Source organism: Streptomyces sp. NPDC053426 (genome assembly GCF_055585405.1).
In genome coordinates, this window is the sequence record NZ_JBVJKE010000023.1 from 1 (window position 1) to 55270 (window position 55270).

Consider the following 55270-nt stretch of genomic DNA (forward strand, 5'->3'; position numbering starts at 1 on the left):
GGGGAAGGGGGGGGGGGGGGGGGGGGGGGGAGGGGGGGGGGGGGAGGGGCGGGGGGGGGGGGTGGGGGGGGGGGGGGGGGGGGGGGGGGGTTCCCCCCCCCCCCCCCCCCCCCCCCCCCGCCCGGCTACTGCTCCTGCCGCCCGGCCGCCGTGACCGCTTCGGCGGCCTGGACGGCCCACGGGAGTTCGACCGAGACGGTCTTGCCGCCCTCGCGCGTGGGGCGGACCCTGAGCCTGCCGCCGCATTCCGCGGTCAGCCAGCGGATGATGACCAGCCCGCGGCCGTTGTCCTGCTGGACCGCCGCGGGCAGCCGCTTGGGGAACCGCGGGTGGCTGTCCGTGACACCGATGTGCACCCGTTCGTCACGGACCAGGACGACGTCCACGGTGAACGTGGGCGACTGCCCGAACGTGTGCTGCACCGCGTTGGTGGCGAGTTCGGAGACGATCAGCCGGACGGTGTCGCACAGTTCCGCGTCCGCCGGCATGCCCCATTCCTCCAGCGTGCCCACCACATGGGCACGGGCGGCCGAGACCGAGGCGGGATCGCTCGGCAGAGTGACGGATGCTTCCAGATGGTCTGCCATGGCGACGTCGTCCCTTTCCCACGGGACCGCAGTCCGACACGGAGCGGATGGTTCGAGTACGGTCCCGCACTGGTGCTTCGCCGCCAGACTGCCATCCCCGCACGGCGCAGAACGGCGATCCACCAAGATGTGCATATATCTGTCGCTCAAAACGGTGAACTCTGCGACGGGAGACCGTATCCGGGCGACTCGGAAGGAGTAAGGAGAATTCCATGCAGCACGGTCCCGCGGTGCGCCGCCGGAAACTGGGCGCCGAACTGCGCGCGCTGCGCACCTCGGCGGGACTCACCAGCGGTGAGGCGGCCCGCCTCGCGGGCTGGCACCAGTCGAAGGTGAGCCGGATCGAGACGGGCACGAGCGGGGTGAAACCGGCCGACGTGCGGTTACTGCTCGACGTCTACGGCGTGGCCGATCCGCAGTTGCGGGAGTTGCTGCTGATGCTGTCGGGCTCCGGTGACGGCGACGGACGGCACCACTGGTGGCACGCCTACCGAGGCGTACTGCCGCCGACCTACCGGGACTTCATCAGCCTGGAGTCGCAGGCGAGCGCGATGCGCACCCTGGAGACCACGGTGATCCCGGGGCTGCTGCAGACGCCGGAGTACGCGCGCGCCGTGACGGAGGCGGCCCTGGAGGACACGTCGGAGGAGCGCCTGGACGCGCTGGTGGAGGTGCGGCTGGCCCGGCAGGACGTGCTGCGGGCGACACCGCCGCTGGAGCTGAGCGCGGTCCTGGACGAGGCGGTGCTGCGCCGGGAGGTCGGCGGCCCCGGCGTGATGGCCCGTCAGCTCGACCGGCTGGTCGAGGCGGCCCGGCTGCCCCAAGTGCGGTTGCAGGTCCTGCCGTTCAGCGCCGGCGCACACATCGGAGTGACCGGTCCTTTCGTAATCTTTTCATTTTCGCGCACTTCTGATCTGGACGTGGTTGTTCTCGACCACTTGACGAGTAGCCTCCACTTGGAGCGGAAAGAAGACCTCCGGGTGTACTCGGAGGCCTTCGACGCCCTCTCGACCCACGCCCTTTCACCCGAGGACTCGTTGGATTTCATCGCCGGCACAGCCGCCGGCGCGTAAGGAGGCACGATGCCCGTACCGCCTCGGACCATCCCTTCCGGCCTCGCACTGCGCGATGTGAGGTGGCTGCGCAGCAGCTACAGCACGGGTGCGAACAACTGCGTGGAGACGGCCCGGCCGGCCGCCGGCCCCCTCGCCGGACTGCTCGCCGTGCGCGACTCCAAGGCCCCGGACGGGCCGGCGCTGCTCTTCTCCCCCGCCAGCTGGACGGAGTTCGTGACCGCGGTCGGCTGACGACCCGACCGGTCAGCCCGTCATCGGGCGACGCACGGCCGTGTCCCGCCGACTCATGGCCGCGTCTCGCCGATCACCCGTACAGCGCGTTCGATCTCCGCCCCGGACAGGTCCGCGCGGGCGGTCAGTCTGAGCCGTGAGACGCCGTCGGGCACGGAAGGAGGACGGAAGCAGCCCACGGACAGGCCGGCCGCCCGGCAGTCGGCCGCCCATCGCACGGCCTGCTCCGGGGAAGGGGCGCGCACGGAGACGACCGCGGCGTCCGGACGCACCGCCTCCAGACCCGCGGCCGTCAGCCGGGAGTGCAGTTCCCGCGCCACCTCGCCCGCCCGTGCCGCGCGCCCCGGCTCACGGCGCAGCAGCCGCAGGGCCGCCAGGGCCGCCCCCGCCGCGGCGGGGGCGAGTCCCGTGTCGAAGATGAACGTCCGGGCCGCGTTGACCAGGTGTTCGATCACCCGGGCCGGGCCGAGCACCGCTCCGCCCTGGCTGCCGAGCGACTTGGACAGCGTCACCGTCACGACGACGTCGTCGGCGCCCGCCAGCCCCGCCGCGTGCGGGGCCCCGCGCCCGCCGTCGCCGAGCACCCCGAGACCGTGCGCGTCGTCGAGCACCAGACCCGCGCCGTGCTCCCGGCACGCCTCGGCGAGCCCGGTGAGCGGGGCGGCGTCGCCGTCCACCGAGAACACCGTGTCGGACACCGCGACCGCGGGCCCGTCGTGCCCGTCCAGCGCCTTGCGCACGGCGTCGGGATCGGAGTGCGCCGCGACCTGCGTCGTACCGCGGGCGAGCCGGCAGCCGTCGATCAGCGAGGCGTGGTTGCCCGCGTCGGAGACGATCCTGGAGCCGTGCGGGGCCAGCGCGGTGACGGCGGCGAGGTTGGCCGCGTAGCCGGAGGAGAAGACCAGGGCCGCCTCGAAGCCGCAGAAGGCGGCCAGTTCGCGTTCCAGTTCGGTGTGGAGTCCGGTGGTGCCGGTGACCAGCCGGGAGCCGGTCGACCCGCCGCCCCAGGTCCGCGCGGCCCGCGCGGCGCCCTCGGTGACCTCCGGATGCCGGGCCAGGCCCAGGTAGTCGTTGCTCGCCAGATCGAGCAGCGGCGTGTCGGCGGCCCGGGGACGCAGGGTGCGCACGAGTCCGGCCCGGCGGCGCAGTTCCGCCTGCTCGTCGATCCAGCCGAACACCATGGGTCCTCCGGGGTTTTTGTAGGCAGTGCACAGACACTAGCGGGAGGACGGACGGACCACTGTGTGGCAATACCCACACCTCGAAGTGCCTCTGTTGTACGAACTCTCCTTGGCCCGGGCGGGTCGGGTAGGACAGGATCGGCTCTCATGAACCTGCTGAACACGCTGGTGGACAAGGGGCTTCGGCGTGAGACGCCGACCCGCGAGGAAGCTCTGGCCGTGCTGGCCACCTCCGACGACGACCTGCTCGACGTGGTGGCCGCGGCCGGGAAGGTGCGGCGGCACTGGTTCGGCCGACGGGTGAAACTCAACTATCTCGTCAACCTCAAGTCCGGCCTGTGCCCGGAGGACTGCTCCTACTGTTCCCAGCGGCTCGGCTCCAAGGCCGACATCCTGAAGTACACCTGGCTCAAGCCGGACCAGGCGTCGCAGGCGGCCGCCGCCGGTCTCGCGGGCGGCGCCAAACGGGTGTGCCTGGTGGCCAGCGGCCGGGGTCCGACCGACCGTGACGTGGACCGGGTCTCCGACACCATCAAGGCCATCAAGGAGCAGAACGAGGGCGTCGAGGTGTGCGCCTGTCTCGGTCTGCTCTCCGACGGCCAGGCGGAGCGGCTGCGCGAGGCGGGCGCGGACGCCTACAACCACAACCTCAACACCTCCGAGTCGACGTACGGGGACATCACGACCACCCACACGTACGCCGACCGGGTGGACACGGTGCGAAAGGCGCACGCCGCCGGTCTGTCGGCCTGCTCGGGTCTGATCGCCGGCATGGGCGAGAGCGACGAGGACCTGGTCGACGTGGTCTTCTCGCTGCGGGAACTGGACCCGGACTCGGTGCCGGTCAACTTCCTGATCCCGATGGAGGGCACGCCGCTCGCCAAGGAGTGGCACCTCACCCCGCAGCGGTGTCTGCGCATCCTGGCGATGACGCGGTTCGTCTGCCCGGACGTCGAGGTGCGGATCGCCGGCGGCCGTGAGGTGCACCTGCGCACGATGCAGCCGCTCGCGCTGCACCTGGCCAACTCGATCTTCCTCGGCGACTACCTCACCAGTGAGGGCCAGGCCGGCAAGGCGGACCTGGAGATGATCGCGGACGCCGGGTTCGAGGTGGAGGGCACCGGCGAGGTGACGTTGCCCGAGCACCGCGCGGGGGGCGGCTGCGGCTCCCACGAGGGCGGCGGCGCGTGCGCTCCGGCGACCGCGGGCTCCTGTGGGAGCGCGTCCGAGGAGCCCCGTACGGACCTGGTCGCCGTGCGCCGCCGGGGAGCCGGAACGGATCTCGCGCCCAATGCCTGAGCGGTCCGTCGCCGAGCTGCTGGAGCTCGACCGGCGGCATGTCTGGCACCCGTACGGGCCCGTGCCGGGCCGTCAGGAACCGCTCGTCGTGGAGTCGGCGAGCGGGGTGCGGCTGAGACTCGCCGACGGCTCGGGCGAACTGGTCGACGGGATGTCGTCCTGGTGGTCGGCGATCCACGGCTACAACCACCCGGTGCTCAACGAGGCCGCGCGCGGGCAGTTGGAGCGGATGAGCCATGTGATGTTCGGCGGGCTCACCCACGAGCCCGCCGTGCGGCTGGCGAAGCTCCTTGTCGACATGTCGCCGGACGGTCTGGAGCATGTGTTCCTCGCCGACTCCGGGTCGGTGTCGGTCGAGGTCGCGGTGAAGATGTGCCTGCAGTACTGGCGTTCGCTGGGCCGGCCGGAGAAGCGGCGGCTGCTGACCTGGCGGGGCGGCTACCACGGTGACACCTGGCAGCCGATGTCGGTGTGCGACCCGGAGGGCGGGATGCACGAGCTGTGGTCCGGGGTGCTGCCGCGCCAGGTCTTCGCGGACGCGCCGCCGGCCGGGTACGAGGAGGAGTACGCCGAGCACCTGCGGTCGACGGTCGAGCGGCACGCCGGCGAGCTGGCCGCGGTGATCGTGGAGCCGGTGGTGCAGGGCGCGGGCGGGATGCGGTTCCACTCCCCCGCGTATCTGCGGGTGCTGCGCGAGGCGTGCGACGCGCACGGCGTGCTGCTGGTGTTCGACGAGATCGCGACCGGTTTCGGGCGCACGGGCGCCCTGTTCGCGGCGGAGCACGCGGCGGTGACGCCGGATGTGATGTGTGTGGGCAAGGCGCTGACCGGCGGTTACCTGACCATGGCGGCGACGCTGTGCACCGCGCGGGTGGCCGAGGGCATCTCGCGCGGTGAGGTGCCGGTGCTGGCACACGGTCCGACGTTCATGGGCAACCCGCTGGCGGCGGCCGTGGCCTGCGCCTCCGTCGAGCTGCTGCTCGGCCAGGACTGGCGCGCGGAGGTCGAGCGGATCGAGGCGGGGCTGCGGGAGGGGCTGGCGCCGGCGGCCGGTCTGTCCGGGGTGCGGGACGTGCGGGTGCTCGGTGCCATCGGGGTGGTCCAGCTCGATCACGCCGTCGACATGCGGGCGGCCACGGAGGCCGCCGTGCGCGAGGGCGTGTGGCTGCGGCCGTTCCGCGATCTGATCTACACCATGCCGCCGTACGTCACGGGTGACGCGGACGTGGCGCGGATCGCCCGCGCGGTGTGCGCGGCGGCGAAGGAGGGATGACATGCCGGTGATGGTGATCACGGGCACGGGCACCGAGGTCGGCAAGACGGTGGTGACGGCCGCCCTCGCCGCGACGGCGCTGGCGGCCGGCCGGTCGGTGGCGGTGCTGAAGGCGGCGCAGACGGGTGTACTTCCGGCGGAGGCCGGGGACGCCGAGGAGGTCGCGCGGCTCGCCGGTGCGGTGACGACGGCCGAACTGGCCCGGTACCCGGACCCGCTGGCGCCGGCCACGGCGGCCCGCCGGGCCGGCCGGGCGCCGGTGCATCCGCACGACGTCGCGGAGCGGGCCGCCAAGCTGGCCACGGAGCACGATCTGGTGCTGGTGGAGGGCGCGGGCGGGCTGCTCGTACGGTTCGACGCGGCCGGCGGGACGCTGGCGGACGCGGCGGCGCTGCTGGCCGCGCCGGTGCTGGTGGTGGCGTCGGCCGGGCTCGGCACCCTGAACGTGACGGAGCTGACGGCCCGCGAGCTGCGCGGGCGGGGGCTGGACCTGGCGGGTGTGGTGATCGGCAGCTGGCCCGCCGAGCCGGACCTGGCCTCACGGTGCAACCTGCTGGACCTGCCGGACGTGACCGGTGCCCCGCTGCTGGGCGCCGTACCGGCCGGGGCGGGCGCGCTGGACCCCGCCGGGTTCCGGGCCTCGGCACCGCACTGGCTGGCGCCCCGGCTCGAGGGGACCTGGGACGCGGAGACGTTCCGGGTGCGCGAGGCGCCCTGACGGCGAGCGGGGGTGTGGATCGCCGGTTCGGGGGAGAATCGCCGTAGGCCCGTTCCGGGGGAGGTCCTCATGCAGCTACGGTCCGGCCGGTCCACGAAGGTGCGGCGGGATGCCGTGCACCATCCGGTGTTCGCGCGGTGCTACGCCCGGGTCAGCGTCGCCGCCGAGACCCGCGCGGGGATGGCCCAGGTGCGGCGCGGACTGCTCGGCGGGCTGTCCGGCCGGGTGATCGAGGTCGGCGCGGGCAACGGTCTGAACTTCGCGCACTATCCGGGCACCGTCTCGGAGATCGTCGCCATCGAACCGGAGCGGGAGCTGCGGGCGCTGGCCGTGGAGGCCGCCCTGCGCGCCCAGGTGCCGGTGGATGTGGCGCCGGGCGCGGCGGAGGCGCTGCCGGTCAAGAGCGAGGCGTTCGACGCGGCGGTGCTCTCGCTGGTGCTGTGCAGCGTCCGGGACGTGCCGCGGGCGCTCGCGGAGCTGCGGCGGGTGCTGCGGCCGGGCGGCGAGGTGCGGTTCTTCGAGCACGGCCAGGGCGGCGGCCGGGTCATGCGCCTCACCCAGCGGGCGCTGGACCGCACGGTGTGGCCGCCGCTGGCCGGCGGCTGCCATGTGGCGCGGGACCCGGTCGGCGCGCTGCGTCGGGCGGGGTTCGAGCTCGGCCCCTACCGGCGGATGCTGATGCCGGACAAGGGGCCGGCGCTGCCCACCTCGTACTGCGTCATGGGCACCGCGTGGCGGCCTGTGGGCGACGCGGCGGCCGACGGGAGCTGATCACTCGCACCAGCGGCGCAGTTCGGCGGCGATGTCGTCCACGGTCGCCTCGCCGTCCTTGACCAGGCGGGCCAGATCGCGCACCTGTTCCGGCGAGGTGACGACCTTCAGACCGCTGGCGACGAGATAGGCGTACGCGACGGCGGAGGCGAACAGGGCGTTGGAGCGCTCCAGCGCGGGGATGTGGATCAGCATCTGGAGGAGCGAGGCGGCGCGGGCGTGCGGGCTGTCGTAGACGGGGACGTCGAATATCTCGGCCTCGTGGCGTGCGACGGCGGCGACGAGGGCGCCCCAGTCGGTGACCTGGGGGTCCCCCGGGGTCTGCCGCTCGGCGAGCATGAGCAGCCACGCGAGGTCGATGCGCAGGTCGTTCAACGGCTCAGCGGCGACCTTCGCGCGTGCCTTCGCGCTCCTTGCCGAATTCTTCGGCGAAGACGCTCTCGTACTGCTTCATGAAGTCGGCGGCGGCCTCGACGAAGGCGCGGCCCGCCTCGCCGGTGTCCTGCCGGACCAGTTCCTCGATGTAGCGGTTGACGCTCATCCCGCGCGCCAGGGCACGTTCCCGTGCCGCGCGGGCGGTGCCCTCGTCCACGCGCACGTTCAGCTGGGTCTTCGCCATGTCTCGAAGCTAGCGCCGGGGTGCTAGCGGCGGCAAGTGCCGCGGCGGGGCCGGGGAACGCGAAGAACGTGTGCCCCTTACATCGGCATCGGGGACCTGCACCCACGGGGGATACCGGCTGTGGGCCGGGTCACACTACCCTCGGCGCGACGAGCACGACCTGACGTCCACTCGGAGGAGGCGGCCTTGTCCACACCTGCTGCGGAGCACGCCCCGGGCCTCGCGTCGGCCGACGGGATCGCGGCCCGCGCCCGCGGTCTGACCAAGGCGTACGGCTCGGGCGAGACGACCGTGCTCGCCCTGGACTCGGTGGACGTGGACATCGTGCGCGGACGGTTCACCGCGGTCATGGGGCCGTCGGGGTCCGGGAAATCCACGCTCATGCACTGTCTGGCGGGACTCGACACCGTTTCCGCCGGACAGGTGTGGCTGGGAGACACCGAGATAACGGGTCTGAAGGACCGTGAGCTGACCCGGCTGCGGCGGGACCGGATCGGGTTCATGTTCCAGTCGTTCAACCTCATCCCGACGCTGAACGCGCGGGAGAACATCACCCTGCCCATGGACATCGCGGGCCAGAAGGCCGACGAGAAGTGGCTGGACCAGGTCATCGACACGCTCGGCCTGCGCGACCGGCTCAAGCACCGGCCCGCGCAACTGTCGGGCGGCCAGCAGCAGCGCGTGGCCTGCGCACGGGCGCTCGCCTCCCGCCCCGAGCTGATCTTCGCGGACGAGCCGACCGGCAACCTCGACTCCCGCGCGGGGCTCGAAGTGCTCGGCTTCCTGCGCGAGGCCGTGGACGCGCTCGGACAGACCGTCGTGATGGTCACGCACGACCCGGGCGCCGCCGCCCACTCCGACCTGGTGCTCTTCCTCGCGGACGGCCGGATCGTGGACGAGATGCGCCGGCCCACGGCGGAGTCGGTGCTGGAGCGGATGAAGCGCTTCGACGTGCTCCGCGCCCCCGCGGACACCGCCGGCGGCCCGGACGAGCCGACTCCCGGGAAGGACTGACGCCGTGCTGAGGGCGACGCTGCGGAGCTTCCTCGCGCACAAGGGCCGGCTGCTGCTGTCCGCGCTGGCCGTCGTCCTGTCCGTGGCGTTCGTCGCGGGCAGCCTGATCTTCTCCGACACGGTCTCCCGTACCTTCGACCGGCTGTTCGCCTCCACCTCCGCCGATGTGACCGTGGCGCCCCCGGAGGACCTGGAGTCGTCGGTGCCCACGGGGGCCGTCCGGACGGTCCCGGCCTCGCTCGCCCAGGAGCTGTCCCGCGTCGACGGCGTCGAGTCGGCGCGCCCGGACGTCGAGGTCGACAACGTCACGGTCGTCGACGGCGACAACGAGTCGGTGGGGCCGACCACGGGGGCGCCGACCCTCGCGGTGGACTGGTACGTCAGTGAGCGCAGTGTGGTGGAGCTGACCTCCGGCCGCGCCCCGCGCGGCGACGGCGAGGCGGTGCTGGACGCGGACACGGCCGACGTCAAGGACGTCGGGATCGGGGACACGCTGTCCGTGCAGGCGCAGCCGGGCACGTTCCGCGTGGAGGTCGTCGGGATCGCCACGTTCACCACCACGAACCCCGGCGCGGCGCTGGTCTTCCTCGATCCCGAGGTGGCGGCCACCAGGCTGCTGGGCTCGGCGGACCGGGCCACGAGCGTCTCCCTCGACGCGGCGCCGGGCGTGACCGACGCGGAGCTGAAGCGCCGGGTCACCGCGGCGCTCGGCGACGGCGGCTACGAGGTGAGGACGGCGGACGAGCTGGCCGAGACGGCCGCCGACGAACTCGGCGGGTTCCTCGACGTGATCAAGTACGTGATGCTCGGCTTCGCCGGGATCGCGGTCCTCGTGGGTGTCTTCCTGATCGTCAACACCTTCTCGATGCTGATCGCCCAGCGGACCCGTGAACTGGGCCTGCTGCGGGCGCTGGGCGCCGACCGCAGGCAGGTGCGCCGGTCGGTGCTGACCGAGGCGGTGCTGCTCGGCCTGGTCGGCTCCACGCTGGGTCTGGCGGCCGGCATCGGGCTCGCCTTCGGGCTGATCCGGCTCATGGGCGTGTTCGGAATGAACCTGAAGACCACGGAGATGGTCGTCGGCTGGGCCACGCCCGTCACGGCGTACGTCGTCGGCGTGGGCGTCACCTTCGTCGCGGCGTATCTCCCGGCCCGCCGCGCGGCGGGCGTGTCGCCGATGGCCGCGCTGGCCGACGCGGAGACCGCCGGGGTGGGACGGCCGCTGCGGACCCGCGCGGTGGTGGGTTCCGTGATCGGCGCGCTCGGCGCGGCCGCGCTGGTGGGCTGCGTGCTCGCCGGTGAGACCTCCTCGGCGGCCTCGCTGCTGGGACTCGGTGTCGTCCTCACCCTGGTCGCGACCGTCATCGCCGGTCCGCTGCTGGTGCGGCCGGTGATCCGGGTGCTGGGCGGGGCCTTCCCCGCGCTGTTCGGCCCGGTCGGCCGGATGAGCCAGCGCAACGCCCTGCGCAATCCCCGCCGTACCGGCGCGACCGCCGCCGCGCTGATGGTGGGGCTCGCCCTGGTCGGCGGGATGTCGGTGGCCAGCGCCTCGATGTCCCGGTCCTTCGACGAGCAGATCGACCGGACGCTGGGCGCCGACTTCGTGCTGCAGAACGCCAACTTCATGCCGTTCCCCCAGGAGGTCACCGACCGGGTGCGGGACACGGAGGGCGTGGGGCTGGTCGTGCGCCAGCGGTTCGCGCCGGTGGCGGTACGGCTGCCGGACGGGGAGCGGGTCGAGACCACCGCCGCCGGGTACGACGACCGGGCGGACGAGGTCGCGCGCGTGACGTACGCGAGCGGTGACACGGCGGCCGCGCTGGCGGACGGCAACATCGCCATGGACGCGGACTTCGCCGAGGAGCACGGCGTCCGCACGGGCAGCGCGCTCCCGGTCGAGTTCCCCGGCGGCCGGAGCACCGAGCTGACCGTGGCCGCCCTCACCGACATGGAGGGCGGTGAGGGCTTCGGGATGCGGGGCGGGCTGGTCTTCGGCATCGCGACGGTCGAGGAGTACGTGCCCGGCGGGCAGGACTCCGCGCTGTACGTCAACGCGGCCGCCGGGACGGGCGTGGACGAGCTGCGCGACCGGCTGGAGACGACGCTGGAGCCGTATCCGCAGGTGCAGGCCCGTGACCAGGCCGACTACAAGGAGCTGGTGCACGACCAGATCGCCGTCCTGCTGTACCTCGTGTACGCCCTGCTGGGGCTGGCGATCGTCATCGCGGTGCTGGGCGTGGTCAACACCCTGGCGCTGTCGGTGGTGGAGCGCACGCGCGAGATCGGTCTGCTGCGGGCGATCGGCCTGGCCCGGCGGCAGCTGCGGCGGATGATCCGGCTGGAGTCGGTGGTGATCGCGGTCTTCGGCGCGGTGCTGGGGCTGGGGCTGGGGCTGGTGTGGGGCCTGTGCGTCCAGCAGGTCCTGGCCCTCCAGGGCATGACCGCCCTCGCCGTCCCCTGGGGCACCATCGTGGCGGTCGTCATCGGCTCGGCGGTGGTGGGCATCGCGGCGGCCCTCCTGCCGGCCCTGCGGGCGTCCCGGATGAACGTACTGGAGGCCATCGCGCACGAGTAGCTCCGCGGGCGCGGGCGCGAGTACGGGGCCTGCCTGCTCCACGGCCGGCGGCCCGGTGAGCCGCACCGCCGTAGCTGCGGGCAGTCGTGCCTCCCCCAGTGCCTCAAGGGCCTGGGAGGTGCCCCCAGGGCGATGGGGGTCCCTCCCGCTCGAGCGAAGCCGAGAGTGGGGGAGGCCACCCGGCAGGCGCCGGCGAGCGGAACCCACCCCCGCCCAGCAGGCACCGGGGGTCAGCGGAGCGGGGGATGTCCCGCAGCCCGGCGTCGACGGGGTGCCGTCCGCGCCCACCCGTGCCGCCCTGCGGCACGACTGCCCGCGGGGACGCGGGAACGCGGGAACGGGAACGCGGGAACGGGAACGCGGGAACGGGAACGCGGGAACGGGAACGCGGGAACGGGAACGCGGGAACGGGAACGCGGGAACGGGAACGGTGCCCGGCGAACCGCCGGTGGAGGAACCCGCGGCGTGCCGTTCGCGCGGGGGCGCGGGAGCCCGTCGGGTCAGGGGCGGCGGCCGACCGGCCGCCAGCGCCGGTACGACGGCGACGGGGACGCCCCAGCAGGTCGTGCAGGGCCGGAGCGCCCGGGGACCGGTGCACGGAGCCGTCGTCGGACCCGCGCGACGAGACGTGGCCGGGTGGTCCGGATCGTGGAATGTCGTGTCGTGCGGGAGCACACGTGCTGTGATCACCGCATGACCGAGCTGCGCATACGGGCCGCGACGCCCGAGGATCTCGACACCGTGCTGGCCTTCTGGAAGGTGGCCGCCGAGGGCACGAGCATCAGTGACGACCGGGACGGCGTGGAGCGACTGGTCGCCCGCGACCCCGGGGCGCTGATCCTCGCGGAGAGCGGCGGTGAGCTGGCCGGCACGGTGATCGCGGGCTTCGACGGCTGGCGGTGCCATCTCTACCGGCTGGCGGTGCACCCGGACCGCCGCCGTCGGGGCATCGCCTCCGCGCTGCTGACCGCCGCGGAGGAGCGGTTCGTACGGCTCGGCGGGCGCCGCGCGGACGCGATGGTGCTCGAGAGCAACGAGACCGCCCACCATGCATGGGACGCCGCCGGGTACGCGCGGGAGGAACGCTGGCGGCGCTGGGTGAAGCCCCTCACCGGGTGATCCACGGCCCGACGGCGCACCTTTGCCGATCCTTTACCCTTGTGGGGCCACCCGGTCCTCCATGAAAGGTTGTGTGCGTCCGCCCATGGGCGAGCCTCCCGATCCACGACATCGCGCATCTGTTCCCGTCCTGTCCGACCATGGGACAGAGGTGACCCGATGACCGAAGTGCTCCTCCTCCTGGTGGCGATCCTGCTCTCGCTCGCCTGCGGCGCCTTCGTCGCTGCCGAGTTCTCCCTCACCACGGTCGAGCGGGCCGAGCTGGAGCGGGCCGTCGAGCGCGGCGAGCGGGGGGCCGCGGGCGCCCTCAAGGCCGTACGGAACCTGACCTTCCAGCTCTCCGGCGCGCAACTCGGCATCACGGTCACCAACCTGGTGGTCGGCATGCTGGCCGAACCGTCGATCGCCGCGCTGATCGCGGGCCCGCTGGAGAGCGTCGGCGTCTCCGCTTCGGTGGCGAGCTCCCTCGCCCTGGTGATCGGCACGGCCCTGTCGACGGTGTTCCTGATGGTGGTCGGCGAGCTGGTGCCCAAGAACTGGGCGATCTCCTCGCCGCTGGCCGTCGCCAGACGGGTGGGCAACGCGCAGCGCTGGTTCAGCGCCGCCTTCCGCCCGTTCATCACGCATCTGAACAACACGGCCAACCGCATCGTGCGCCGCATCGGCGTGGAGCCCGCCGAGGAGCTGGAGTCCGCGCGCGGGCCGCAGGAGCTCGCGGCGCTCGCCCGGCACTCCGCCCGGGAGGGCGCCCTGGAGCCGGACACCGCCGAGCTCTTCGTCCGCACGCTGAACCTCGCCGACCTCACCGCCGAGAACGTGATGACACCGCGCGTCCAGGTCGTCGCACTGGAGGTGCACGCCACGTGTGAGGACGTGGCCAACGTGACCCGGGCGACCGGGCTGTCCCGGTTCCCCGTCTACCGCGACACCCTCGACGCGGTCGTCGGCACCGCGCACGTCAAGGACGTCCTGGCACTGCCCGCGGAGCGCCGCGCCCGGGTGCCCGTGTCGGAGCTGATGCGCGAGCCGCTGCTGGTCCCCGGATCGCTCACCGTCGACCGTCTCCTCGACCGGCTCTCCGGGCGGCGCACCATGGCCGTGGTGATCGACGAGTACGGCGGCACGGCGGGCGTGGCCACGCTGGAGGACATCGTCGAGGAGGTCGTCGGCGATGTCCGCGACGAGCACGACCCGCACGAGACCCCCGACCTGGACCGGGTCGGCACCGACGAGAGCGGGCGCGCCCTGTTCTCGGCCGACGGCTTCGCGCGGGTGGACCAGCTCGCCCGGGTCGGCCTGCGCGCGCCGGAGGGGCCGTACGAGACCCTCGCCGGGCTCGTGGCGGCCGAGCTGGGCCGGATACCGGCCGCCGGCGACACCTTCGAGGTCGCCGGCTGGCGCCTGGACGTGGTGGACGCCACCGGCCGCCGCGCGGCACGCGTCCTGCTGCACGCGCCCCCGGACGACCGGCACGCGACGGAACAGCGGACGACGCAGCGGCGGACGGCCGGGACCACGGATGACAGGGGGGCACGGCGATGACCGTCGTACAGCTGCTGATCGGTCTGGCGACGCTGGTCGTCAACGCCTTCTTCGTCGGCGCCGAGTTCGCGCTGATCTCGGTCCGCCGCAGCCAGATCGAGCCGTACGCCGACAAGGGCGACCGGCGCGCGAAGAGCGTGCTGTGGGGTCTGGAGCACGTGTCCGCGCTGATGGCGGCCGCGCAGCTCGGCATCACGCTGTGCACGCTGGTCCTCGGCGTCGTCGCCGAGCCGGCCATCGCGCATCTGCTGGAACCGGTGTTCCACGCGGTGGGTGTCCCGGAGGGCGCGGGGCACGCGGTGTCGTTCGTGATCGCGCTGGCGCTCGCGACGTATCTGCACATGCTGCTCGGCGAGATGGTGCCGAAGAACATCGCGCTCGCCGAGCCGGTGCGCAGCGCCCTGGCGCTGGGTCCGCCGCTGGTGGCGCTGTCCCGCGCGCTGCGCCCGGTGATCTTCACGATCAACGCGTTCGCCAACACGCTGCTGAAGCTGATGCGGGTCGAGACACGGGACGAGGTCGCCGCGTCCTTCTCGGACGCCGAGCTGGCCCAGATCGTGAAGGACTCCGGCGAGGCGGGTCTCATCGACGACCGCGCGCTGGAACGGCTGCACGACGCGCTGGAGCTGGGCCGGCGGCCCGTGCGGGACGTGGTGATGCCGCTGGAGGACGTGGTCTACGCGAGCGTGGGGGTCACCCCGGAGGAGCTGGAGCGGCTGTCGGCGGAGTCCGGGTTCTCCCGCTTCCCGGTGGTGGACGGGCAGCGGCGCATCGTCGGCTACCTGCATGTGAAGGACGCCCTCGACGCCTCGCCGCGGGACCTGCCGTTCCGGCTGGGCGACATGCGGCCCATCGCGCGGGTGCGGGAGAGCACGCCGATGGACGACGTCCTCACCGCCATGCGGAGCAGCCGTACGCATCTGGCGGCCGTCCTCGGGACCGACGGGCGACTGGCCGGTCTTGTGACCATGGAGAACGTGCTGCAGGAGCTGTTCGGGCAGCGGACCTGAGCGCGGGGAAGGGCGACCGACCGACGGGTATGTGCCACGGGATACCATCTGTGTCGCCATGCAGACTGATCCCACTCCCCCCTACAGCAGCCTCGTCGCCCTCGGCGACTCCTTCACCGAGGGCATGTCGGACCTCCTCCCCGACGGCACCTACCGGGGCTGGGCCGACCTCCTCGCCGCGCGGATGGCGGCCACCGGTCCCGGTTTCCGGTACGCCAACCTCGCGGTGCGCGGCAAGCTGATCCAGCAGATCGTCGACGAGCAGGTCGAGGTCGCCGCCGCCATGCGGGCCGACGTCGTCACCCTGGTCGGCGGGCTCAACGACACCCTGCGGCCCAAGTGCGACATGGGGAGGGTGCGGGATCTGCTGACGGAGGCCGTGGAACGGCTGGCACCGCACTGCGGGCAGCTGGTGCTGATGCGCAGCCCCGGCCGCCAGGGGCCGGTCCTGGAGCGCTTCCGCCCGCGCATGGAGGCGCTGTTCGAGTGCGTCGACGAGCTCGCCGGGAAGCACGGCGCGCTGGTCGTCGACCTGTACGGGGCTCCGTCGCTCGCCGACCCCCGGCTGTGGGACGTGGACCGGCTGCACCTGACCGCGGACGGGCACCGCAGGGTCGCGGAGGCGGTCTGGCAGACGCTGGGCCACGCACCGGAGGACCCCGAGTGGCATCTGCCCCCGGAGGCGACGCTGCCGCCGCGCTGGGTGGCCCGGCGGGTCGCGGACGCCCGGTTCGCGCGGCAGCACCTGCTGCCGTGGATCGGCCGCCGCCTCACCGGCCGTTCCTCGGGCGACGGACTGCCGCCGAAGCGGCCCGAGCTGCTGCCGTACGAGGGCCTGTAGCGCCGTCTTGTGCTTTCCTCCAGGTCACCCGGTGGCGCCGGCCTGCAGGAATCGCCAGTAGACTCCCTGTACGTGACTGCTGCGCCCGCCAAGCCCCGTATCCCGAACGTCCTCGCCGGACGCTACGCCTCCGCCGAGCTCGCCACGCTCTGGTCCCCCGAACAGAAGGTGAGGCTGGAGCGGCAGCTCTGGCTCGCCGTGCTGCGGGCCCAGAAGGACCTCGGGATCGACGTGCCCGACACGGCGATCGCCGACTACGAGCGTGTCCTCGACACCGTCGACCTGGCCTCGATCGCCGAGCGCGAGAAGGTCACCCGGCACGACGTGAAGGCGCGGATCGAGGAGTTCAACGACCTCGCCGGGCACGAGCACGTGCACAAGGGGATGACCTCCCGCGACCTCACCGAGAACGTCGAGCAGCTCCAGATCCGGCTCTCGCTGGAGCTGATCCGCGACCGCGCGGTCGCCGTGGCGGCACGGCTGGGCAAGCTGGCCGGTGAGTACGGCGAGCTGGTCATGGCCGGCCGTTCGCACAACGTGGCCGCGCAGGCCACCACCCTCGGCAAGCGGTTCGCCACCGCCACCGACGAACTGCTCGTCGCCTACGGCCGGGTGGAGGAGCTGCTGGGCCGCTACCCGCTGCGCGGCATCAAGGGCCCGGTCGGCACCGCGCAGGACATGCTGGACCTGCTCGGCGGCGACACGGGCAAGCTCGCGGAGCTGGAGCGGCGGATCGCCGGGCACCTGGGCTTCTCGCAGGCGTTCACGAGCGTCGGCCAGGTCTACCCGCGCTCGCTGGACTACGAGGTCGTCACCGCGCTGGTGCAGCTCGCCGCCGCGCCGTCGTCGCTGGCGAAGACGATCCGGCTGATGGCCGGGCACGAGCTGGTCACCGAGGGCTTCAAGCCGGGCCAGGTCGGCTCGTCCGCGATGCCGCACAAGATGAACACCCGCTCCTGCGAGCGCGTCAACGGCCTGATGGTGATCCTGCGCGGCTACGCCTCGATGACCGGCGAGCTGGCCGGCGACCAGTGGAACGAGGGCGACGTGTCCTGCTCGGTGGTGCGCCGGGTCGCGCTGCCGGACGCGTTCTTCGCGCTGGACGGGCTGCTGGAGACGTTCCTGACGGTGCTCGACGAGTTCGGTGCCTTCCCGGCGGTCGTGGCCCGCGAGCTGGACCGCTACCTGCCGTTCCTCGCCACCACCAAGGTGCTGATGGGCGCCGTGCGCGCGGGCGTCGGCCGCGAGGTCGCGCACGAGGCGATCAAGGAGAACGCCGTCGCCACCGCCCTCGCCATGCGGGAGCGGGGCGCCGAGCGCAACGACCTCCTCGACAAGCTCGCCGCCGACGAGCGGCTGCCGCTCGACCGCGCGGAGCTTCAGGCGCTGATGGCGGACAAGCTGTCCTTCACCGGCGCCGCGGGCGACCAGGTCGCCACCGTGGTCGGCCGCGTCGACGAGATCGTCAAGCAGCACCCGGAGGCCGCCGGATACACCCCGGGAGCGATCCTCTGACGCGCTTCACCCAGGAGGAACTGGAGGCCGCCCGCGACCGTCTCGTACCGGACGTGGTCGCGGACGGCCTGCGCGTGCTGTTCTGCGGCATCAACCCCGGTCTGATGACGGCCGCGACCGGCCACCACTTCGCCCGCCCCGGCAACCGCTTCTGGCCGGCGCTGCACCGCTCCGGTTTCACGCCGCGGCTGCTGCTGCCGTCCGAGCAGCGGGAGCTGCTGTCGTACGGGCTCGGGATCACCAACGTGGTGGCGCGGGCGACCGCGCGGGCCGACGAGCTGAGCGCCGAGGAGTACCGGGAGGGCGGGCGGCTGCTCGCCCTGAAGGTGGCCCGGCTGCGGCCGCGGTGGCTGGCCGTGGTGGGGGTCACCGCGTACCGCGCGGCGTTCGACGACCGGAAGGCGCGGGTCGGGCCGCAGGAGCGGACCATCGGCGACACCCGTGTGTGGGTGCTGCCCAATCCGAGCGGGCTGAACGCGCACTGGACGCCGACGACGCTGGCGGAGGAGTTCGGCCGGCTGCGGGAGGCCGCGGCCGAGCGGTGACGGCCGGTGGTCAGCGCGGGGGTGTCTCCGTGACCACCGCCAGCAGCTGGACCGCGTCGTCCGGGTCCCGGTCGGCGACCGCGACGGCGACCCAGCGGCCGGTGCCCTGCACCTCCCACACCCGGGCCACTTCGGCGCGGGCGCCGAGCCAGGCCCACGGCTCGGGTGTCTCCTCCCGCCCGGTGCGCGGGTTCCAGGGGCCGGTGTCCCCCCAGCGGGAGGCCAGCACCTCGTACACGGCGTCGTGGTCCTTCTCGAACCGGTCCACCGTGGCCGCCCGTCGCGCGGGATCCCCGTCCGGGCCGTCATCGGTCTCCAGTACGGCGACATGGTGGCCCGGTCCCCCGAAGCCGGCGTCCGACGGGCCGTGCTCCGCCGGGAAGGGGCGGAAGCACAGCTCGTCGATGAGGGCGATGTGCCGGGCGATGTTCACGGGTCCAGTAAACCCGTCCGCACGGCCGGGCGGCGGGGCGGCGGCCGACTTCCGGTCAGGCGTCCCGGCGGCGCAGGCTCCACGCCCCGGCCGCCAGCGCGGCGGCCGTCCACAGCGCGGTGACCGCCAGTCCCGACCAGGGGCCCAGTGTTCCGTCGTGGGTCTCGTACAGGACCACCTGTCCGGCCCGGTCGGGCATGAACTCGACGACGGTGCCGGCCGCGTCGCCGATCACGAAGGACACGACGAGGATGAAGGGGATCAGCACGGACAGCGTGGCCACTCCGCTGCGCAGCAGGGTCGCGAGGCCCGCGGCGAACAGGGTCATCAGCGTGAGGTAGACGGCGCAGCCCACGACGCCCCGGATCTGCTCGGCCGGGGTGAGGCCGCTCGCCGCCCCGCCGAGCCCCGCCCGCGCCACGAGGAGAGCGGCCAGGGCGGTCAGCAGGCTCACGGCCAGCGTGGGAACGGCGATCGCCGTGGCCTTCGCGGCGAACCAGCGTCCGCGCCGCGGGACCGCGGCCAGCGAGAGCCGCAGGGCGCCGTTGTGGTACTCCGCCGATACGGCCATGGCGCCGAAGGAGATGGCGGCGATCTGCCCCGGTGCGACACCGGACAGGGCCATGAACAGCGGGTCGAACTCGGGGTCCGACGTGTTCGAGACCCCGGCGATCGCGGAGAACGCCGTGGTCGCGGCGAACAGCGCGAACAGGGCCCCGGGGAGCGAGCGGACGGTGCGGATCTTCAGCCACTCGGCGTGGAGCACGGGTGCGAACTGCACGGTCAGGCCTCCTGGGGCTGTGCGGCGAACTCGGTCTCGGCGGCGGTCAGGTCCAGATAGGCCTGTTCCAGCGTGCCCTCGTCCGCGGTGAGTTCGAGGATCGGCACCCCGGCGGCGGAGGCGAGGCGTCCGATGTCGTCCACGCGCGCGTCCGGCACGCTCCAGTGGCCGTCCGGGTGTTCCACGGCGTCGTGACCGTGCCCGGCGAGGACGCTCTTGAGGGTGATGGGGTCGGAGGTGCGGACGCGGACGGCGGGACGCACGCGCGCGTCGATGAACTCCCGCATCGGGGTGTCGGCCAGCAACCGGCCCCGTCCGAGGACGACGAGGTGGTCGGCGAAGGAGGCGGTCTCGTTCATCAGATGGCTGGAGACCAGGACGGTCCGCCCCTCGTCCGCGAGCCGGCGCAGCAGGGTGCGGATCCACACGATGCCTTCGGGGTCGAGGCCGTTGGACGGTTCGTCGAGCATGATCACCTCCGGGTCGCCGAGCAGCGCGGCGGCGATGCCCAGCCGCTGGCGCATGCCCAGGGAGTAGGTCCGCGCCCGGCGGCGCCCCGCGGAGCCCAGGCCGGTCTCCTCCAGCACCTCGTCGACCCGGCGGTCCGGGATGCGGTGGCTCGCCGCCAGGACGCGCAGATGGTCGCGGCCGGTGCGGGAGCCGTGCGCGGCCTGCGCGTCGAGCAGGGCGCCGACCTGGCGCAGGGGTTCCGTGAGGGTGGCGTAGGCGCGGCCGCCGACGGTGGCGGAGCCGGACGTGGGGTGGTCGAGGCCGAGCACCAGGCGCATGGTGGTGGACTTGCCGGCGCCGTTGGGGCCGAGGAAGCCGGTGACGCGGCCGGGCAGGACGCGGAAGGTGAGGTGGTCCACGGCCCGCCGGGCGCCGTACTCCTTGGTGAGGTCCTGGACGTCGATGCTGGTCATGGCAGCAGCGTGACGGCTCGTACGGGGGCGGGGCCTCCCCCGCCGGTGGAGATCGTCTCCCCCGTGCGGGGGAGGTCCGTTGTCGGTGGCGGCTGGCACGATGACGGCATGATCCGCTTGCTGCGCCCGTTCGGCCGGACGGTGACGTACACACGATTGCTGCATCTGTTCATCGCGATCGTGTGGCCGTCGATGTGGCTGTTCCTCGAGGAGGCGTGGTGGACCTGGGTGGTGGCGGCCGTGGCGCTCCTGCCCGTCGGGCTGGTGCCCGCGATGCGCACCGTGGAGGGATTGCAGGCCAGGCTGCTGCTGACCGGTCAGCGGCACGACAGCGACAGCGCCGGCATCGTCGTCGCGCCGTCCGCCTCCTGGAGCGACCGGGGCAGGCTCGTCGTATGGCTTCAGGCGCGACTGCTGATCGGCTGCGCGACCTCCGTGTTCACCGCGAACCTGCTCATGGCCGTGGTGGACCTGGTGGCGGCGGCGTTCGGCGGGGACACGGCCTCCGGCGAGTCGTTCCTCCTCGAAGGCCACAGTTGGTGGCACGTCCTCCTGCTGGCCCCGGTGTCGGTGACCCTGGCGGCGACCGTGGTCGGCTCGGGCCTGCTGATCACGGCGCTGGCCCGCCGTCTGCTCGGCCCCTCCCCCGCCGAGCGGCTGGCCGCCATGGAGGAACGCACCGAGCAGCTCCTGGAGCGCACCCGTATCGCCCGGGAGCTCCACGACTCCATCGGCCACGCCCTGACCGTGGCCGTCGTGCAGGCGGGCGCCGCCCGCGCGGCCGGTGATCCCGCCTTCACCGAGCGGGCGCTGGACGCCATCGAGGAGACCGGCCGGGCCGCGCTGGAGGACCTGGAGCGGGTCCTCGGCGTCCTGCGCGAGTCCGGGAGGCCGGTCAGCGGCCGGCCTGCCCTCACGGACGCCGACCGGCTGCTGGAGTCCGCGCGGGCTTCCGGCGCCGAGGTCGACGTCGCCATGACCGGGCCCCTGGACACCGTGCCCGGGCCGGTCTCCCGCGAGGGGTACCGCATCCTCCAGGAGGCCCTGACCAATGTGCTGCGGCACGCGGGTGCCGTCCCCGTGCGGGTCCGTATCGCGGTCGACGACGGCTCGCTCGGCCTGGAGGTCCGCAATCCGCTCACCGGGGCGGTACCCGAACCCGGCCGGGGCAGCGGTCTGCGCGGCATACGCGAGCGCGCGGCTCTGCTGGGCGGACGGGCGCACACCGGTCCCGACCGGGGTGACTGGCGGGTGCGGGTGGAGCTGCCGTTGCGCTGATCTACGCTGGCCGCATGCCGGTCACCGTTCTCCTCGTCGACGACGAGCCCCTCGTACGCGCGGGTCTGCGGGCCGTGTTGGAGGCGCAGCCGGACATCGAGGTCGTCGGGGAGGCGGCCGACGGCGCGGCGGTCATTCCCCTCGTACGGCAACTACGGCCGGACGTGGTCGCCATGGACGTACGCATGCCGCTGCTGGACGGGATCGAGGCCACGCGCGCGCTGCTGCGGACGGTCGACGCGCCGCCGAAGATCCTCGTCGTGACGACGTTCGAGAACGACGAGTACGTGTACGGGGCACTGCGCGCGGGAGCCGACGGGTTCCTGCTGAAGCGGGCTCGGCCGGCGGAGATCGTGCACGCGGTGCGGCTGGTCGCCGAGGGCGAGTCGCTGCTGTTCCCCGCCTCGGTGCGCCGGCTCGCGGCCGAGTACGCCGACGGCGACGGCAACCGCGCGGCGCGCGACGTGCTGGAGCGGGCGCGGCTGACCGACCGTGAGGGGGAGGTGCTGCGGCTGATGGCGCGGGGCCTGACCAACGCGGAGATCGCCGCGCGGCTGGTGGTGGGGACGGAGACCGTGAAGTCCCATGTGAGCGCCGTGCTGGCGAAGCTGGGGGCGCGCGACCGGACCCAGGCGGTGATCGCGGCCTACGAGTCGGGCTTCGTGGCGCCGGGCTGAACCCGCGTCCCCGGGGGCGGCCGTGCCCGGAGGTCGCCGGGGTCGGCGGCGCCGAGTACGATCCGCCCAACACGCGCACGAGCTGGGAGGACGGACGGTGGGTCGGCTGACCGGCGGGGACCCCTCGCTGCTGCGAAGGATCAACTCCGCGGTGGTGCTGCACGCGTTGCGGGCGACGGACTGCGCGACGCTGACCGAGGTGACCCGGGTGACGGGGCTGTCCCGGCCGACCGTCGAAGGCGTCGTGGAGGGGCTCATCGAGGCGGGTCTCGTGGTGGAGACGGCGGCCGAGGAGGGCGCCGCGCGGCGGCAGGGGCGGCCGGCGCGGCGGTTCCGGTTCCGGGCGGAGGCCGGGCATCTGCTCGGCCTGGAGATCGGCGTGCACCGGGTGGCCGCGCTGCTGGCCGATCTGGACGGCAAGGTGATCGGCGCGCAGTCGAGGGACGTCGACGAGACGGTCGACGCCGACGAGCGGCTGGAGCGGCTGCGCACCGCCATCGCGGAGCTGCTGCGGCGGGCCGGCGTCCCGCGCGGCTCGCTGCGTGCCGTGGGCGTGGGCACGCCGGGGATCGTGGAGGCGGACGGCACGGTGCGGCTGGGCACGGCGCTGCCCGGCTGGACGGGCCTCGGCCTCGGCGAACGGCTGAGCCGGTCCTTCAAGTGTCCGGTGCTGGTGGAGAACGACGCCAACGCGGCGGTCGTCGCCGAGCACTGGAAGGGCGCCGCCCGGGGGACCGACGACGTGGTGTTCGTGCTGGCCGGGCTGAGCCCGGGCGCCGGGTCGCTGATCGGCGGGCGGCTGCACCGGGGGTACGGCGGGGCGGCCGGGGAGATCGGGGCACTGCATCTGCTGGGCCGGGAGGCGACCCCCGAAACCTTGCTGTCCACCACGGACGAGCCGCTGCACCCGCTCGACGAGCAGGCGGTCGCCGAGGTCTTCGCCCAGGCCCGTGAGGGCGACCAGCGGGCGCTGGCGGCCATGGACCGGTTCATCCGCCGGCTCGTCCACGACGTGGCGGCGCTGGTGCTGGCCCTCGACCCGGAGCTGGTCGTGATCGGCGGCTGGGCGGCCGGCCTGGACGGCGTCCTGGAGCCGCTGCGCCGCGAACTGGCCCGCTACTGCCTGCGCCCGCCGAAGGTCACCCTGTCCCACCTCGGCGAGGCGGCGGTCGCCACGGGTGCGGTACGCCTGGCCCTCGACCACGTGGAGGAACAACTCTTCGCGGTGGAGGGCACGGTGACGGCCCGCCGGTAACGGGCACGCCGTATCGACGCCCAGCGCCCCGGGGGGCCGGCTCCCCGCGTCCCCGCACTCCCGCGTCCCCGCACTCCCGCGTCCCCGCACTCCCGCATCCCCGCACTCCCGCATCCCCGCACTCCCGCATCCCCGCACTCCCGCGTCCCCGCACTCCCGCGGGCAGTCGTGCCGCAGGGCGGCACGGGTGGGCGCGGACGGCACCCCGTCGATGCCAGGCTGCGGAACACCCCCCGCTCCGCTGACCCCCGGTGCCTGCCGGGCGGGGGTGGGTTCCGCTCGCCGGCGCCTGCCGGGTGCCTCCCCCACTCTCGGCTTCGCTCGAGCGGGAGGTGCCCCCACCGCCCACCCGTGCCGCCCTGGGGGTACCTCCCAGGCCCTTGAGGCACTGGGGGAGGCACGACTGCCCGCAGCGGCGGCGGTGCGGCTGCCCTCAGCTGCGGGTGGCTGCGGCGGCGCCGCGGCACGCGGCTACGGGGGTGGGGTCAGGACGCGCGGCGTTCCGGGCCGTGGTGGATCTCGACGCCGCCGGAGTCGCCGAAGGTCAGGCGGCAGGTGTCCGCGCGGTACGTGGCCACGGAGAGCGCGGCGGTGCGGCCGCGGGCGATGAAGCGGGTGGTGACGACGAGGACGGGCGCGCCGGGCAGGCGGTCCAGTTCGCGCGCGTCGTCCGCGCGGGCGGAGCCGAGCTCCACCGCGTTCTCCTGCCGCTCCAGCTCCAGGCGCTGCAGTTCCCGCAGTACCGCACGCGCGCGTGCGGTACCGGCCGGCGCGTCGATGCCGGACAGGTCCGGTACCGAGTCCGCCGGGATGTAGAGGAGTTCGGCGGCGACGGGCTGGCCGTGGGAGACGCGGGAGCGCCGCACGACGTGCACGGGCTCGTCGCGGCCGGTCACCAGCGTCTCGGCGACGGCGGCGGGCGGCACCTCGGGCGCGCAGTCGAGGGTCTGCCAGGCGTCGTGCGGCCCGCCGGGCCAGGCGTGCTGTGTCGTGCCGACGGACACGCCCATGCGGGGCGGGGCGACCGTCGTGCCCACACCGCGGCGGCGCTGCAGCCTGCCTTCGAGTTCGAGCTGTTCCAGGGCCTGCCGGAGCGTGGCGCGGGCGACGCCGAAGCGGGCGGCGAGGTCGCGCTCGTTGGGCAGGATCTCGCCCACGGAGAACTCCGAGTCCAGCGCCTCACTGAGCACGGTCCTGAGGTGCCAGTACTTCGGTTCCGGCACCGTTTCCAGCTGCGTGGTCCCCACCCTGTCCTCCACGATCGCCGTGTCCGGCCGCGTTTTAGCGCCCTTGTTTATTAAAGGTTGTTTCACTTATCTGCGACGATAAGGCGCCCCTCACCCTTGGTCAATACCAATCGGGCACGACGACGGGCCCCCGCCGCGACGGGGGCTTCGGCGCGGGGGCTCCTACCGGACCTCGGCGAGCGAACGCAGCTTGTCGGGATTGCGGATGACGTACACCGTCCGGACGCGGCCGTCGGCGACGTCGAGCTGGACGACGGAGTCGGGTTTGTCGCCGGACAGGACGAGCACCGCGGGGCCGCCGTTGAGCTCCAGGAAGCGGAAGGACAGGTCCGGCACGCCCTTGCGGGCGACTCCGAGGAGGAAGCGCCCCACGTGGTCGGCGCTCTCCAGGACCCGCAGCGGGGCGCGCGACTTGCCGCCGCTGTCGCCGACCAGACGCGCGTCGGGGGCGAGGAGTTCCAGCAGGCCCTCCAGGTCGCCGTCGGCCGCCGCGGCCAGGAAGCGTTCGGTGAGGTCGCGGCGCTGGGCGGGGTCGACCTCGTAGCGCGGGCGGCGCTCCTCGACGTGTTTGCGGGCGCGGCCGGCGAGTTGGCGCACGGCCGGTTCGCCGCGGTCGAGCATGGCCGCGATGTCGGCGTACGGATAGCCGAACGCCTCCCGCAGCACGAACACCGCGCGTTCCAGGGGCGACAGGGACTCCATGACGACGAGGACGGCGAGGGAGACGGAGTCGGCGAGGACGGCCCGCTCGGCGGCGTCCGGGACGGTGTCGCCGAAGTCGGTGACGCAGGGCTCGGGCAGCCACGGGCCGACGTACGTCTCGCCGCGCGCCTTGATCTGGCGCAGCCGGTCGATGGCGAGGCGGGTGGTGACGCGCACCAGGTAGCCGCGCGGTTCGCGCACCCGGGCCCGGTCGCCGCCCGACCAGCGCAGCCACGCGTCCTGCACCACGTCCTCCGCGTCGGCCACCCGGCCCAGCATGCGGTAGGCGACCCCCAGGAGGACGGGGCGGTGTTCCTCGAAGACGTCGGTCACGGTGTCGGTGGTCACGGCACCATCCCAGCCGACCCGCGCGGTCGTGTCCAGGCGGCACCGGCCGTCGCCCGGCGGGACGCGCCGGCCGCGGGGCTACCCGTCGGTAGTAATTGCTGACAAGCTGTCTACGACGCCGGGCGGCGTCCGTTTCCGCGAGTCCCAGACGAGGAGCACCCTCATGTCCGCGACCGTCTCCTTCGAGGTCACCTCTCCCCTCGGCCCGCAGTCCGTGACCCTGTCCTACGCGCGCGTGGGCCGCGGCGAACCGCTGCTCCTGCTGCACGGCATCGGTCATCACCGCCAGGCCTGGGACCCGGTGGTGGACATCCTGGCGACCGAGCGCGAGGTGATCGCCGTGGACCTGCCCGGCTTCGGCGCCTCCCCGTCGCTGCCCGACGGCCTCGCCCACGACCTGCCGACCATGAACGCCGCCCTGGGCGCCCTGTGCGAGGAGCTGGAACTCGACCGGCCGCACGTCGCGGGCAACTCGCTCGGCGGCCTGCTGGCCCTGGAACTCGGCCGGGAACGTCTCGTACGGTCCGTCACCGCCCTGTCCCCGGCGGGTTTCTGGACGCAGGCCGAGCGGCGGTACGCCTTCGGCGTGCTGATCGGCATGCGGCGGATCGCGGAGCGGATGCCGCTTCCGCTGGTCGAGCGCCTCGCCCGCTCCGCGGCCGGCCGGGCGGCGCTGACCAGCACCATCTACGCCCGTCCCGGTCGCCGCTCCCCCGAGGCCGTGGTCGCCGAGACGCTCGCGCTCGCCGGGGCCACCGGCTTCACCGAGACCCTCCGCGCGGGCACCGCCGTACGGTTCACCGACGACGTGCCCGGCATCCCGGTGACCGTCGCCTGGGGCGCCCGGGACCGGCTGCTGATCCCCCGGCAGGGCGTCCGCGCCAAGCGGATCATCCCCCGGGCCCGGCTGGTCCGGCTGCCCGGCTGCGGTCACGTCCCGATGAACGACGACCCGGCGCTGGTCGCACGCGTCATCCTCGACGGCAGCCGCTGAGGGCGGGACCGTGCCCCCGGACGGCCTAGTGTGGCCCTGTCATGACGTCACCGCAGACCGGCCCCGAGGGACCAGCCGCCTCCTCCGCCTGGGAGTTGCTGCTGCCCGCCGCCTCCGCGCCGGCACGCGCGCGTGGCCGTTCGCTGCAGGCCGCGCTGCGCGAGGCGGTGCGGTCGGGGCGGCTCGCGCCGGGGACCCGGCTGCCGTCGAGCCGTGACCTGGCCGCCGACCTCGGTGTGTCGCGGGGGCTGATCACGGAGGCGTACGAGCAGCTGACGGCGGAGGGTTATCTGCGCTCCGGCCGGGGCGCCGGGACGTGGGTGGGGGCGGCGGTACGGGCCGCCCGCCCGCGCGCCCGCGACCTCGCCCCGCGCACCCCCGGTGTCCGCGCGGACTTCGTCCCCGGCACCCCCGACCTGTCGCTGTTCCCCCGCGCGGCATGGGCGGCGGCGCAGCGCGGTGTACTCGCGGACCTTCCGCACCAGGAGCTGGGTTACCCCGATCCGCGCGGGCTGCCCCGGCTGCGTACGGCGCTGGCCGGACTGCTCGCGCGGCGCCGTGGCGTGGTGGCCGATCCCGAGCGGATCGTGGTGGTCTCCGGAGTGGCGCAGGCGACGGCGCTGCTCGGATTCGCCCTCCGCGCACGCGGGTTGCGCGCCGTCGCCGTGGAGGACCCCGGCAGCCCGCAGCACGAGTCCCTGTACGCCGCCGCCGGGGTCACCGCCGTACCCGTACCGGTGGACGGCGAGGGGCTCGCGATGGAACCGCTGCGGGCCTCGGGGGCGCGGGCGGCCGTCGTGACGCCGGCGCACCAGTTCCCCACCGGCATCGCGTACTCCGCGCGGCGCCGGGCCGAACTGCTCGACTGGGCGCGGTCCGTGGACGGGATCGTCCTGGAGGACGACTACGACGGCGACTTCCGCTACGACCGGGCGCCCGTCGGCGCCCTTCAGGGGCTCGACCCCGAGCACGTGGCCTACACCGGCTCGGTCAGCAAGTCCCTCGCCCCGGGGCTGCGGCTCGGCTGGCTGCTGGTGCCGCGGGGGTGGGCCGAGGAGGTGGTGGAGCGCAAGCGCACCATGGACCTCGGCCATCCCACCCTGGACCAGGCGCTGTTCGCCCGGTTCCTGGAACGCGGCGACTACGACCGTCAGCTGCGCCGCTGCCAGCGCGCCTACCGCGAGCGGCGCGACGCCCTGGTCTCCGCGCTCGGGGAGCACTTCCCGGGCGCCAAGGTGTCCGGGATCGCGGCGGGGCTGCACGTCATCGTCGCGCTGCCCGGGCGCTACGGGCCGCGGGAACGGTTCCTCGCGCGCGTGGCGGAGGCCGGTGTGGCGGTGCGCCCGCTCACGGACTACGCGCACGACGAGGCGCCGGAGGAGGGCGTACGGCTCGTGCTGGGCTACGCGCACGTCACACCCGCGCGGATCCACGAGGGAGTGCGTCTGATGGCGGAGGCCGCCGCCCGGTAGCCGCCCCCGCCCGTGCGAGTTGTTCACCCGGTGTTCGTGTGCGGGCCGCGCCGTCCGAGTAGGTGTGGTCGCACACACTGGCCGGATCCCGTCCCTGGAGGCGCATCCATGTCACACCGTCCGCTCCCCGGCCGTCGCGCCGTGCTGCGCGGTTCGCTCGCGGCCTCGGCGGCCCTGACCCTGCCCACCGCGCTCGGCGCGGCACCCGCCTTCGCCCTCTCCGGGCGCCCGCGGGCCGAATGGGGCGTGCAGACCGGTGACGTCACCCGTGACTCGGGCCTGGTGTGGGTGCGCTCCGACCGTCCGGCGCGGATGATCGTCGAGACGTCGGCGACCGAGTCGTTCCGCCGTCCGCGCAGATGGCACGGTCCGCTGCTCGGCGCGGGCACCGACTTCACCGGTACGATCCGGCTGCGCGGGCTGCCGTCCGGCGAGCAGATCCACTACCGGGTGCTGCTCGCCGACCCCGACGACCCGCGCCGCACCGGTGAGCCGGTCACCGGCACGTTCCGCACGGTCTCCGCCCGGCGCCGGGACGGTGTGCGGTTCCTGTGGTCGGGCGACCTGGCGGGACAGGGCTGGGGCATCAACCCCGACTTCGGCGGCTACCGCATCTTCGACGCGATGGCGCGGCTCGACCCCGACTTCTTCCTGTTCAGCGGGGACACCGTCTACGCCGACGGTCCCGTCTCCGCGACCGCCGCCCTGCCGGACGGCGGTGTCTGGCGGAACGTCACCACCGAGGAGAAGTCCAAGGTCGCCGAGACCCTGGCCGAGTTCCGGGGCAACTTCCGCTACAACCTGCTCGACGAGAACCTGCGCCGGTTCAACGCCCAGGTTCCGTCCATCGTGCAGTGGGACGACCACGAGGTGCGCAACAACTGGTACCCGGGCCAGCGGATCGCCGACACGGACGCCCGGTACACGGAGAAGAGCGTCGACGTGCTGGCGGCCCGCGCGCGGCGCGCGTTCGGCGAGTACTTCCCGATGTCCACGCTGCGGCCGGGCGCCCGGGAGGGCCGGGTGTACCGGGTGCTGCGGCAGGGGCCGCTGCTCGACGTGTTCGTGCTGGACATGCGGACGTATCGCAATGCCAACTCCTCGGGTGACCAGACCGTGGACCCGCAGGGCATCCTCGGGCGGGAGCAGCTGGAGTGGCTCAAGCGGGAGCTGTCGCGGTCGCGGGCGGTGTGGAAGGTGATCGCCGCCGACATGCCGATCGGTCTCGTCGTGCCCGACACGACCGAGGGCGAGCGACACGTCGAGGCGGTGGCCCAGGGCGACCCCGGGGCGCCGCTGGGACGCGAGCTGCAGATCGCGGAGCTGCTGCGGTTCGTCAAGCACCGGCGGATCACCGGAACGGTGTGGCTGACGGCCGACGTGCACCACACCTCGGCGCAGCACTACCAGCCCTCGCGGGCCGCGTTCGACGACTTCGAGCCGTTCTGGGAGTTCGTCTCCGGTCCGCTGAACGCGGGCGCCTTCCCGGCCAGCGCGCTCGACGGCACCTTCGGCCCGGAGCGGGTGTGGGTGAAGGCGCCGACCGCCTCGAACGTCTCGCCCGCCGGCGGCTACCAGTTCTTCGGCGAGGTCGACATCGACGGTGACAGCGGCGAGTTGACGGTGCGGATGCGGGAGCAGGACGGCACCGTGCTGTTCACGAAGACGCTGCGGCCGGGCCTGGTCGGTCAGTAACTCAACAAAACGGTCAGAAGCGCGCTTTACCCATCAGTCACAGTACGTTCGTGATCACGAAACACGGTTCCTTCACAGTGGCTGTATGAGTCGAGACATGTCTGAAGTGACGAACACCCCGCACGGCGGCCCCACGAACGGCCGCCGGGACCCGGCCGGGCTCGCCGCGCGGTGCACGGCGGCGTTCCACGCATGGTGGGTACGCCGCCACGGCCACGCACCGCCGGCGCACGATACCGGCGATGCCCCGCCGCCCTCCTCCGGGACCGGCGGCAGCGTGCTGTGGCGGATGCGGACGACGGTGAAGGACGAACCGGGCGCGCTGGCCGCGCTCTGCACGGCGCTGGCCGAGCTGCGGGTCGACATCCTGAGCCTGCAGACGCACCCGCTGGGCGAGGACACCGTCGACGAGTTCCTGCTGCGGGCGCCGGAGGGGACGGACCTCGTCGCCGCCGTGTCGCTCGCCGGGGGCATGGACACCTGGACCGAGCGGGCCGACGCCCACGATCTGGTGGACGCGCCGACCCGGGTCCTCGGGCTGGCCGCCCGCACCGCGCAGGACGCGGCCGAACTGCCGCTCGCGCTGCGCCGGCTGCTGGGCCGGTGCACGATCCGCTCCCTGCCGGGCGGCGGTCACCGGACGGCCACGACCGTGCCCGAGGAGGGCTCCCTGGAGGACACCGTGATCCGGCTGCGCGCCCCGGAGGGCGGGGTGATCACCGTGGAGCGGCCGTACCTGCCGTTCACGCCCACCGAGTTCGCCCGCGCGCGGGCACTGGTGGAGCTGGACGCCAGGCTCGGTCCGCGGATCCCGCGCGGACGTGACGTCCTCACGCTGCCCGAGGGCAGCGACATCTCCGTGCGCCGCGCGGACACCGGCGATCTGGCGGCCGCGCGGGCGATGCACGAGCGGTGCTCCACCGAGACCCTGCGCATGCGGTACCACGGGCCGGTCGGCGACGCCGACCGCTATCTGGACCACCTGCTCAGCCCGCGCTTCGGCCGCACGCTCGCCGCGCAGACCACCTCGGGCCGCATCGTCGGCCTCGGCCATCTGCTGTGGGACGGCGACGAGACCGAGGTGGCGCTGATCGTGGAGGACGCCTGGCAGCGCCGGGGCATCGGCGCCGAGCTGCTCACCCGGCTGGTGGCGATGGCCGCCGAGGACGGCTGCGCCCAGGTGTACGCCGTGACGCAGGCGTCCAACACCGGCATGGTCGCCGCGATGCGCGGCCTGGGGCTGCCGCTCGACTACCAGATCGAGGAGGGCACGCTGGTCGTCACGGCCCGCCTGGACGCCGTACCGGACCGCCGTGCGGAGGAGGGGCGGGAACACGGCGAGCGGGTCGGCCGGCCGTAGCCCGTCACGCGCGGACACGCGGCACCGGCACCGCACGCGGACACGGGGTCATGGCCGCCGCGCGGGCACGGGGTGACGGCCACGGCGTCACAGCCGGCGCGCGGCGAGCACGCGGACACGGGGTTCCGGCCGCCGCGCGGGCGTCCGGGGAGCGGCCCGGCGGTGCGATCCGCCGGGCCGTCCCCCGGGGGGGCCGGTCTCAGCCCCGGGCCGACGCCTCCGCCGGTGCGGGCGTCCCGGCCCGCTCCCCCAGGGCCGCGTCCAGATCGGCCCACAGGTCCTCGACGTCCTCCAGGCCGACCGAGAGCCTCAGCAGCCGGTCGCTCACCCCGGCGTCCCTGCGGTCGTCGGCGTCGACGATGCGGTGGCTGATGGAGGCCGGGTGCTGGATGAGGGAGTCCACGCTGCCCAGGCTGACGGCCGGGGTGATCAGGCGTACGCCGGCGATCACCTCGTGCGGGTCCCCGTGCACCTCGAAGGAGACCATCGCCCCGCCGATGCGCGGGTAGTGCACCCGGGCCACGCGCGGGTCGGCGGCGAGCCGGCCGGCGAGTTCGGCGGCGTTCGCGGACGCGGCCCGCACCCGTACCGGCAGGGTCGACAGGCCGCGCAGCAGCAGATATCCGGCCAGCGGGTGCAGCACGCCGCCCGTGGCGAACCGCACCTGGCGCAGCCGCCCGGCGAACTCCTCGTCGCAGGCCACCACGCCCGCCAGGACGTCCCCGTGCCCGCCGAGGTACTTGGTGGCGCTGTGCAGCACCAGCCGCGCCCCGTGCTCGGCCGGGCGCTGGAGGACCGGCGTGGCGAAGGTGTTGTCGACGAGCAGCGGCACGGAGCCGCAGGCGTGGGCGACGGCCCGCAGGTCGATCTCGGCGAGCGTGGGGTTGGCCGGGCTCTCCACGAGCACCAGGCCGGTGTCGGGGCGCAGCGCGTCGGCGACCCCGGCCGGGTCGGTCCAGGTCACCTCGGAGCCGAGCAGTCCGGCGGTCAGCAGATGGTCGCTGCACCCGTACAGGGGGCGTACGGCGACGACGTGCCGCAGCCCCATCGAGCCCCGGACCAGCAGGACGGCACTGAGCGCGGCCATGCCACTGGCGAACGCGACCGCCGACTCCGTCCCCTCCAGGCGGGCCAGGGCGGTCTCGAAGCGGGCGACGGTCGGGTTGCCGAGCCGCCCGTAGACGGGCGGGCCCTCCGGCTCGGCGCCGGTGGTGGCGAAGGCGTCGATGCGGGCGGCCTCGGCGCGGCTGTCGTACGAGGGGTAGGTGGTCGACAGGTCGATCGGCGGGGCGTGCAGTCCCAGTCCGGCGAGATCGTCGCGGCCTGCGTGCACGGCCTCGGTGGCGAGTGCGCGTGGGGTGTGTCGCGTGTCCATGCCCAAGTCCATGGACCGAAGGGTGAACACCGAACGGGTCGCAGGAGTCGGATCCCGTGTTACGTTCGGCCGGTGGCCGAATCTGTCGTACTGGATCCGGTGGACCTCCATCTGCTGCGGTTGTTGCAGAACGACGCCCGGACGACGTACCGGGATCTCGCCGCGCAGGTCGGGGTCGCGCCGTCGACCTGTCTGGACCGGGTGACCCGGCTGCGCCGCTCGGGCGTGATCCTCGGGCACCGGCTGAAGCTGGATCCCGCCAAGCTGGGGCGCGGGCTCCAGGCTCTGCTGTCGGTGCAGGTCAGACCGCACCGGCGGGAGCTGGTGGGGCCGTTCGTGGAGCGGATCCGGGCGCTGCCGGAGTCGCTGACCGTGTTCCATCTGACCGGCCCCGACGACTATCTGGTGCATGTCGCGGTCGCGGACATGGCGGATCTGCAACGGCTGGTGCTCGACGAGTTCACCGCCCGGCGGGAGGTGGCCCGCGTGGAGACCCGGCTGATCTTCCAGCAGTGGGACTGCGGCCCCATGCTGCCGCCTTCGCCCACAGCTCAAACCGGGTGACGTGCGAGGAGCCGCGTACCAGGATGGTCCGCATGCCTCAGACCAACAGCGCGCTTCCCCGTCAGGTCGCCGACACCTACGTCGACGAGCTCATCGCCCTCGACCCGGTCACCGGAACGTTCCTCGGAGTGAAGGAGAGCTCCTCCCGGCTGCCCGATCTCTCGCCCGCCGGACAGGAGGCGCTCGCCGAGCTCCAGCGGGCCACCCTCGCCCGGCTCGACGAGGCCGAGCGGCAGCCCGGCGCGGACAGCGGCATCGAGCGCCGCTGCGCCCGCCTGCTGCGCGAGCGGCTCACCGCGGAACTCGCCGTGCACGAGGCCGACGAGGGTCTGCGCGCGGTCGGCAACCTGGGCACGGTCGCGCATTCGGTGCGCGAGGTGTTCACCGTGACGCCGGCCGAGACGGAGGAGGACTGGGCGGCGATCGCCGAGCGGCTGCGCGCGGTGCCGGCCGCGCTGGCGGGCTACCGGGAGTCCCTCGCGCTGGGACTGGAGCGCAAGCTGTACGCGGCTCCGCGCCCGACGGAGACGTTCGTCGGGCAGCTCGGCGAGTGGGCGGACACCGGTGAGGGCCGGGGCTGGTTCGAGGACTTCGCCGCCGCGGGGCCGGACGCGCTGCGCACCGAACTGGACGAGGGCGCCCGCGCGGCGACCGCGGCCGTCGTGGAGCTGCGGGACTGGATGCGCGACGTGTACGCGCCGGCCATCGAGGGCGCGTCGAACACGGTGGGCCGGGAGCGGTACGCCCGCTGGGCCCGCTACTACAACGGGACCGATCTCGACCTGGACGAGGCGTACGCGTACGGCTGGTCGGAGTACCACCGGCTGCTGGGCGAGATGAGGAAGGAGGCCGAGAAGATCCTGCCGGGGGCCGGGACGCCGTGGGTGGCGCTGGCGCACCTGGACGAGCACGGCCGGCACATCGAGGGCGTGGACGAGGTCCGCGCGTGGCTCCAGGGCGTGATGGACCGGGCGATCGAGTCCCTGGACGGCACGCACTTCGACCTCGCCGAGCGGGTGCGGAAGGTGGAGTCGCGGATCGCGCCGGCGGGCAGCGCGGCGGCGCCGTACTACACGCCGCCGTCGGAGGACTTCTCCCGGCCGGGCTGCACCTGGCTGCCCACGATGGGCCTGACCCGCTTCCCGGTCTACGACCTGGTCTCCACCTGGTACCACGAGGGCGTCCCCGGCCATCACCTCCAGCTCGCGCAGTGGGTGCACGTGGCCGACACCCTCTCCCGCTACCAGGCCTCCGTCGGCATGGTCAGCGCCAACGCCGAGGGCTGGGCGCTGTACGCGGAGCGGCTGATGGACGAACTCGGTTTCCTCGCGGACGCGGAGGAGCGGCTGGGCTACCTGGACGCGCAGATGATGCGGGCGGCCCGGGTCATCGTCGACATCGGCATGCACCTGGAGCTGGAGATCCCGGCGGATTCGCCGTTCCACCCGGGTGAGCGCTGGACGCCGGAGCTGGCCGAGGAGTTCTTCGGGGCGCACAGCAGCCGCCCGGCGGACTTCGTGGAGAGCGAACTGACCCGCTATCTGACGATCCCGGGCCAGGCGATCGGCTACAAGCTCGGCGAGCGGGCGTGGCTGCTGGGCCGGGAGAACGCCCGCGAGCGGCACGGTGACGCCTTCGACCTCAAGGCGTGGCACATGGCCGCGCTGTCCCAGGGGTCGCTGGGCCTGGACGACCTGGTGGACGAGCTGTCGGCGCTGTGAGCGGGTTCAGCGCCGGAAGCCGCCCTCGGAGTCGATGACCTGACCGGTGATCCAGTCCGCCTCGTCCGTGGCCAGCCACGCGATGAGGCGGGCGGGGTCGTCGGGCATGCCCCAGCGGCCGGCGGGGAAGAGGGCGGCGATGGCGTCGTAGGTGTCGCCGGTCAGGTAGTCCGTGTCCACCGGGCCGGGGTTGACGGTGTTCACGGTGACCGCGTGCTCGGCCAGCGTGGTCGCCAGGGAGCGGGTGATCGAGGCGAGGGCGCCCTTCTGGAGGGCGTAGGCGATCTCGCCCGGCATACCACCGGCGATGTCCTGCCCGGAGGTCATCATCACCACGCGCCCGCCCGGGGTGCGCGGGGGCAGGGCGGCGCGGTGCCGGGCGTGGGCCTGGACGAGCAGCAGCACCGAGCGGGTGTCGACGGCCCAGTGCGCGTCGAGCATGGCGGCGTCGATGGTGTCGAGGGCGCCGTCGGAACCGCTGAGGGCGTGGTTGGCGACGAGGACGTCGAGCCGTCCGCCGAGCGCCTCGGCCGCGCGGGCGTACAGCTCGGCGGGGGCCGCGGGGTCGGTGAGGTCGCCGGGACCGGCGAGCACGGTCGCGCCGGGGTCGCCGAGGGCGTCGCGCACGGAGGCGGTCACGTCCTCGGTCCGGTCGGCGCCCCACGGCATGGCGGCGTCGTGCGGCACGTGATGGTGCAGGTAGACGCTCGCCCCGTAGGCGGCGAGACGCCGGGCCACGGCATGACCGATGCCGCCGCGCCGACTGGCCCCGGTGACCAGCGCGGTCCGGCCCCGCAGGGGCAGGGGGTCGCGGCGGAGTGCTTCGGGTGCGGGGTGCGGGAGCTTGGGCATGATCGTCCATGATGCGGGGCCGGGTGGACCGGCGCACGCGAATATCGGTCGGCCGGCCCGCCCGCGCGGCGGTGCGGTCGCCACCGCGCTCCCGGCCTCGGTCCGTGCGCGCCGTGGCGGCGGGCCGTCGGTCAGGGCAGCGGTCGGAGCTGGACGAGGACCAGCCAGGTTTCCGGGCCCGGCTGGACCTGTGCCGCGCGGACCGCGTAACGGCCCGGAGCGAGCGTGAGGCTCGCGTGGTCGGTGCCCGTGGAGTCGGTGCCGGGCCAGGCCGCGTCGAACAGGACGACCGTGCCGGGCACCTTCCAGTGCGCCTCGGGCTGCCACCGCGCGGTGCGCAGCGCGGCCGGGACGCTCGCCAGGAGTTCCGCCTCGCAGTCGCCGGCGATCCAGCGGACGAGGGTGCCGTGCTCGGGGAGGAAGGCGGTCGCGGCGGGCTCGTCGCCCAGGACCAGGGCCGTCGCGTCGCCGACCGGGAGGAGTCCGACGAGTCCGTCGACCTCGCAGGCCCGGTCGTAGTCCGAGGCCGTCTCCTCACCGTCGGCGCCCGTCCAGAACGGCAGCACCGTCTCCGGCACCGCGATGAGCGGTCCGCCGCCCGACTCCACCCACTCGACCGTGCCCGGCTCCGCGTATCGCACCATGCGCAGAACCTACCGGGTCGACTCCCTTACCGGAACCGGGGGTTCAGCACCCGCAGTCGTCGGCGTCCACGGGAGCCGTCAGCGGGTCGGGGGCACGGCGCTCCCGGCCCCGCCAGGTCTCGAACTCGAAGCCCTCACGCACCCAGTACTCGAATCCGCCGAGCATCTCCTTGACCCGGTATCCGAGTTCGGCGAGGGCGAGCGCGGCTCGGGTGGCGCCGTCGCAGCCGGGGCCCCAGCAGTACGTCACGACCGGGACCGACGGGTCCAGGAGCCCGGCGGCCCGCTCGGGGACGAGCGCGGTGGGAAGGTGCACCGCGCCGGGGACATGGCCCTGGTCCCAGGCCTCGGTGGAGCGGGAGTCCACCAGGACGAACCCGGGGTCCCCGTCGGCCGCGAGCGCGGCGGCCACGTCGGAGACATCGGTGTGGAAGGCGAGGCTCGCACGGAAGTGGGCGGCGGCCTCCGCCGGGGAGGCGGGGGCGACGCGCAGGACGGAGTTCACGGTGGTGGTGGTCATGGGAGAGAAACTACGGCCGCGGGACCGGGTCCTGAAGCGGAGAACCCCGGCCTTCTCCTTGATCGGCCGGGGATTCCCCTGGTACTTCTCAGGGATGACCGAGTATTCCCCGGACGCCACCGACTGGCGCATCCTCGACGTCCTCCAGCGGGAGGGACGGGCCAGCTTCGCCGAACTCGCCCGTGCCGTCTCGATGTCCGCGAGCGCGGTCACCGAGAGAGTGCGCCGCATGGAGGAGGCCGGGGTCATCCAGGGCTACGCGGCGGTGGTGGACCCGGAGCGGATCGGGCTGCCGATCCTGGCCTTCGTACGACTGCGCTACCCGACCGGCAACTACAAGCCGTTCCACGACCTCGTCGCCGTGACGCCCGAGATCCTGGAGGCGCACCATGTGACGGGCGAGGACTGCTTCGTCATCAAGGTCGCCGCCCGTTCGATGCGGCACCTGGAGGAAGTGGCGGGCCGGATCGGCACGCTCGGCTCGGTGACCACCAGCGTCGTCTACTCCTCGCCGCTGCCGCGCCGCCCGCTGGGGCGCTGAGCCGGCCCTCAGCGGGTGCCGCGCTGGCGCAGCTCCGAGCCCGAACGGCCCTTCACGACCTCCAGCTGGGCGTGTATCCGGCGCCGCAGATCGCCGACATGGCTGACGATGCCCACGCTGCGGTCGCGTTCGCGCAGGGAGTCCAGGACGTCCAGGACCTCGTCGAGGGTCTGGTCGTCGAGGCTGCCGAAGCCCTCGTCGATGAAGAGGGTGTCCAGCCGGACCCCGCCCGCCTCGTCGGTGACGACGTCCGCGAGACCGAGCGCCAGGGCGAGCGAGGCGAAGAAGGTCTCGCCGCCCGAGAGGGTCGCGGTGTCGCGCTCCCGTCCGGTCCAGGCGTCGACGACGTGCAGTCCGAGTCCGCTGCGGCCGCGGCCGGTGCGGTCGTCGGAGTGGACGAGGGTGTACCGGCCGGACGACATGCGGTGCAGCCGTGCGGTCGCGGCGGCGGCGACCTGTTCCAGGCGGGCGGCGAGGACGTACGACTCCAGGCGCATCTTCCGTTCGTTGTCCGCCGAGGTGCCCGCGGTGAGTCCGGCCATGCGGGCCACCCGGTCGTACTCCTCGCGCAGGGGTCCCAGCCGGCGCACCGAGGCGGCGGCCCGCGCGGAGAGCCGGTCGAGTTCGGCGCGGCGCCGGTCGGCGGCGTCCCGCGCGGAGGCCGCCTCGCGCACCCTGCGGTCCGCGTCCTCGGCGGCCCGCTGCGCGGAGCCGAGGTCGGCGGGCGGCTGCTGTGCGGCGGCGACGGTATCCGGCTCGGCGAGGACGGCCCGTACGGCGGCCTCCTCGTCCTGCCAGGCGTCCAGGCGCCGCTGGAGTTCGCGGTGGGCCGCGTCGTCCAGGAGGGCTTCGGCGGCGGCCCCCGGGGTGTCGAAGCCCGCGCGGAAGGCGGCGTCGGCGAGCCGGGCGTCGGCCTCCTTGAGCCGCTGGGCCGCGTCCTCGGCGGCGCGGACGGTGTCGGCGGCGTCCGTGAGCAGCCGGACGCTCCGCTCCAGCTGCACGGCGCGCGCGGCCACGCTGCCGGCGTCCCCCCGCGCCTGCGCCAACTCCTCCTCCAGCGCGGTGTGTTCCCGGTCCAGCCGCTCGCGGTGGCCCACGCGGGAGGCGGCCCGGACGGCCGCCTCGCGCTGGGCGGTGATCCGCAGCTCGTGCTCGTCCTCCGCGCGGCGCAGCCGCTCCTGCTCGGCGTGCAGCACGGAGGCGGCGTCCCGCGCCCGCGCGTACTGCTGCTCCAGCTCGTCGACCGCGCGGGAGAGCTGTTCGGTGGCGCCGTCCCCGGCTTCGGCGCTCGCGGCGGCCAGCGCCTCCCGTACGGCGCCGAGCCGCTGCTCGGCCTCCGCGCGGTGGTCGTCGGCGCGCTGGTGGTCGGCGAGGGCGCGTTCCTCCGTCTCGCGGTCGACGTGTCCGGCGACCTTGCGGGCGGGGGCGGGGTGTTCGGTGGCGCCGCAGACCGCGCAGGGTTCGCCGTCGGTGAGTCCGGCGGCCAGTTCGGCGGCGATGCCGTTCAGGCGCTGTTCCTTGAGGTCGAGCCAGTGCTGCTTCGCCGCGAGCGCCCGCTCCCGGGCGGCGCGGGCCTGCTCCTCGGCCGTTTCCGTGTCCCCGGCGAGCCGGTCGCGCAGCCGCGCGGCGTTCAGCCGCTGCCGCGCGGGGTCGCGCCGCACGGCGAGTTCACGGGCCGTGGTCTCGGCCTGCTGAGCCGACTCGATGCCGGCCAGCAGACCCGCGCGGGTCTCCTCCCAGTCCGCGAGCCAGGCCTCCGCGTCCTCCCGCGCTTCGTCGTCGGCGCGTTCCTGGCGGTCCAGATCGGCGCGCTCGCCGAGGAGTTCCGTCAGCCTCCGCTCGGCGCGGCGGGCCGACTCCAGTCCGCCCAGTTCCTCGGCGGCCCGGCGGGCGGCGGCCGCGAGCCCGGCCGCGCCCGCGTCCGCGAGGGACGCCGGGAGCAGGGCACGCGCCCGCAGTTCGGCACCGGCCGCCCGTTCGTGCTCGGCACCGGCGGAGTCCCGAAGCTCCAGGGCGGGGGCGACGGTCTCGGCCTTGCGGGCCCGCTCCATGCGGGCCCGCTCCTCCCGGTGGGCTCCGGCCCGCTCCTGAAGCCGGTCCGCCCGCTCCCGCGCCTCGGCGAACCGCCGTTGCAGCCGGTCCCGTTCGCGTACGACGTCCAGGGCGCGGCCGGCGTCGGCGAGGGCGGACTCGGCGGTGGCGAGGCGGCAGCGGGCGGCGGTGAGCTGTTCCCGCGCGGTGCTACGGGCGACGGCGGCGGCGCCCAGCACGGCCTCGGCCAGTCCCGGTTCGCCGGGCGTCAGTTCGGGCAGCTCCATGGAGTCGCCCGCGGCCTGCTGCATCCGGTGCGCGTCGGCGAGCAGGTCGGCGTCGCCCTCGCGCACCCGGGACTCGGCGGCCCGCCGGCGTTCGGCGAGGCGCTTCTCCACGTCGGCGAAGCGGCGGGTGTCGAAGAGGCGGCCCAGCAGCTTGCCGCGGGCCTCGGCGTCGGCGCGCAGGAAGCGCGCGAAGTCACCCTGGGGCAGCAGCACGACCTGGCAGAACTGCTCCCGGCTCATGCCGAGGAGCTGGGTGATCTCCTCGCCGATCTCCTGGTGCGAGCGGCTGAGGTCCTTCCAGGTGCCCGAGGCGGCGTCGCGTTCGCGCAGCCAGGTCTGGGCCTTGTCCACCGTGGTGCCCGCGCGGCGGCCCTTCTTGGGACGCTCCCAGGGCGGTTGCCGGGTGATCTCCAGCCGGCGTCCGGCGACGGTGAGTTCGAGGGTGACCTCGGTGCGGACGCCCGGGACGGCGTGGTCGCTGCGCAGGGTCATGCCCTGACCGCTCTGCCGGGCGCCGGGGACGGAGCCGTACAGCGCGTAGCAGACGGCGTCCAGGACGGAGGTCTTGCCGGCGCCGGTGGGGCCGTGCAGCAGGAAGAGCCCCGCGGCGGACAGCTCGCCGAAGTCGACGCTCTGGGTGCTCCCGAACGGCCCGAAGGCGGTCATGTCCAGCCGGTGCAGCCTCACCGCGCCACCTCCCGTACCGCGTCGTCCGCGCGGACCGCGTCGAAGGCGTCCCGCAGGACGGCCCGTTCGTGCGGGTCGGGTCCCGCGCCGCGCACGTGGGTGACGAAGTCCTCGGCGATCTGCTGGTCGTCGCGGCCGGCGAGGCGGCGGGCGTAGGAGACCGCGGGGTCGTCCGCCGTCCTGGCCGGATCGAAGACGAGGCTGAGGGTGTGCGGGAAGCGCTCGGTGAGCCGGGCCATGGGGTCGGCCGGGCGGACCGGGTCGGTGAGGGTCGCCTCGACCCACGCCTCCGTGTGCCGTGCCAGCGCGGGGTCGGCGAGCAGTTCCTCCAGGGTGCCGCGGATCCGGGCCAGCGCGCGCGGCACCGGGCAGTCCACGCGCTCGGCGGTGACCGCCCCGTCGGCGGCCAGGTCGACGAGCCACATGCTCTTGCGGTGCGTGGCCTCGGAGAAGGAGTACGGCAGCGGGGAGCCGGAGTAGCGCACCCGCTCGGTGAGCGTCTGGCAGCCGTGCAGATGCCCCAGCGCCACGTAGTCGACGCCGTCGAACACCCCGGCGGGCACGGCGGCCACCCCGCCGACGGTGATGTCCCGCTCGCTGTCGCTGGGTTCGCCGCCGGTGACGAAGGCGTGCGCGAGGACGACGGAGCGGGTGCCGGGCGCGCGGGCGGCGAGGTCCGCGCGGACGCGGTCCATGGCGGCGGCGAGCACCGTCCCGTGGCCGGCCTTCTCTACCGCGAACTCGTCCTTCACCAGGGCGGGTTCGAGGTACGGCAGCCCGTAGAAGGCGACGTCCCCGTGCCCGTCGGACAGCACCACGGGCGTGCCGCACGCGGACGGTTCGGTCCGCAGGTGGATGCCGGCGCGCCCCATGAGTCCGGCGCCGACGCCGAGACGGCGGGCCGAGTCGTGGTTGCCGGAGATCATCACCGTCGGCACGCCGAGGCCGGCGAGACGGTGCAGTGCGTCGTCGAACAGCTCGACCGCGGCGAGCGGCGGCACCGCGCGGTCGTACACGTCTCCCGACACGACCACCGCGTCCACCTCGCGCTCGCGCACGGTGCTGACGAGGTGGCCGATGAACTCGGCCTGGGCACCGAGCATGCCGACCCGGTGGAAGGACCGGCCGAGGTGCCAGTCGGACGTGTGCAGCAGTCTCATGATCCCAGCAGCGTAGCCGCCCGGTCCGACAGCACGGGCGGTTACTCCCGTATCGCCCGTCATGACAGATCTCACGAACACCGTTCGTGTCGGTCTCATCGCCGATCACCGCTCTGCCGGGAGATCACCGACCGCTACGGCGAGGACGAGACGCTGAAGCTCCTCACCGCCGCCGGGCGCAGGGAAGCAGAACCGCTCGGGGAAGCGGGGAGCCGGTGACGCGGCCGTCGCCGCCGGCCCGTGCCGCCCCGGCGGCACGACGGGCGAGGACCGGTTCCCGCGGGCCCGCCCCGCGCCGAGATGTCGGGGACGACGCGGGGCGGAGCCTTCGCCGCCCGGACCGTGGTCCGGGCGGCGGACGGTCACTTCTGGCGGAAGACGAGAATGCTTCCGGGGTTCTCCAGCTCTGTCGCGGGAGCTCCGTTCGCGTCGCGCACGTTGCCGGCGGAGTCGGTGGCGACGTAGACGGACTCGCCGTCCGGGCTCAGCGCGATGTCGCGGTAGCGGTTCTGCGCCTTCCACAGCCGGTTCACCGCGGCGATCTCCTGGCCCCCGTCGGTGAGTTTCAGCTGGTAGACCGAGCCGTCCTTGAGGGTGGTCATGAGCAGTGAGTCGCGCCACTCGGCGATGCCACCGGTCCCGGGGTAGTACGTGATGCTGGAGTTGGCCAGCGACGGCCAGCAGATGTAGGCCAGTTCGCCGCACTTGGGGTCGGAGAAGTCGAAGCCGCTGTCGACCGTCCCGAAGGTGCGGACGGGCTCGGTGAACCGGCCCTTCCAGTCGGTCTCCTTCTGCTGGGGCACCGACTCGGGCACCTCCAGGTCGTTGAACGTGAGGTCGGCGCACGGGGTCGGCGCGGACGCGGACCATTCGCTGAACGTGTAGGCCTTGTCGTCCCGGTACCCCGCCACGTGGGGCCAGCCGTAGTTGGTCCCCTTCGTCAGGATGTTGACCTCGTCGTCGGTCTTGGGGCCCTGGTCGGTGTTGTACAGGGTGCCGTCCGTCCCGAAGTCCAGGCCCTGGGAGTTGCGGAACCCGTAGGCCCACACGTGGCTGCGTACGCCACCGAGCACGGGGTTGTCCGCGGGGATCGAGCCGTCCTCCGGGTTCAGCCGCAGGGTCTTGCCCCGGTAGGCGATCCAGTCCTTGGACTCGATCTCCTCCTTGGTGGGCAGCCGCTGCGCACGGTTCGGCTCGCAGTAGTGCTGGAGCTGGTTGGCCCCCTGGTCGCCGATCGTGTAGTACAGCTTGCCGTCGGGGCCGTGGCGCAGCCGTGCGCTCTGGTGGTCGCTGCCCGAGGCCAGGCCGCTGATCAGGTTCTTCGGCTCGCCCAGGGTTTTGGTCCCGCTGTCATAGGTGTAGCGGTCGATCCTCAGCCGCTGGTCGACCTCGGCGGGCGACGTGTTCGAGTCGTACGTGTACGAGACGTACACGTAGTCGCGTCCCTCGTCCTTGAGCAGGTCCGGGTGGAGGGCCAGGCCCAGCACGCCGTCCTGGGCGCCCTCGGTGTGCACCGCCTTCTCCGTCAGATCGAGGGCGGTGCTCTTCGCGCCCGTCCGCGGATCGACACGGGTGACCTTCTTGCCGCTCTTCTCCGTCACCCACAGGAAGCCGTCGGGCCCCCATATGATCTCGTAGGGATCGGCCAGTCCGGTGGCGACCACCTGCTTGGTGAATCCGTTGAGCGTGGTGGCGCTCGTACCGGTACCGGTGCCGTCGCCCCCGGTGGGACCGCCGGCGCCCGCCGGGAAGACTCCGCCCTGTGCGATGTTGAGGACCAGAGCTGCCGGTATGGCAGCCAGTGTGAGGCGTGTTCGACGCATGAGTGCTCCTTTCGCCCCCATACGCAGACTGACCTCTTGTGACGCGGTAGTCACTCCGTGTGCCCGCCGGTCGGGTGACGGGCGTCAGGCGTCCCCGTACGCCTCCCCGCCCAGCTCGAACCCGGCCGTTCCGGCGGTCGCGTCGGCGAGCCACGCGCGGAAGGCGTCCACGTCGGCGTCCGGGAGGCCGATCTCGATCGTGACCTCCTCGCCGTAGCGCACGTCCCGCACCTCGCGACCGGTGGCGCGCAGGTCGTTCTGGACCTTGCCGGCCCGCTGGTGGCCGACGGTCACCGTGGCCAGCCGGAAGCGGCGCCGGGTGATCGTGCCGAGGGTGTCCAGCGCCTCGCCGACGGCACCGCCGTACGCGCGGATGAGGCCGCCGGCGCCGAGCTTGACGCCGCCGTAGTAGCGGGTGACGACGGCGACGACGTACCGCATGTCGCGGCGGAGCAGCATCTGGAGCATGGGGACGCCGGCGGTGCCGCCGGGCTCCCCGTCGTCGCTGGCCTTCTGGGTGGAGGCGTCGGCGCCGATGACGTACGCCCAGCAGTTGTGGGTGGCGTCGGCGTGCTCCCTGCGGACGGCCGCGACGAACTCCTGCGCCTCCTGCTCGGTGGCCGCCGGGGCGAGGGCGCACAGGAAACGGGAGCGGTTGATCTCGGTCTCGTGCACACCCGCGCGGGCGACGGTGCGGTACTCGTCCTGCATCCGGCCAGCCTATGCGTCCCCGCGCGGGCTACCGGCGCCCGCCCCTGGGCACGGTCAGCGACGTCAGGAGGGCGGCGCCCGGGGCGAGGTCCCGCCATGCGGCGCCGCGCCAGGACAGTACGGCGATCGCGGAGGTGGGGAACTTGGCGCGGACGCGGTCCAGGGTGTCGTCCAGGCCGTCGCCGGCCAGGGTCAGGACGAGGTCCTCCAGTCCCGGGTTGTGTCCGATCAGCAGCAGCGTCTCGACCTCGGCCGGTGTCTCGCGCACCACGTCCAGCAGTCGGGGGACGTCGGCGTGGTACAGGCGGGGGTCGTGGCGGACCGGCGGGGGTGTGCCCCACTGCGCGGCGGCCAGTTCCCAGGTGCGGCGGGCCCGGACGGCGGTGGAGCACAGCGCGAGGCCCGGCAGGCAGTCGGCCTCGGCGAGCGCGCGTCCGGCGGCGGGGGCGTCCCGGAGGCCGCGCGGGGCGAGGGGACGCTCGTGGTCGGTGACGCCTTCCGGCCGGGCGGACTTGGCGTGGCGCAGGACGACCAGGCGGCGCAGCGGTCCCGGCCCGGCACGCTCGATCATGCCGGGGATCCCAGGTCGCGGGTGAGGTCGAGGCCGAGCAGCCGGTCGGCGTAGGCGTACGTCTCGAAGCGGGCGCCGTCCGCCAGGCCGGGGTCCGTCTCCACCGCGCGGAGGACGCCCAGCACGCCCGCCGTGTCGAGATCGTCCTCCCACGCGGTGCGCAGACCGGCGCGTACCGCGTCGGGGACCGGCCGCGAGGGCCGTCGTGCCCAGTCGGCGACCGCGCGGCGCCAGCGGTCGAGGGTGTCGGCGGCGTCGCCCAGGACGGCCGGGCCGACCGTCACGGGCTCGCTCCTGGGGCGGGCGAGCAGGGCCAGACGCAGGGCGGCGGGGTCGGCGCCGCCCGCCTCCCCGTGCACGGGGGCCACGGCGACGCGCACTCCGTCGGGTGCCGCGCCGCCCTCGCCCACCACGTGCAGCACCTGGGCCTCGCCCAGGCCGGTGCCGGCGTCCCCGCCGTCCTCGAAGGGCCGGACCCCGAGGGCCGCGCCCGCCGCGCGGAGTTCCGCCCGCTGCCGATCGCCGGTGAGCAGCGCCCAGACCGGCGTGCCGCCCAGTTCCAGGGCGCGCACGAGCAGGTCGGCGACGAGCAGCACACGCAGGTTCGTCGGGTCGGCCCCCCGGGTGTGGGCCTCGACCCGGATCAGGCCCCGCCGGGCGGGGGCGGCGTCCACGGGTTCGCCGGTTCGGGCGTCGGTGATGCGCAGCACGAGGCGAGCGTAGGCGCGTGAGCGGGCGTACGCAGGTATCCGGGCCGCTTTTCGGGTCGCCGTGTGCGGTTCCCGGCGCCGGGCGGCCCGGTGACCGGTACAGTCCACCGCCCCCGGCGGAGGACGGGCGGTTCCGGGAATCACCACGTGTCCCGCTTCGTTGTGCGGGGTGACAGCTCTTTCACGACTCCCGGGAGGCCGACGGTGTACGGCGACGAGGCGACGGTCCGCAAGATCCTCACCGGACTCGGTGACACCTGGGCCGTGGTCGGCCTGTCGTCGAACCGGCAGCGCGCGGCGTACGGCGTCGCCCAGGTGCTCCAGCGGTTCGGCAAGCGCGTGGTGCCGGTGCACCCGAAGGCCGAGACCGTGCACGGCGAGCAGGGCTACGCCTCCCTCGCGGACATCCCCTTCGAGGTGGACGTCGTGGACGTGTTCGTCAACAGCGACCTGGCCGGGGCCGTCGCGGACGAGGCGGTGGCCAAGGGCGCCGAGGCGGTGTGGTTCCAACTCGACGTCATCGACGAGGCGGCCTACGAGCGGACCCGCGCGGCGGGCCTGGAGATGGTGATGGACCGCTGCCCGGCGATCGAGATACCCCGGCTCGGCTAGGTCCTGTCCCGGGGGGCGCCGTGCCGCCATAATGGCGCGATGGACGAGAGTTCCCCCCACCTCGACTCCCTTTCCCCGCAACGCTTTCCGGTCGTCGTCGTGGGTGCCGGGCCCGCCGGGCTCACCGTGGGCAACATCCTGCGGGCGGCCGGTCTGGGGTGTCTGGTCCTGGAGACGGAGAGCCGGGAGTTCATCGAGCGGCGGCCGCGGGCCGGGGTGCTCGAGGAGTGGGCGGTACGGGGTCTGGAGCGGCGGGGTCTCGCGCGGAACCTGCTGGAGCGGGCCGGGCTGCACACCGCGTGCGAGTTCCGCTTCGACGGGGAGCGGTACCGCTTCTCTTACCAGGAGCTGACGGGGAGTCATCACTGGGTGTATCCGCAGCCGTTGCTGGTGACGGACCTGGTGCGGGAGTACGCGGACGTGCGGGGCGGAGCCGTACGGTTCGGTGTGCGCGACGTACGGCTGCACGGCCTGGACGGCGACCGTCCGTCGGTGTCGTACGTCTGCCCGGAGACCGGCCGGCGGGAGGTCGTCTCCTGCGACTTCGTCGCGGGCTGCGACGGAGCCCGCGGGGTGACCAGGGCCGCCCTCGCTCCGGAGCGGGCCCGGGTGGCACGGCACGACTACGGCATCGGCTGGCTGGCCCTGCTCGCCGAGGCGCCGCCGTCCGCCGACTGTGTTCTGTTCGGCTGCCATCCGGACGGATTCGCCGGTCAGATGCCCCGGAGCCCCGAGGTGACCCGCTACTACCTGCAGTGCCCGCCCGGCGACGACCCGGACGACTGGCCGCACGAGCGGGTCTGGGCTCAGCTGCGGCGCCGGCTCGGGGCGGCCGGGGCGGCCCCGCTCATCGAGGGGCGGCTGGTCGAGAAGCGTGTGCTGGACATGCACGACTACGTCACCGAGCCGATGGTGTTCGGGCGGCTCTTCCTGGCCGGGGACGCGGCGCACCTGGTCGCGCCGATCGCCGCCAAGGGCATGAACCTCGCCCTGCACGACGCGTTCCTGCTCGGCGACGCGCTGGTCGCCCGTCTCGCCGGAGGCGACGACAGCGGACTGGCCGGCTATTCCGGGGCCTGTCTGCGGCGCGTGTGGGACTACCAGGAGTTCTCGCAGTGGCTGTCCGAGCTGTACCACGGCACCGCGGCGGGGGACCCGTTCCGCGCGGGCACCACGCTCGCGCGGCTGCGCCGCCTGTTCTCCTCCCCCGCCGCCGCTGCCGCCTTCGCGGAGCAGTACCTGGGCACGGCGGACCGGTACTGAGGCCGCGGCCCCGTCAGTCGTGCGGCGGCCGGTCGCCGATCCGGTGGTCGGCCACGTTCAGCGCCTCGTCCACCAGTCGCCGCAGGTGGCCGTCGCGCAGGGAGTAGATCACCCGGCGGCCCTCCTTGCGGGTGTCCACAAGACCCGCGAGCCGCAGCCGCGCCAGATGCTGGCTGACCGCGGGCCGGGCCGCGCCGCAGGCCTCGGTGAGCGTGGTGACATCGGCCTCGCCGCCGGTCAGGGCGTGCAGCAGGGTCAGCCGGGTGCGGTCGCCGAGCAGGGCGAGCAGCTCCGCCGCGAGCGCGAAGTGCTCCTCGCCGGGTGTGCGCGGGTGCTCATCGTGCGCAGGTGACAGGTGCATGCGTGCGCTCATACGCACATAATGGCGGGGTGGGCGCCGCCGCGTCCACCCCGCGCACCGGAAGGGGACGATCGTGAGCGACCGCCACCACGGCCATGAGCACGAGCACCACCGGGCCTCACCGCTCCACCACCTCGCCCATCTCCTCACCCCGCACTCCCACGAGACGGCCGACAGGCTCGACTCCGCGCTGGAGTCCTCCGCCCGGGGCGTGCGCGCCCTGTGGGTCTCGCTCGCGGTGCTGGGCGTGACGGCGCTGGCGCAGGCGGCCGTGGTGGCCGTGTCGGGCTCGGTGGCGTTGCTCGGCGACACGGTGCACAACGCCGCGGACGCGCTGACCGCCGTACCGCTGGGCATCGCCTTCGTCCTGGGGCGGCGCGCCGCCACCCGCCGCTTCACCTACGGCTACGGGCGCGCCGAGGACCTGGCGGGCATCGTGATCGTGCTGACGATCGCCGCGTCCGCGGCCTTCGCCGGCTGGACGGCGCTCGACCGGCTGCTGGACCCGCGCCCCGTCGCACACGTCCCGGTGGTCGCCGTCGCGGCGCTGGTCGGGTTCGCGGGCAACGAGTGGGTGGCCCGGTACCGCATCCGGGTCGGGCGTGACATCGGCTCGGCCGCGCTGGTCGCCGACGGGCTGCACGCCCGTACGGACGGGTTCACCTCACTGGCGGTGCTGCTGGGCGCCGGCGGCTCGGCCCTGGGGTGGCGGTACGCGGACCCGGTGGTGGGGCTGGCGATCACGGCGGCGATCGTGTTCGTGCTGCGGGACGCCGCGCGGGAGGTGTTCCGGCGGGTCATGGACGCCGTCGACCCGGCGCTGGTGGACCGGGCCGAGCGGGCCCTGACGGCGGTTCCGGGGGTGCGCGGGGTGGGTGAGCTGCGACTGCGCTGGATCGGCCATCGGCTGCGCGCGGAGGTGGCGGTCGTGGTGGACGGCGAGGCGACGGTGCGCGAGGCCCATCGCGTCGCCGTCGAGGCCGAGCACGCGCTGCTGCACGCCGTCCCCCGGCTGACCGCGGCCCTGGTCCACGCCGACCCGGAGCCGGTGCCCGGCGCGGCGGATCCGCACCTGCCGCTCGCCCACCACGCGGTGCGGTGAGATCAGGCCGCTCCCAGCCCCTCCAGTACGACCGCTCCGGGCAGCTCCGCGAACGCCTTGCCCGGCACCAGCAGTTTGCCGCGCCGCCGGCCGCTGCCGACGAGCACGTACGGCAGGTCCACGACGGCCGCGTCCACCAGCACCGGCCAGTCGCCGGGCAGTCCGACCGGGGTGATGCCGCCGTACTCCATGCCGGTCTCCCCCGTGGCCGTGTCCATCGGGGCGAAGGACGCCTTGCGGGCGCCGAGGTGACGCCGTACGACGCCGTTGACGTCGAGCCGGGTGGTGGACAGGACGACACAGGCGGCGAGCGTGGTCCCTCCGCCGCGCTTGCCCGCCACCACCACGCAGTTCGCCGACCGCTCCAGCAGCTCCCGGCCGTAGTGCTCGACGAAGACGGCGGTGTCCGCCCAGCGCGGGTCGGTGTCGACGTAGAGGATCCGGTCGGCGGGGACGCCGCCGCTCCAGGCGCGGACGGCGGCGGCGACCGGGGCGGTCAGCTCGTCGAGGCAGTCGGGGGCGGGGGTGGCGTGGTCGAAGTCTCCGATGGGTGCGCGCATGGCCGCACCGTAACAGGGGTGCCTCAATGCGCGGACGGCACCGCGACAGGGTGCCTCAGTGCACGGGCGGCACCGAGACCGTCATGATCATCTCCATCGGGACGTCGCCCCGATTGCCGTACGTGTGCGGCGTGTTGGCCTCGAAGGAGGCACTGGCGCCGGCCGGCACCCGGTGCTCCGCTCCGTCGACGGTGAGGGTCAGTTCCCCGGACGTGACGTGGACGAGTTCGACCGTGCCCGCGGGGTGCGGGTCGGAGTCGCTGCTCTCGCCCGGCATGAGCCGCCAGTCCCACATCTCCAGCGGGCCGGGCGCCTCGGTGCCGGCGAGCAGCCGGCTGTAGCTGCCGCCCTCGGTGTGCCACAGCCGCACGGTCTGGTCGGCGGGGACGATCCGGACCTTCGGGCCCCGCTCGTAGTCGAGCAGGGTGGGGACGCTGACGCCGAGCGCGTCGCCGATCTTGACGACCGTGCCGATGCTCGGGTTGGTGCGGGCCTGTTCGATCTGGATGAGCATGCCCCGGCTGACACCGGCCCGCGCGGCGAGTGCGTCCAGGGTGAAGCCGCGCTCGGTGCGCCAGCGTCTGACGTTGCGCGCCAGGGACTGGGTCAGCAGGTCGAGGTCCGACACGTTCCGTCCAATTCGTCCAGCATCATGGGCGACAGGGTTCCATGTGTCCGGTTCCCATGGGGTGAACCCGATCGTCCACCGCACTGTACTGCGACTGGAATTGGCCGCTCAGCCCTCGGGCTCCAGCTCGGCGAGCCGGACCACGTCCTTCTCGTCCAGTTCCGCGAGCCGCGCGACGCCCTCCTCGTCCAGCTCCGACAGCGCCCGCAACTGCTCCGGGGTGATGCCCTCCGGGATCGGTACGGGCGCCGGGGTGCGCAGCGGCGGCTGCCAGCCGTCGGCGGGGGTCCAGCGGCGTACGACACGGGCGGGGGCGCCCGCGACCACCGCGTGGTCGGGCACCGTGCCCCGGACCACCGCGCCCGCGGCCACCACCACGTTCCGCCCGATGCGCGCCCCCGGCAGGATCACCGCGCCGGTGCCGATCCAGCAGCCGGGGCCGATCTCCACCGGCTCCATCCGCGGCCACTGCTTGCCGATGGGCTCGTGCGGATCGTCGTAGGAGTGATTGGTGGAGGTGACGTAGACGTACGGTCCGAAGTAGCAGTCGCTGCCGATGGTGACCGTCGTGTCGGCGATGACATGGCTGCCGCGGCCCAGCACGACCCCGTCGCCGATGCGCAGGATCGGCTCGGGGCCGAGGTCGAGACCGGGCATCAGACCGGCGGTGAGGGTGACCTGCTCGCCGACGATGCAGTGCGCGCCGATCCGGATCCAGGGCTCGCCGAAGACCGTGCCGAGCGGGAAGGCGAGCCTGGTACCTGTTCCCATCGCCCCGAAGCGGAAGCGACCCGGGTGCTCGGCGGTCACCGAGCCCGTGCGCTGGGCCCAGGCCCAGCCCGCGTGGACCGCGCGCTGAGCGAGGCGGCGCGGCCAGGACGAGAACGTGTTCTTGCGCTTCGGCACCCGCTCACCGTAGTCGGCGGGCGGCTCGCCGACGGGCCGGTGCCCCTGTGATCTTCACCCCACCGGGTTGGCGTACGGTGCGTGGTGTCTACGACGTCGTGTGGAGGAGAGGGCGATGACGCACCGCGCGCTGATCACGGGTATCGGAGGCAAGGAGCCGAAGGTGGACGGGGACGCCTTCGTGGCGCCCACGGCCTCGGTGATCGGGGACGTGACGCTGCGCGCGGGGACGAGCGTCTGGTACGGGGCGGTGCTGCGCGGTGACGTGGAGCGGATCTCCGTCGGGGCGAACAGCAATGTGCAGGACAACTGCACGTTGCACGCCGACCCGGGGTTTCCGGTCAGCGTGGGCGAGCGGGTTTCCATCGGGCACAACGCCGTGGTGCACGGGGCGACCGTCGAGGACGACTGTCTGATCGGGATGGGGGCGACCGTGCTCAATGGCGCCGTGATCGGCGCGGGGTCCCTTGTCGCCGCGCAGGCGTTGGTGCCGCAGGGGATGCGGGTGCCGCCCGGGTCGCTCGTCGCGGGGGTGCCGGCGAAGGTGCGGCGGGAGCTGACCTCTGAGGAGCGGGAGGGGCTCACCCTCAACGGGACGATGTATGCGGAGTTGGCGAAGGTTCACCGGGAAGAGCACGGGGGGTAAGGGGTGCCGGCGGGCCGCGGGTTGGCTGTGGTTTCTCGCGCAGTTCCCCGCGCCCCTTCGGGGCGCTTCTAGTCACCCGCGATGGCAGGTTCCGGGGTTGTCGCCTTCCTCGCCTTGCGCTTCAGGACCAGCATCGACGCCGCGCCGATCAGCACCGCCAGTACCAGGCCCAGCCAGGAGAAGCGCTTCAGCCAGGACTCGGCGACGACGCCCACGTAGTAGATGACGGCGGTGGTGCCGCCCGCCCAGACGATGCCGCCGAGGACGTTGGCGATCAGGAACTTCCAGTACGGCATCCGCAGCACGCCCGCGAGCGGGCCGGCGAAGATGCGCAGCAGGGCCACGAAGCGGCCGAAGAAGACGGCCCACATGCCCCACTTCCTGAAGGAGCGCTCGGCGGTCGCGATGTGTCCCTCGCTGAAGTGGCGGGGGAACCTGGCGCCCAGCCAGGCCAGCAGCGGCCGTCCGCCCTTGCGGCCGATGGCGTAGCCGATCGAGTCTCCGATGATCGCGCCGGCGGTGGCGCAGGCGCCGAGGACCACCGGGTCGATGTCGCCGTGCTGGGAGGCGAGCAGCGCGGAGGAGACCAGGATGATCTCGCCCGGCAGGGGGATGCCCAGGCTCTCCAGCCCGATGACCAGCCCCACCAGGGCGTACACGGCGACCGCGGGTACGGTCTCGAGCCACTCCTGCACGTGCAACGCCTGATCCTCCCGGTCCGCCGTTCGTGCGCCCGGACCGGGCGCACGAACGGGAAGCCTACCGGCGCGCCGCCGGTCAGCCGTTGGGGCGCAGGGTCCAGACGACGGTCATCTCGCCGGTGACGGCGCCGTCCTCGCGGCGGATGGCGATCGAGACCGGGAACTCGGGGCGCACGCCCTCGTCGAGTTCGGCGACGACCTCGGCGGCCGGGCGGCCGAGGGTCGCGGTGGCGGTGACCGGGCCCATCGCCAGCTTCTTGTAGGCGATCTCGGCGCTGACGGCCAGCGGCACGGCCCGCGCGAGCTGGTCCCCGAACGCGGCGAGCACGATCGCGCCGCTCGCCGACTCGCCGAGGGTGAACATCGCGCCGGCGTGCGGCCCGCCCACGTGGTTGTGGTAGTCGGCCTGGTCCGGCAGGGACACCACGGCCCGCTCGGGTGTGGTCTCCAGGAACTGGAGGTCGAGGGTCCGGGCCATGGGCACCGTGGCGGCGAGCATCTCGCCGATGGACATCTGGTCTGCGCTCATGAACGCAGGTTACCCGCGAGTAGCCTCAACTCGCCATGCCGCGCGGCATCCGGTTTGCTACGTCCCCGTCAAAGGGCGGTGACCCAATCGTGTCCCTGGCCCGGCTAGGGTTGCTGCCCATGTGGCCAGGACAGCAGCCGCCCGGGGGCGAGCAGAACCCGCAGTCGAACAACCCGTACCAGCAGCCGGGGTACCAACAGCCGAATCCGTACCAGCAGCCCGGCTACCAGCAGCCGAGCCCGTACCAGCAGCAGCCCGGCTGGGGGGCGCAGACCGTTGCGGGCGGACCGCAGCCGCCGCAGGGCGGGGGCGGCGGGAACCGGACGAAGCTGGTGGCGATCGTGGCGGCGACGGCCGTGGTGGTGGCCGCCGGTGTCACCGGATTCCTGGTGCTCGGCGGCGACAAGGACGACGAGGCCGACGGCAAGACGGACGCCAAGCCGACCGCGACGGCGACCAAGGACACCTCCGCCGAACCGAGCGCCTCCGCCTCGGACGACAACCCGCGCGGCGGCGAGGGGGAGAAGGCGACCGTTCCGGGCTGGCAGGTCGTCGTCAACACGCGCTTCGGCACCAAGTTCGACGTCCCCGCCGACTGGGAGATCGAGACACCCGGCACCAGCGTGGGCTTCGAGTGGGAGGAGAAGGACGGTGAGATGGGCCGCACCACCGTCACCGCCCCCGCGTACCTGAAGTCCGAGTGGTGCACGAGCGACGAGAACAAGGACGGCCGCGAGGAGAGCACCTCCCTCGCCACCGCCGGTACCCGAGGCGAGAACGGCGCCAAGGACACGGACATGGCGGCCGAGACCCGGGTGCCGTGGTGGATCTACGGCGGGTACACGCAGCCCGACAAGAAGAGCATCAAGTACGGGAAGCCGAAGGCGTACACCACGGCGTCCGGCATCAAGGGCAGCGTGATCACCGCGCACTCGGAGAACACTCCGCAGAACGGCAAGTGCGACAGCGACGGCAAGGCGATCACGTTCGCCTTCAAGAACGGCGCCGGGGACTTCGTCACCTGGAACCTGTACGGCGCCAAGGGCGTCAAGGACGAGATCCCGGACGCGACCGTGCAGAAGATCCTCAGCACGGTGCGGTTGACGGAGGACGGACCGCAGGGGTCGTAGCAGGTCGGGAGGGCTGCGGCCCATTTGGCAAGTCGGCCCCGGCGCGGCGATAGTCACGGGGTGCCGACCACCGTCATCCGCCGCCGCCCCGCCTGGGCCGGCCGCAACTACTCCCTGCTGACCGCCGCCGCCGTGGTGACCAACCTGGGCAGCCACGGCGCGCTGATCGCCGCCGCGTTCGCCGTGCTGGGCACGGGCGGCGACGGCGGCGACGTGGGTCTGGTGGCCGCCGCCCGCACCCTGCCGCTGGTGCTGTTCCTGCTGATCGGCGGTGCCGTCGCGGACCGGCTGCCGCGGCACCGGGTGATGGTCGCGGCCAACGCCCTGAACTGTGTCTCGCAGGCCGCGTTCGCGGCGCTGGTCCTGGCGGGCGAGGCGCAACTGTGGCAGATGATGCTGCTCAGCGCGCTCGGCGGTACCGGTCAGGCGTTCTTCAACCCGGCCGCCGAGGGCATGTTGTTGTCCTCGGTCGAGGGCGAGCAGGCCGGCCGGGCGTTCGCGGTGTTCCGGATGGCGATGCACGGAGCGACGCTCGGCGGGGCCGCGCTGGGCGGCGCCATGGTCGCCGCGATCGGGCCCGGCTGGGTGCTGGCGGCGGACGCGGCGGCCTTCGCGGTCGCGGCGGCGCTGCGGGCGTTCCTCGATGTGGGGCACATACCGCCGCGCGCCCCCGGCGGCGGCATGCTCGCTGATCTGAAGGAGGGCTGGCGGGAGTTCATCGGCCGGCCCTGGCTGTGGGGCGTCGTCGTCCAGTTCTCCGTCGCCAACGCGGTCGTCGGCGCGGCCGACGCGGTCTACGGGCCGCTCGTCGCCCGGGACCATCTGGGCGGCGCCGGTCCGTGGGGCGTGGCGCTGGCGTTCTTCGGCGGGGGGACGGTGGTGGGCGCGCTGCTGATGACCCGCTGGCAGCCGCGCCGTCTGCTGTTCGTCGGCACCCTGTGCGTGTTCCCGCTGGCCCTGCCGTCCGCCGCGCTCGCCGTGCCGGCGCCAATCGCCGTGCTGTGCGCGGTGATGTTCGTGACCGGCGTGTCACTGGAGGTGTTCGGCGTCTCCTGGATGACCGCGCTGCACCAGGAGATACCGGAGGAGAAGCTGTCCCGGGTCTCGGCGTACGACTGGTTCGGCTCGGTCGCGCTGGTGCCGACGGCGATGGCCCTGGCGGGCCCGGCGGAGACGGCGTTCGGCCGCCCGGAGGCGCTGTGGGGGTGCGCGGCGCTGGTCGTGGTCGTCACGGCGGCGGTGCTGTGCGTCCCGGACGTACGGAACCTGCGCCGCCGGACCCGCCGGATCATCGGCGCGGCCCCGGACACGGACACCGCGTCAGCCGGCACCGAGCGCCCCGTCGGCGGGCCCGGATGACGGACGCCCGCCACGCGCGGGGTTCCACGGGACCACACCGAACGCCCGTCGACGGGCCCGGGTGACGGCGTGCGCCGCGCGTGAATCGGTACGGGCGCCGGGTCAGCCGATGCCGAACGCCCCCTCCGGAGGTTCCGGGGACGGTACGGCGTCCTCGTCGCGCACCGGGCGCGCACCGCGTGTGAAGTCCCGCAGGGC

General features: G+C 73.8%; 56 protein-coding genes (1 of these 56 cut by a window edge). 30 read left to right on the forward strand and 26 right to left on the reverse strand.

All coding sequences use genetic code 11. The features are described 5' to 3' along the window. Window positions 1-125: 125 nt before the first annotated feature. Window positions 126-587, reverse strand: a complete 462-nt coding sequence (locus tag ACZ62B_RS33665; protein WP_344561853.1) for an ATP-binding protein — start codon at window positions 585-587, stop codon at window positions 126-128. Between the two features lie 212 nt (window positions 588-799). Here ACZ62B_RS33665 and ACZ62B_RS33670 point away from each other — a divergent pair, with 212 nt between their 5' ends. Beyond that, window positions 800-1660 carry a helix-turn-helix domain-containing protein gene (locus ACZ62B_RS33670; protein ID WP_468725408.1) on the forward strand — a complete coding sequence of 287 codons (861 nt, stop codon included), beginning with the start codon at window positions 800-802 and terminating at the stop codon, window positions 1658-1660. 9 nt (window positions 1661-1669) lie between these two features. Continuing rightward, window positions 1670-1894, forward strand: coding sequence for a DUF397 domain-containing protein (locus ACZ62B_RS33675; protein WP_073934671.1), 225 nt, complete (start codon window positions 1670-1672; stop codon window positions 1892-1894). 53 nt (window positions 1895-1947) lie between these two features. On the opposite strand, the gene ACZ62B_RS33680 is transcribed toward ACZ62B_RS33675, so the two are convergent. Then, entirely contained in the window at window positions 1948-3075 is a 1128-nt protein-coding gene (locus ACZ62B_RS33680; protein ID WP_344561846.1) for an 8-amino-7-oxononanoate synthase, read from the reverse strand. A gap of 147 nt (window positions 3076-3222) precedes the next feature. On the opposite strand from ACZ62B_RS33680, the gene bioB reads away from it, so the two are divergent. The 4 genes from bioB to ACZ62B_RS33700 all read left to right on the forward strand — a co-directional run bounded on the left by bioB (window position 3223) and on the right by ACZ62B_RS33700 (window position 7136). Continuing rightward, window positions 3223-4374 (forward strand): biotin synthase BioB, encoded by a 1152-nt coding sequence (bioB, locus tag ACZ62B_RS33685; protein WP_344561844.1) that lies wholly within the window; start codon window positions 3223-3225, stop codon window positions 4372-4374. After that, the gene (locus ACZ62B_RS33690; protein ID WP_344561842.1) at window positions 4367-5647 is read left to right on the forward strand and encodes an adenosylmethionine--8-amino-7-oxononanoate transaminase; all 1281 of its coding nucleotides are present in this window, start codon (window positions 4367-4369) and stop codon (window positions 5645-5647) included. The genes bioB and ACZ62B_RS33690 overlap by 8 nt, the downstream gene beginning before the upstream one ends. Window position 5648: 1 nt before the next feature. Further along, on the forward strand, window positions 5649-6365 hold the full coding sequence (bioD, locus tag ACZ62B_RS33695; protein ID WP_344561840.1) for a dethiobiotin synthase: 717 nt from the start codon (window positions 5649-5651) through the stop codon (window positions 6363-6365). 69 nt (window positions 6366-6434) lie between these two features. Then, window positions 6435-7136, forward strand: a complete 702-nt coding sequence (locus ACZ62B_RS33700; protein ID WP_469693241.1) for a class I SAM-dependent methyltransferase — start codon at window positions 6435-6437, stop codon at window positions 7134-7136. Here the strand turns inward: ACZ62B_RS33700 and ACZ62B_RS33705 are convergent, their stop codons facing one another. Both ACZ62B_RS33705 and ACZ62B_RS33710 read right to left on the reverse strand, forming a co-directional pair. Further along, window positions 7137-7511, reverse strand: a complete 375-nt coding sequence (locus ACZ62B_RS33705; RefSeq protein ID WP_344561836.1) for a fic family toxin-antitoxin system, toxin component — start codon at window positions 7509-7511, stop codon at window positions 7137-7139. It abuts the gene before it with no gap. Window positions 7512-7515: 4 nt separating this feature from the next. Beyond that, on the reverse strand, window positions 7516-7755 hold the full coding sequence (locus tag ACZ62B_RS33710) for a toxin-antitoxin system HicB family antitoxin (RefSeq protein ID WP_344561835.1): 240 nt from the start codon (window positions 7753-7755) through the stop codon (window positions 7516-7518). 186 nt (window positions 7756-7941) lie between these two features. Here ACZ62B_RS33710 and ACZ62B_RS33715 point away from each other — a divergent pair, with 186 nt between their 5' ends. The 8 genes from ACZ62B_RS33715 to mug all read left to right on the forward strand — a co-directional run bounded on the left by ACZ62B_RS33715 (window position 7942) and on the right by mug (window position 17913). Continuing rightward, window positions 7942-8769 carry an ABC transporter ATP-binding protein gene (locus ACZ62B_RS33715; RefSeq protein ID WP_344561834.1) on the forward strand — a complete coding sequence of 276 codons (828 nt, stop codon included), beginning with the start codon at window positions 7942-7944 and terminating at the stop codon, window positions 8767-8769. Window positions 8770-8773: 4 nt separating this feature from the next. Beyond that, window positions 8774-11341 carry an FtsX-like permease family protein gene (locus ACZ62B_RS33720; RefSeq protein ID WP_469693243.1) on the forward strand — a complete coding sequence of 856 codons (2568 nt, stop codon included), beginning with the start codon at window positions 8774-8776 and terminating at the stop codon, window positions 11339-11341. Between the two features lie 693 nt (window positions 11342-12034). Continuing rightward, window positions 12035-12460, forward strand: coding sequence for a GNAT family N-acetyltransferase (locus ACZ62B_RS33725; protein ID WP_344561831.1), 426 nt, complete (start codon window positions 12035-12037; stop codon window positions 12458-12460). Window positions 12461-12619: 159 nt separating this feature from the next. Further along, window positions 12620-14002 carry a hemolysin family protein gene (locus ACZ62B_RS33730; RefSeq protein ID WP_469693245.1) on the forward strand — a complete coding sequence of 461 codons (1383 nt, stop codon included), beginning with the start codon at window positions 12620-12622 and terminating at the stop codon, window positions 14000-14002. Next, on the forward strand, window positions 13999-15012 hold the full coding sequence (locus ACZ62B_RS33735) for a hemolysin family protein (protein ID WP_469693246.1): 1014 nt from the start codon (window positions 13999-14001) through the stop codon (window positions 15010-15012). The genes ACZ62B_RS33730 and ACZ62B_RS33735 overlap by 4 nt, the downstream gene beginning before the upstream one ends. 58 nt (window positions 15013-15070) lie before the next feature. After that, complete coding sequence (locus ACZ62B_RS33740) at window positions 15071-15853, forward strand: SGNH/GDSL hydrolase family protein (protein ID WP_468725395.1); 783 nt, start codon at window positions 15071-15073, stop codon at window positions 15851-15853. Between the two features lie 72 nt (window positions 15854-15925). Continuing rightward, window positions 15926-17368, forward strand: coding sequence for an adenylosuccinate lyase (purB, locus tag ACZ62B_RS33745; RefSeq protein WP_468725393.1), 1443 nt, complete (start codon window positions 15926-15928; stop codon window positions 17366-17368). Further along, window positions 17365-17913, forward strand: coding sequence for a G/U mismatch-specific DNA glycosylase (mug, locus tag ACZ62B_RS33750; protein ID WP_469693299.1), 549 nt, complete (start codon window positions 17365-17367; stop codon window positions 17911-17913). The genes purB and mug overlap by 4 nt, the downstream gene beginning before the upstream one ends. 10 nt (window positions 17914-17923) lie before the next feature. Here mug and ACZ62B_RS33755 read toward each other — a convergent pair whose 3' ends face one another. Genes ACZ62B_RS33755 through ACZ62B_RS33765 form a run of 3 tightly spaced genes read right to left on the reverse strand, consistent with a single transcriptional unit; the run spans window position 17924 to window position 20050 of the window. After that, window positions 17924-18346, reverse strand: coding sequence for a hypothetical protein (locus ACZ62B_RS33755; RefSeq protein WP_468883303.1), 423 nt, complete (start codon window positions 18344-18346; stop codon window positions 17924-17926). Between the two features lie 55 nt (window positions 18347-18401). Further along, window positions 18402-19127 carry an ABC transporter permease gene (locus ACZ62B_RS33760; protein WP_344561821.1) on the reverse strand — a complete coding sequence of 242 codons (726 nt, stop codon included), beginning with the start codon at window positions 19125-19127 and terminating at the stop codon, window positions 18402-18404. A gap of 2 nt (window positions 19128-19129) precedes the next feature. Next, the gene (locus ACZ62B_RS33765) at window positions 19130-20050 is read right to left on the reverse strand and encodes an ABC transporter ATP-binding protein (protein WP_344561819.1); all 921 of its coding nucleotides are present in this window, start codon (window positions 20048-20050) and stop codon (window positions 19130-19132) included. Window positions 20051-20158: 108 nt separating this feature from the next. On the opposite strand from ACZ62B_RS33765, the gene ACZ62B_RS33770 reads away from it, so the two are divergent. The 3 genes from ACZ62B_RS33770 (at window position 20159) to ACZ62B_RS33780 (ending at window position 23260) form a co-directional block, all read left to right on the forward strand. Continuing rightward, window positions 20159-21328, forward strand: coding sequence for a sensor histidine kinase (locus tag ACZ62B_RS33770; RefSeq protein WP_344561817.1), 1170 nt, complete (start codon window positions 20159-20161; stop codon window positions 21326-21328). A gap of 14 nt (window positions 21329-21342) precedes the next feature. Further along, window positions 21343-22005, forward strand: a complete 663-nt coding sequence (locus ACZ62B_RS33775) for a response regulator transcription factor (RefSeq protein WP_073934654.1) — start codon at window positions 21343-21345, stop codon at window positions 22003-22005. A gap of 97 nt (window positions 22006-22102) precedes the next feature. Beyond that, window positions 22103-23260: an ROK family transcriptional regulator gene (locus ACZ62B_RS33780; protein WP_073934653.1), complete on the forward strand. Its 1158-nt coding sequence runs from the start codon at window positions 22103-22105 to the stop codon at window positions 23258-23260. Between the two features lie 485 nt (window positions 23261-23745). On the opposite strand, the gene ACZ62B_RS33785 is transcribed toward ACZ62B_RS33780, so the two are convergent. Both ACZ62B_RS33785 and ACZ62B_RS33790 read right to left on the reverse strand, forming a co-directional pair. Next, on the reverse strand, window positions 23746-24507 hold the full coding sequence (locus ACZ62B_RS33785; protein ID WP_344561814.1) for a GntR family transcriptional regulator: 762 nt from the start codon (window positions 24505-24507) through the stop codon (window positions 23746-23748). Between the two features lie 162 nt (window positions 24508-24669). After that, window positions 24670-25557, reverse strand: a complete 888-nt coding sequence (locus tag ACZ62B_RS33790; RefSeq protein ID WP_468725387.1) for an RNA polymerase sigma-70 factor — start codon at window positions 25555-25557, stop codon at window positions 24670-24672. 163 nt (window positions 25558-25720) lie between these two features. On the opposite strand from ACZ62B_RS33790, the gene ACZ62B_RS33795 reads away from it, so the two are divergent. The 4 genes from ACZ62B_RS33795 to ACZ62B_RS33810 all read left to right on the forward strand — a co-directional run bounded on the left by ACZ62B_RS33795 (window position 25721) and on the right by ACZ62B_RS33810 (window position 31078). After that, window positions 25721-26551: an alpha/beta fold hydrolase gene (locus ACZ62B_RS33795; RefSeq protein ID WP_344561810.1), complete on the forward strand. Its 831-nt coding sequence runs from the start codon at window positions 25721-25723 to the stop codon at window positions 26549-26551. 41 nt (window positions 26552-26592) lie between these two features. Continuing rightward, window positions 26593-28023, forward strand: coding sequence for a MocR-like pyridoxine biosynthesis transcription factor PdxR (gene pdxR, locus ACZ62B_RS33800; protein WP_469693251.1), 1431 nt, complete (start codon window positions 26593-26595; stop codon window positions 28021-28023). A gap of 108 nt (window positions 28024-28131) precedes the next feature. Beyond that, window positions 28132-29718 (forward strand): alkaline phosphatase D family protein, encoded by a 1587-nt coding sequence (locus ACZ62B_RS33805; RefSeq protein ID WP_469693253.1) that lies wholly within the window; start codon window positions 28132-28134, stop codon window positions 29716-29718. Between the two features lie 97 nt (window positions 29719-29815). Then, entirely contained in the window at window positions 29816-31078 is a 1263-nt protein-coding gene (locus tag ACZ62B_RS33810) for a GNAT family N-acetyltransferase (RefSeq protein WP_469693255.1), read from the forward strand. Window positions 31079-31277: 199 nt separating this feature from the next. On the opposite strand, the gene ACZ62B_RS33815 is transcribed toward ACZ62B_RS33810, so the two are convergent. Continuing rightward, complete coding sequence (locus ACZ62B_RS33815; protein ID WP_344561802.1) at window positions 31278-32453, reverse strand: trans-sulfuration enzyme family protein; 1176 nt, start codon at window positions 32451-32453, stop codon at window positions 31278-31280. Between the two features lie 72 nt (window positions 32454-32525). Between ACZ62B_RS33815 and ACZ62B_RS33820 the strand changes: the two genes are divergently transcribed. Both ACZ62B_RS33820 and ACZ62B_RS33825 read left to right on the forward strand, forming a co-directional pair. Further along, entirely contained in the window at window positions 32526-33017 is a 492-nt protein-coding gene (locus ACZ62B_RS33820; protein WP_073934646.1) for an Lrp/AsnC family transcriptional regulator, read from the forward strand. Between the two features lie 32 nt (window positions 33018-33049). Then, the gene (locus tag ACZ62B_RS33825; protein WP_344561801.1) at window positions 33050-34738 is read left to right on the forward strand and encodes a DUF885 domain-containing protein; all 1689 of its coding nucleotides are present in this window, start codon (window positions 33050-33052) and stop codon (window positions 34736-34738) included. 6 nt (window positions 34739-34744) lie between these two features. Here the strand turns inward: ACZ62B_RS33825 and ACZ62B_RS33830 are convergent, their stop codons facing one another. The 3 genes from ACZ62B_RS33830 to ACZ62B_RS33840 form a co-directional block, all read right to left on the reverse strand. Continuing rightward, window positions 34745-35590 (reverse strand): SDR family oxidoreductase, encoded by an 846-nt coding sequence (locus ACZ62B_RS33830; RefSeq protein WP_468725381.1) that lies wholly within the window; start codon window positions 35588-35590, stop codon window positions 34745-34747. Window positions 35591-35721: 131 nt separating this feature from the next. Then, window positions 35722-36234, reverse strand: a complete 513-nt coding sequence (locus tag ACZ62B_RS33835) for an immunity 21 family protein (RefSeq protein ID WP_344561795.1) — start codon at window positions 36232-36234, stop codon at window positions 35722-35724. 43 nt (window positions 36235-36277) lie between these two features. Continuing rightward, window positions 36278-36754 carry a rhodanese-like domain-containing protein gene (locus ACZ62B_RS33840; protein WP_344561793.1) on the reverse strand — a complete coding sequence of 159 codons (477 nt, stop codon included), beginning with the start codon at window positions 36752-36754 and terminating at the stop codon, window positions 36278-36280. A gap of 94 nt (window positions 36755-36848) precedes the next feature. Between ACZ62B_RS33840 and ACZ62B_RS33845 the strand changes: the two genes are divergently transcribed. Continuing rightward, entirely contained in the window at window positions 36849-37295 is a 447-nt protein-coding gene (locus ACZ62B_RS33845; protein ID WP_344561791.1) for an Lrp/AsnC family transcriptional regulator, read from the forward strand. 8 nt (window positions 37296-37303) lie between these two features. Here the strand turns inward: ACZ62B_RS33845 and ACZ62B_RS33850 are convergent, their stop codons facing one another. The 6 genes from ACZ62B_RS33850 to ACZ62B_RS33875 form a co-directional block, all read right to left on the reverse strand. Then, the gene (locus ACZ62B_RS33850; RefSeq protein ID WP_469693258.1) at window positions 37304-40300 is read right to left on the reverse strand and encodes an AAA family ATPase; all 2997 of its coding nucleotides are present in this window, start codon (window positions 40298-40300) and stop codon (window positions 37304-37306) included. Then, window positions 40297-41460, reverse strand: coding sequence for an exonuclease SbcCD subunit D (locus tag ACZ62B_RS33855; RefSeq protein WP_344561787.1), 1164 nt, complete (start codon window positions 41458-41460; stop codon window positions 40297-40299). Before ACZ62B_RS33855 ends, ACZ62B_RS33850 begins: the two co-directional genes overlap by 4 nt. A 362-nt stretch (window positions 41461-41822) precedes the next feature. Next, complete coding sequence (locus ACZ62B_RS33860; RefSeq protein ID WP_469693260.1) at window positions 41823-43283, reverse strand: glucose/sorbosone family PQQ-dependent dehydrogenase; 1461 nt, start codon at window positions 43281-43283, stop codon at window positions 41823-41825. 84 nt (window positions 43284-43367) lie between these two features. After that, on the reverse strand, window positions 43368-43994 hold the full coding sequence (locus tag ACZ62B_RS33865; RefSeq protein ID WP_344561783.1) for a YigZ family protein: 627 nt from the start codon (window positions 43992-43994) through the stop codon (window positions 43368-43370). 28 nt (window positions 43995-44022) lie between these two features. Further along, window positions 44023-44565 carry a SixA phosphatase family protein gene (locus tag ACZ62B_RS33870; RefSeq protein WP_344561781.1) on the reverse strand — a complete coding sequence of 181 codons (543 nt, stop codon included), beginning with the start codon at window positions 44563-44565 and terminating at the stop codon, window positions 44023-44025. Further along, window positions 44562-45314, reverse strand: coding sequence for a hypothetical protein (locus tag ACZ62B_RS33875; RefSeq protein WP_382053494.1), 753 nt, complete (start codon window positions 45312-45314; stop codon window positions 44562-44564). The genes ACZ62B_RS33870 and ACZ62B_RS33875 overlap by 4 nt, the downstream gene beginning before the upstream one ends. 165 nt (window positions 45315-45479) lie before the next feature. On the opposite strand from ACZ62B_RS33875, the gene ACZ62B_RS33880 reads away from it, so the two are divergent. Both ACZ62B_RS33880 and ACZ62B_RS33885 read left to right on the forward strand, forming a co-directional pair. Next, window positions 45480-45887 (forward strand): CoA-binding protein, encoded by a 408-nt coding sequence (locus ACZ62B_RS33880; RefSeq protein ID WP_073934631.1) that lies wholly within the window; start codon window positions 45480-45482, stop codon window positions 45885-45887. A 39-nt stretch (window positions 45888-45926) separates the two neighbouring features. Continuing rightward, on the forward strand, window positions 45927-47150 hold the full coding sequence (locus ACZ62B_RS33885; RefSeq protein WP_469693262.1) for a 4-hydroxybenzoate 3-monooxygenase: 1224 nt from the start codon (window positions 45927-45929) through the stop codon (window positions 47148-47150). 13 nt (window positions 47151-47163) lie between these two features. Here ACZ62B_RS33885 and ACZ62B_RS33890 read toward each other — a convergent pair whose 3' ends face one another. Further along, the gene (locus ACZ62B_RS33890) at window positions 47164-47523 is read right to left on the reverse strand and encodes an ArsR/SmtB family transcription factor (RefSeq protein WP_344561774.1); all 360 of its coding nucleotides are present in this window, start codon (window positions 47521-47523) and stop codon (window positions 47164-47166) included. 61 nt (window positions 47524-47584) lie between these two features. On the opposite strand from ACZ62B_RS33890, the gene ACZ62B_RS33895 reads away from it, so the two are divergent. After that, window positions 47585-48613 (forward strand): cation diffusion facilitator family transporter, encoded by a 1029-nt coding sequence (locus ACZ62B_RS33895; protein ID WP_469693264.1) that lies wholly within the window; start codon window positions 47585-47587, stop codon window positions 48611-48613. 2 nt (window positions 48614-48615) lie between these two features. Here the strand turns inward: ACZ62B_RS33895 and ACZ62B_RS33900 are convergent, their stop codons facing one another. From ACZ62B_RS33900 to ACZ62B_RS33910, 3 genes are all read right to left on the reverse strand, one after another. Beyond that, complete coding sequence (locus ACZ62B_RS33900) at window positions 48616-49173, reverse strand: YbaK/EbsC family protein (RefSeq protein WP_344561770.1); 558 nt, start codon at window positions 49171-49173, stop codon at window positions 48616-48618. Between the two features lie 55 nt (window positions 49174-49228). Next, window positions 49229-49801 (reverse strand): helix-turn-helix domain-containing protein, encoded by a 573-nt coding sequence (locus tag ACZ62B_RS33905; protein WP_468883323.1) that lies wholly within the window; start codon window positions 49799-49801, stop codon window positions 49229-49231. A 108-nt stretch (window positions 49802-49909) separates the two neighbouring features. Further along, complete coding sequence (locus tag ACZ62B_RS33910; protein WP_468883325.1) at window positions 49910-50707, reverse strand: acyltransferase; 798 nt, start codon at window positions 50705-50707, stop codon at window positions 49910-49912. Window positions 50708-50822: 115 nt separating this feature from the next. Between ACZ62B_RS33910 and ACZ62B_RS33915 the strand changes: the two genes are divergently transcribed. Continuing rightward, entirely contained in the window at window positions 50823-51353 is a 531-nt protein-coding gene (locus ACZ62B_RS33915; protein WP_468890648.1) for a gamma carbonic anhydrase family protein, read from the forward strand. 68 nt (window positions 51354-51421) lie between these two features. Here the strand turns inward: ACZ62B_RS33915 and ACZ62B_RS33920 are convergent, their stop codons facing one another. Both ACZ62B_RS33920 and ACZ62B_RS33925 read right to left on the reverse strand, forming a co-directional pair. Next, window positions 51422-52054, reverse strand: coding sequence for a DedA family protein (locus ACZ62B_RS33920; RefSeq protein WP_469693266.1), 633 nt, complete (start codon window positions 52052-52054; stop codon window positions 51422-51424). Between the two features lie 76 nt (window positions 52055-52130). Beyond that, entirely contained in the window at window positions 52131-52568 is a 438-nt protein-coding gene (locus tag ACZ62B_RS33925; protein ID WP_344562330.1) for a DUF4442 domain-containing protein, read from the reverse strand. Between the two features lie 134 nt (window positions 52569-52702). Here ACZ62B_RS33925 and ACZ62B_RS33930 point away from each other — a divergent pair, with 134 nt between their 5' ends. Beyond that, window positions 52703-53713, forward strand: coding sequence for a DUF8017 domain-containing protein (locus ACZ62B_RS33930; RefSeq protein ID WP_344561763.1), 1011 nt, complete (start codon window positions 52703-52705; stop codon window positions 53711-53713). Window positions 53714-53773: 60 nt separating this feature from the next. Further along, on the forward strand, window positions 53774-55072 hold the full coding sequence (locus ACZ62B_RS33935) for an MFS transporter (protein ID WP_469693268.1): 1299 nt from the start codon (window positions 53774-53776) through the stop codon (window positions 55070-55072). A 102-nt stretch (window positions 55073-55174) separates the two neighbouring features. Here the strand turns inward: ACZ62B_RS33935 and ACZ62B_RS33940 are convergent, their stop codons facing one another. Beyond that, window positions 55175-55270, reverse strand: partial view of a spermidine synthase gene (locus ACZ62B_RS33940; RefSeq protein ID WP_469693270.1) — the 3' end only. 750 nt of this gene lie beyond the right edge of the window; 96 of the gene's 846 nt are visible here — the last part of the coding sequence; its start codon lies off the right edge, out of view — the gene reads right to left on this strand; it ends in the stop codon at window positions 55175-55177.

Bases quoted from the DNA above. Each gene is read 5' to 3' on its own strand.
- ACZ62B_RS33680 (WP_344561846.1), bottom strand. From the start codon at position 3,075: ATGGTGTTCGGCTGGATCGACGAGCAGGCGGAACTGCGCCGCCGGGCC.
- ACZ62B_RS33700 (WP_469693241.1), top strand. From the start codon at position 6,435: ATGCAGCTACGGTCCGGCCGGTCCACGAAGGTGCGGCGGGATGCCGTG.
- ACZ62B_RS33870 (WP_344561781.1), bottom strand. From the start codon at position 44,565: ATGATCGAGCGTGCCGGGCCGGGACCGCTGCGCCGCCTGGTCGTCCTG.
- ACZ62B_RS33885 (WP_469693262.1), top strand. From the start codon at position 45,927: ATGGACGAGAGTTCCCCCCACCTCGACTCCCTTTCCCCGCAACGCTTT.
- ACZ62B_RS33675 (WP_073934671.1), top strand. From the start codon at position 1,670: ATGCCCGTACCGCCTCGGACCATCCCTTCCGGCCTCGCACTGCGCGAT.
- ACZ62B_RS33795 (WP_344561810.1), top strand. From the start codon at position 25,721: ATGTCCGCGACCGTCTCCTTCGAGGTCACCTCTCCCCTCGGCCCGCAG.
- ACZ62B_RS33735 (WP_469693246.1), top strand. From the start codon at position 13,999: ATGACCGTCGTACAGCTGCTGATCGGTCTGGCGACGCTGGTCGTCAAC.
- ACZ62B_RS33710 (WP_344561835.1), bottom strand. From the start codon at position 7,755: ATGGCGAAGACCCAGCTGAACGTGCGCGTGGACGAGGGCACCGCCCGC.
- ACZ62B_RS33830 (WP_468725381.1), bottom strand. From the start codon at position 35,590: ATGCCCAAGCTCCCGCACCCCGCACCCGAAGCACTCCGCCGCGACCCC.
- ACZ62B_RS33665 (WP_344561853.1), bottom strand. From the start codon at position 587: ATGGCAGACCATCTGGAAGCATCCGTCACTCTGCCGAGCGATCCCGCC.
- ACZ62B_RS33930 (WP_344561763.1), top strand. From the start codon at position 52,703: ATGTGGCCAGGACAGCAGCCGCCCGGGGGCGAGCAGAACCCGCAGTCG.
- ACZ62B_RS33770 (WP_344561817.1), top strand. From the start codon at position 20,159: ATGATCCGCTTGCTGCGCCCGTTCGGCCGGACGGTGACGTACACACGA.
- ACZ62B_RS33725 (WP_344561831.1), top strand. From the start codon at position 12,035: ATGACCGAGCTGCGCATACGGGCCGCGACGCCCGAGGATCTCGACACC.
- ACZ62B_RS33730 (WP_469693245.1), top strand. From the start codon at position 12,620: ATGACCGAAGTGCTCCTCCTCCTGGTGGCGATCCTGCTCTCGCTCGCC.
- bioD (WP_344561840.1), top strand. From the start codon at position 5,649: ATGCCGGTGATGGTGATCACGGGCACGGGCACCGAGGTCGGCAAGACG.
- ACZ62B_RS33900 (WP_344561770.1), bottom strand. From the start codon at position 49,173: ATGCGCGCACCCATCGGAGACTTCGACCACGCCACCCCCGCCCCCGAC.
- ACZ62B_RS33855 (WP_344561787.1), bottom strand. From the start codon at position 41,460: ATGAGACTGCTGCACACGTCCGACTGGCACCTCGGCCGGTCCTTCCAC.
- ACZ62B_RS33815 (WP_344561802.1), bottom strand. From the start codon at position 32,453: ATGGACACGCGACACACCCCACGCGCACTCGCCACCGAGGCCGTGCAC.
- ACZ62B_RS33765 (WP_344561819.1), bottom strand. From the start codon at position 20,050: ATGACCAGCATCGACGTCCAGGACCTCACCAAGGAGTACGGCGCCCGG.
- ACZ62B_RS33825 (WP_344561801.1), top strand. From the start codon at position 33,050: ATGCCTCAGACCAACAGCGCGCTTCCCCGTCAGGTCGCCGACACCTAC.
- ACZ62B_RS33835 (WP_344561795.1), bottom strand. From the start codon at position 36,234: ATGGTGCGATACGCGGAGCCGGGCACGGTCGAGTGGGTGGAGTCGGGC.
- ACZ62B_RS33925 (WP_344562330.1), bottom strand. From the start codon at position 52,568: ATGTCCATCGGCGAGATGCTCGCCGCCACGGTGCCCATGGCCCGGACC.
- ACZ62B_RS33915 (WP_468890648.1), top strand. From the start codon at position 50,823: ATGACGCACCGCGCGCTGATCACGGGTATCGGAGGCAAGGAGCCGAAG.
- bioB (WP_344561844.1), top strand. From the start codon at position 3,223: ATGAACCTGCTGAACACGCTGGTGGACAAGGGGCTTCGGCGTGAGACG.
- ACZ62B_RS33840 (WP_344561793.1), bottom strand. From the start codon at position 36,754: ATGACCACCACCACCGTGAACTCCGTCCTGCGCGTCGCCCCCGCCTCC.
- ACZ62B_RS33845 (WP_344561791.1), top strand. From the start codon at position 36,849: ATGACCGAGTATTCCCCGGACGCCACCGACTGGCGCATCCTCGACGTC.
- ACZ62B_RS33670 (WP_468725408.1), top strand. From the start codon at position 800: ATGCAGCACGGTCCCGCGGTGCGCCGCCGGAAACTGGGCGCCGAACTG.
- ACZ62B_RS33690 (WP_344561842.1), top strand. From the start codon at position 4,367: ATGCCTGAGCGGTCCGTCGCCGAGCTGCTGGAGCTCGACCGGCGGCAT.
- ACZ62B_RS33775 (WP_073934654.1), top strand. From the start codon at position 21,343: ATGCCGGTCACCGTTCTCCTCGTCGACGACGAGCCCCTCGTACGCGCG.
- ACZ62B_RS33890 (WP_344561774.1), bottom strand. From the start codon at position 47,523: ATGAGCGCACGCATGCACCTGTCACCTGCGCACGATGAGCACCCGCGC.
- pdxR (WP_469693251.1), top strand. From the start codon at position 26,593: ATGACGTCACCGCAGACCGGCCCCGAGGGACCAGCCGCCTCCTCCGCC.
- ACZ62B_RS33740 (WP_468725395.1), top strand. From the start codon at position 15,071: ATGCAGACTGATCCCACTCCCCCCTACAGCAGCCTCGTCGCCCTCGGC.
- ACZ62B_RS33865 (WP_344561783.1), bottom strand. From the start codon at position 43,994: ATGCAGGACGAGTACCGCACCGTCGCCCGCGCGGGTGTGCACGAGACC.
- ACZ62B_RS33860 (WP_469693260.1), bottom strand. From the start codon at position 43,283: ATGCGTCGAACACGCCTCACACTGGCTGCCATACCGGCAGCTCTGGTC.
- ACZ62B_RS33805 (WP_469693253.1), top strand. From the start codon at position 28,132: ATGTCACACCGTCCGCTCCCCGGCCGTCGCGCCGTGCTGCGCGGTTCG.
- ACZ62B_RS33810 (WP_469693255.1), top strand. From the start codon at position 29,816: ATGTCTGAAGTGACGAACACCCCGCACGGCGGCCCCACGAACGGCCGC.